Source organism: Priestia sp. D3YE.R1 (assembly GCF_049199565.1).
In the GTDB taxonomy this organism is placed as follows: domain Bacteria; phylum Bacillota; class Bacilli; order Bacillales; family Bacillaceae_H; genus Priestia; species Priestia aryabhattai.
Window position 1 is genome coordinate 2,226,282 of record NZ_JBLTHW010000001.1, and the last position, 57,671, is coordinate 2,283,952.

Below are 57,671 nucleotides of genomic sequence, written 5' to 3' on the forward strand. Positions count from 1 at the left end.
TCGTCTTGAACATATTTTTTGTGATTCATTATGTGTATATACAAATCACCCTTACGCTTCTCCTTTTCGAGGATTTAGCCACTCGGAACTATTATTTGCGTTCGAGCGCACGATGGACATCCTTGCTAAAAAAGCAGGTATAGATCCTTTGGAGTTTAGAGAAAAAAATGCTATTTTGCCGGGCGACACTACGCCTACGCAAGTCTGTTTAACTTCTAGCAGCGTCGGTAACTTACCGGAATGTATTCGTCGCTTGAAGCAGCTGATCAAATGGGAGGAAGGGCAGAGAACGGTTCATGAAAACGGCCTTATTACTGCCAAAGGGATTAGCTGCGTCTGGAAAACCTCCACTATTGAAACAAACGCAGGTTCCGGTGTTATTCTAACATTCAATCCGGATGGAAGCGTAAATTTAATGTCTGGCGTTATTGAATTAGGCACGGGGACGAAAACCGTGCTCGCGCAAATATTGGCTGAAAAATTGCAGATGCGCGTGGAACGTATTCATGTGCGAATGGAAGTAGATACTCAAACGACTCCTGAACATTGGAAAACGGTGGCTAGCAGAGGAACTTTTATGGCAGGAAGAGCGGTTTTAGAAGCCGCTGAAGATGTGATTAACCAATTAAAAAAGATAGCTTCTTGTATATTTCGAGCTTCTGAAGAAGATATTGAAATAAAAAATGAAAAAGTTTTTTTACGGGATGAGCCTGAGACTTCTTTGAAATTTAAAGAAATTGTGTATGGCTATAAATATCCGAACGGAAATGCAATTGGAGGGCAAATCATAGGGAGAGGAAACTATATTTTAAGAGGCATGACCTACTTGGATAAAGAAACGGGAGCTGGGCGTCCAGGGCCTGAATGGACGGTAGCAGCTGAAGGAGTTGAAGTGGAATATAACCCTAGAACGTATAGATATCGTATTGTAAAAGCTATTTCTGTTATTGATATAGGAACCGTGCTAAACGAGAAAATGGCACGAGGGCAAGTCATGGGTGCGATGAGTATGGGACTATCGTTTGCAGGCAGAGAAACATTTTGGTTTGATTCAAATGGCCGTATTTTAAATCCTCAGCTTCGGAAATATCGTCCTCTTCGCTACGGAGAGCATCCGGAGTACGTAGTAGATTTTGTTCATACACCTCAATTAGATGCGGCGTACGGAGCTAGAGGAGTCGGAGAACACGGGCTGCTTGGAATGCCTGCTTCTTTAGGAAACAGCTTAACTGCGGCAGCAGAAATAGAATTAAATCAACTTCCTCTTATTCCAGAATTGATTTGGAGAATGAAAGAAGGGAATGCAGATGATTTCGTTTGACTTTGAATATTATAAACCTGCAACTGTTTCAGAAGCAGTTGCCTTGTTTCAAGAGTTAGAGAATCAAGGCAAACAGCCGCGGTATTATGCTGGCGGCACCGAAGTTCTGACATTAGGCAGATTGGGTTTGTTTGTTACCCATGCTGTTATTGATATAAAAAATATACCTGAACTTCAACAAACCGAAGCTAATGAAGATTGGATGATTTTTGGTGCAGGAGTAACGTTAACTGAACTGGAAGATAAAAATTTGTTTCCTTTATTAAGTAAGTCTGCTAGCGAAGTGGCTGATCACACGGCTCGAAATAAAATAACGCTAGGAGGAAATATTTGCGGGCATATTTTTTATCGAGAAGCGGTATTGCCGCTGCTTTTAACGGATAGTCAACTTGCGGTGGCAGGTCCTGCTGGAACAAATATCTATTCGATTCACGATCTTTTTAACCGGCGTTTGCAGCTGGAAAACGGAGAACTTCTTGTTCAGGTGTTTGTTGAAACGAAGTATGCTGCCCTGCCATATATGAGTATAAAAGAGCGCCAGCAGTGGGATACAGGATATCCGTTAGTGACAATAGCAGCGTTAAAAACAGAAGGAACCATTCGAGTAGCTTTCAGCGGAGTATGTTCGTTTCCTTTTCGCTCAGCAGAAATAGAAGAAATGCTAAATCATAAAGAAACGCCATTAGAAGCTCGAATTCAAACTGCTCTTGAGTATATACCCGCTCCGATTTTAAATGATGGGGAAGGGTCGGATCGCTACCGCAAATTTGTGATTAAAAATTTATTGTTTGATATTTTCACAGAGCTGGGGGGAACGTAATGTGCTAAAAGATGAACGGTATAGAATAACAATTAAGCTAAAGGTTAATGGTGAAGAAAAAATGGTTGATATCCGAACAGCAGATACGTTGCTTTATGTATTAAGAGAAAAGCTGGGCCTTACCGGAGCAAAACCAGGCTGTTTAAACGGGGACTGCGGAGCTTGTACAATAGGGATAAATCAGCGGCCAATGAAATCTTGCCTCATGTTAGCGGCAGAAACAGAAGAGAAAGAAATAATGACTATAGAAGGGCTGAAGAGTTCACCTATGCAAAAAGCTTTTATTGAACACTTTGCTTTTCAGTGCGGTTATTGCACATCGGGTTTTATCATGAATGCTCATTTGCTTTCCAAACACCATCCTTCAGGCAGTGACGATATTATAAAGGAGTGGCTTGCTTCCAATATATGCAGATGTACAGGGTATAAAGAAATTGAAGACGCAGTAAAATCTGTTTTACACTTTTCGGAGCGGGAGTGAGACAGGAAAAAGAAAAAATAGAATAACATTTACACGTGTTTAGAATAGTATGTGCTAAGGGTGTGGAGAATGTGGAATGGAAAAGCGGCTTTGACAAAGAAAGGGAACTGATCTTTGCCATTCAACGAAATCTGGATGTAGTAACAGCTATATTATTATTAACTGGCCAAATAACAATTATAGGCGTATTTGTGACACCCGGAGCTTTTCGTATTTCAGTAGGGGGACCTATTACAGGAACTAGCCGAATAGAAGGAAAAGACGGAGATGCGGGAATTAATATCATTATTGATATGATTGATGTGATTCTTGCGGCTTTGCTGCTTAATAACCAGATTAATGTGTCGGGCGCCTTTATTTCTTCTGGAAGGTTTACCATTAACGTAAGTGGACCTATTTTTGGCGTTCCTAAAACAGAACCTGCATTAAGTGAACTAAATCAATCCTCTCAGTTTTTTCATCGTACCGTATCAAAACATTTTTATGTAAATCCTGACTTAGTTGAAAAATTTACAAAGGACTGATTAAGATGTCATTAACCGATATACCTACAGTAAGACCTTCAGAAACAAGTATTTTTCTTATCGCGCTGCCGCTTATTATTTTTATTTTTTTCTTTACTCAGCCAAAAGCATCAGACATCAAATAATCATGTAGCATAATGGCGATTGTATCACTGTGTACAGAAGCTGCCTATTTTTCTGTTCGTATCATTACCTCTTCATTCATTAAGCCCCTAATGCTTTTCTTTTCTGTCATGTTTCATTAAAATGAACATAAACATATATGTAGAGATAAGTAGAGATAAGTAGAGAAAAGAATAATCGAGTGTTTTCTAACGTTATAAAATAGCTTACGATACGAAGAAAGCGTCTATAATAAAAGAAACGAAACTTTTGCGTGGTCAGCTGACGATGCTTTTTATTTTTACAAACTGCAGTGAAGGCAGAAAGGAGAGAATTCGATGAGTTTGCGCGATCGGCTGCTTTATGTAGCGGAACATTATAAACAAATGGGTGGAGACGTACTTGTAAAACACGAAGTAGAAAATATGCTTACACGCAGGCTTCCGATTTCTCTTTATCGATTGGAGCATATAAATCGAGAAGAAATGCGTATATCGGGCCACCACGCTGAAACATTTCCTTACGTGACTCTTGTCAATAAGAATATAGAGAGTGATGTGATAGTAGCATATTTATTCAGTGAAGACGGTCAGCGCATTTACTTAGTCATGATGAAAGGAGATGCAGGGGAAGGAACTGATCTGAAAGACATTCGTTTTTTTACTCCTGAACATGCCCGCGTATTGAAAGATAGTCATATTGTTATTGGTACAAGCATGGAAGCGAAAAGCTTTGAGGATAGAGTAGCACTTTACCTTCCTTACAATATAGTAGACTTACCTAGCAATGATCAGCTTCAAGATGACTTGCATTTACTGCTGAGTATGCATGAACAATATATAAAAACATACGGAATGAGCCAAGAAATGATTGGCGATAAAGACGCCATCGTCCATATTCATGAGTATATTAAGAAATCTGGATTTACATATGAACGACAAGATATAGCCAACGCCTACTTTGCTTTAAAGACCAAGCCATTTATTGTTTTATCAGGAATGAGCGGGACGGGGAAAACAAAGCTTGCGCAGCTCTTAGCAGACAGTATCGGTGCCACGATTGAAAATGGAAGACAAGTACTCATTCCGGTTCGGCCCGATTGGCATGATAGTTCAGATTTATTAGGATATATTGATTTAAGAGGAGATTTTCGCAGAGGATCGTTTCTGTCGATTATGCAGCAAGCCATTCAGCATCCAGCTTACACATATGTTGCCATATTGGATGAAATGAACTTAGCTCGAGTTGAACATTATTTTAGCGATATTTTAAGCGTAATGGAAAGCAGAAGCTGGTCAAAAGGGAAAATCAAAACGGCTCCGTTATTTCCTGGACATAAGATGTTCCGAGATATTTATTTGCCATCTAACCTTCTCATTATCGGTACCATTAATATGGATGAAACAACTCATGGGTTTAGTCAAAAGTTGTTAGATCGTACCAACACCATTGAGTTGAATAAGATTCAGCTAGATTCTTTTGATTTTTTAGATGATAGAGATCCACCTCGGCACAGCATTGAAAATGTGCAAATTCAAAGTCAATATGTTCACTTAAAAGATGCGTATGCTGAACATGCTGAGCTCATTCACGAAGTAACAAATGAACTGCTAACCGTTAACGAGATGCTTACAGAAATCGATTTGCAAATAGGTTACCGCGTACGCGACGAAATATGCTTTTATTTAATTTACGCAGTGAAAAGCGGGATGTTTACATTTGATCAGGCGTTTGATTTTCAGGTGCTGCAAAAAGTTTTGCCTCGTATTTCAGGAAGCGATGCTTACACATTTGACTTATTAAAAAACCTTTATTATTACTGTACAAATACGCTGCTCGATGATGAATTTGAGACAGCTGTCGTAAATGCAGACGGGATGAGATTCCCTAAAAGTGCACGCAAAATAATGGAGATGATGAGACGTTTTGAAGTATACGGATACACGTCATTTTGGATTAATACCGTACGTTGAAATTGAAACCGATACGTGTACGGTGGTTATAAAAGGAAAGAATAAGAAAAAAATAAAATCTGCAGAAGAAGTGATGTTTTTTTCTTGTACAGGAAAAGGAATCACACATGTAAAAGTACTAAATCAAACAAAAGGCATGATGACTTCCAAACCGCCGCTTGAGCCTTTATTTTTTGAAAATGAAATCTATCAAATTACAGTTGTTTCAAAAAATGAAACAAGCCTGTTTGTTAACCACGATTCAAAAGCAGTTGAACAAAGTTTTCAAGCCGTAGGATTCCCCTACATTTTAACAGGAAATATAAGCTTTCAAAATGAGGTAGGATATTCTACGTTTCATGTCTACAGTGAAATAGAAAAAGAGCTGTCTTTTACTCTGGAAATTTTCCCATCAAAGATGAGCTACAAGACAGATTATGTACGTATGGTTGATGAAGTGAATGGATACATTCATGATTTGGCATATGATATGCTTCGTAAAACATATATTGAAGCGAAATCTGTTTGGTCTAAGCAAGCGACATGGACGGAATTTTATCATGTGCTCTCTTACTATATGAAACCCTTTCTTCATTCTGTGCGTCAGATTGAAAATCAGCCGTTTCAATCGGTAACAGTTGAACATGAGCTCATGAGAGGAGATCAAATAAAAAAACAAGATAGCCGTGCTATATCATTTGTCCGAACACACCCTACCTATCTTGCATCTTCAAGCAGGGGGATTAAAATTAATCGGCATATAAAAGTAGTACCTACAAAAGCGATGGGTACAAGACATGTAGCTACCTATGATAATTTGGAAAATCAAAGTGTGAAATGGATGATGACGCAGCTGTACCACAAGCTAACTACACTAATTGACAAATTGATAGAAGATAGATATGTAAAAAAAGAAGCGGTGTCGGCTCTAGAAACCAATCATACCGAGTTAAAAAGGCTGTTAAACAATGTGTTCTGGCAAAGAGTGAAGACCATACAAGTTTCAACTCTTCCTTCTACACTCCGTACAGCACCTCGCTACCGGGAAGCAAGCAGATACTTTATGTTCTTAACGCGAGGGTTGGCTCTTAACGGAGAGTTTTACCACCTTTCATTAAAAGATATCGCAACTCTCTACGAATACTGGACGTATGTTAGTCTTGTAAAGAAGTTGCAAACTTACGGCAAGCGAATAGAACAAAACATCATGACAACGACAGAACAAGGGCTGAACGTCAGGATGCAGGCCTCTTATCATTGTTTTCAGGTGGGAAAAGCAGAAATAACGCTATGGTATCAAAAAGAATACCATCATACTCATACCGTTATTCAAAAGCCGGACTTGCTGCTTGAAGTAAAGCAAGAGGAGAAAAAAAGCGTATATCTTTTTGACGCTAAGTATCGTATCAAACCAAATCACGATACGCCTTCTCCTAGAGAAGAAGATATTAATACCATGCATCGTTACCGAGACGCTATTGTAGAAGAAAGTGGGATAAAACCGGTACAAACAGCGATTGTGCTGTTTCCAGGGAAAGCAGAGGGCTATAAGCAGCATCATTTTTATAAAAGTATTGAACGCGTTGGAGTGGGTGCGCTGCCTTTTTTGCCGGGAGAGGAAGGGCTAGTAGAAGAATTTATTGAAACTATTTGTACGGAAGAGCCAAATCTTTTCAGCGCTGATTAGGTAAATAGGTAGAACGTGAACAAGTCTTTTTTTTATGCGTTGACACAGTGTTAAGTTTTTTATGTTTTGATGACATTTCGAGATTTTAGTTGTATTTTCCTGTTGAATTTTCTAGAATAGTAGAGAATAAAACCGTATCGAAAAGAAGTCGTATCATGTGCAGAGAACGTATCAGGAGGACAACGAAGTGAAAAAGATTCTACTATTCACGTTAGTAGCGCTATTGGCAACTTTTTTTATTGACAGGGTATACAGCGAACGCAACCAAGCGCAACTTCAGCAAACCGTAATTAACGAAATTAAAAAAACAAATCAAAGTAAAGAAGAAGCTTCCATCCTTGATTTTAATGAATTATGTGATTTTAGATGGGATAAAGTATATGTCTTTGGACCGGAAACGACTCGCAGCGAGGTAAATGAAAAGCTGGGCTTCACGTGGTCTGAAGCAAAAGCAAAAGGTATTGGAAAAGATAAAAAAGATAACTTTATTGTCTTTGTGGAAAATGATCAAGTAACGCAATATTTAAAAATACCGGCGTCATATGGAGCTATTGTTCCTAAGACTTCTGTTGCAAATGAAAGCTAACGAATTTCTTCGTTAGCTTTTTATGCTTTCTTTTTTAAGGATGAAGTTTTTTTCTTTGCTGTCGATTTTGTCGGCTGTAGAGTAGATGGATCTATGCTCACTTTTAACATTTCCATTAAATGTCGAATATCTCGTTCTTCGCTTTCGCTGCCTTTTGTAACTTCACCTTGATTTATTTTTTGCTGAATGACGTTTTGTAAGGCGTCTCGGTAGTTGTTTTTGTAAATAGACGGATTAAAAGAAGTAGATAACTTATCAATTAATTCCACCGTCACTTGTGTATCACTTTCATTAATGTCAGAATCACGAGATAAGTTAGGCACATCTGTGGCTGAACGAAGTTCTTCTTCAAAATGCATCGTGTGAAGAACGAGAGAGCCTCCCACGGAACGAATCATTGCGATTTGCTGCTTGGAATATAAAAATACATTGGCAATACCGACTTTATTTGTTATTTCAAGTGCATTTAATAACGTATAGTAAGCTTTTAGGCTCGTTTCTCCAGGAGAGATATAGTAGGGCTTATCAAAAAACAGGGGATCAATGTCATCTAAGGAAACAAAGTGTAACAATTCAACAGCTTTTTTTGCTGCAAAGGGCTCTTTGACACGGTCAATTTCCTGTTGTGAAAGCACAACAAACTGACCGGTTGCCGTTTCGTATCCTTTAACCAGTTCATCGGATTCTACTTCTCGTCCACACGTTTGGCAATGTTTTTCTTGATGAATAGGTGTATGGCAAACGGAGTGTAGCGTGCGCAGCTTTACATCTTTTTCTTCAATTGCTCCGTGGAGTTTAATAGGGATATCAATTAATCCAAAGCTGATTTTACCTTTCCAAGCAGTATGAAGCATAAACGTTCTCCTTTTACTCTTTTTTAATAGTGTGCCGTAAAACAAATTAGATATCCCATTGTTTTGAAAAGAAAAACTTTCTAGAAAAACTATGTGCTAAATTAACAATCAAATATTTCCAATAAAACTGCAGATATTGTCTCTGCAGTTTTATTGGAAATCAATAGGGACTATTTGCTGATTAGATTCATTTGTCTCATGTTTAGAAATCGTAATTTCAAGGATTTCGTTACTAAATGTAGCGGTAATCTTTTTATTTATCAATGGAAATGGAAAGTCAACTGTACGTTCAACACTTTCTTCCGTTTGTTCTCTTGCAAGCGTTCCTTGCTTTTCATCATGAAATTCTCTAATGCAGTATTTTTTGGCTGTCAGCTGTAAATGGTCAGCTTGTACCTGAACGATAATATCCTTAGGGTGATACCCTAACAATTCAGCTTCGACAATAAATGATTGTTCTGTTTCAAATAAGTCTATACGAACGGAATCATAATCTAAATAACTCATAAAGGGATTTGAAAGCATGACTTCTAACAACTCTTGAAAGCCTTTTACAAACATTTGGTCTGCTGGCAGACGCTTGTTTTTCATTTCTGCGTTCCTCCATTACTTAAACTGTTTCACTTTATTATCATATGCGCGTTTATGTACTTAGTGAACTCCTGCGCAAAGAATAAGCTTGAAGTACTAGCTGTCTTTTCTATGCATAAAAAAGCAAGCTCTGTAGAGAGCTTGCCGCTGTTTTACATATCATGCCCGCTATTGTGTTTTTGGCGAGAATGCTTACGGTTTTTTACTTTATGAGATCCGCTTAGCGGTTCGGGCTGTCCAGAATTGCTTTTTGGTGCATTTCTTCTGATGTCTTTGCTGCTGTTTTTGTTCATAGTTAAAGCCTCCCTTTCATTTATTAGGGTAGGATAGTGACAGGAAATTTATCCGATGAAAAATTCCCCTTTCTAAAAGTAGGTTTAACAAAAACAGGAAATGGGAACAGAAAAAAAGCGCCATGTATAATGACGCCTTCTCGTTAGATTTCATGGAGTTAAACGATTTTGCTTTTCTAACTAGTGATTAGTATTTCCAACAAGAGAGTGTTTTATTGATTTTTTTTGCGTTTTTTATTATTTTGTTTCTGTTGTTCAGTTAATGGTTCATTTGAAAATTCTTCGTTATAACCCGCTCCTTTTCCTTGAGCGCTAGCCGCGTTAGCCCCAGGAATGACGTGGTTTGACTTGCGTTTAGCCATGTTGAATCACCTCCGTTTCTAGCATGCGTAAAAATCAATGAAATATGAATTATTAGAAAAATAAAAGGCAGATTGGAAAAGGTTATAAGTGAAACTTATGTTAATTAATAACATTCTTTTTATTTACTTATGTATAATATTATATTAAGATAGATGGTGAAGGGAATAGAGGATGGGGTAAGTAAATCCTTTATACATAGAATTTTAAGGGGGTAAAAGCAATGACTAAAAAAGACGTTTTTAACGCTCGTTCGTCATTCGATCTTAATGGCAGCACATATAATTATTACCGCTTACAAGCTTTAGAGGAAGCAGGTTTAGGTAACGTATCTAAGCTGCCGTATTCAATTAAAGTATTATTAGAATCTGTTCTTCGTCAGGTAGATGGCCGTGTTATTACAAAAGAACACGTCGAAAACCTTGCAAAATGGGGAACAAAAGATATTAAAGATATCGATGTTCCTTTCAAACCATCTCGTGTTATTCTTCAAGATTTCACTGGAGTTCCAGCGGTTGTAGACTTAGCGTCACTTCGTAAAGCAATGGCTGATTTAGGAGGAGATCCTGACAAAATCAATCCAGAAATTCCAGTAGACCTCGTTGTCGACCACTCCGTACAAGTTGATAAAGCAGGTACAGCTGACTCATTACGAATTAATATGGATCTTGAGTTTCAACGCAATACAGAGCGCTATAATTTCTTAAGCTGGGCTCAAAAATCATTTAATAACTATCGTGCAGTTCCGCCAGCTACTGGTATCGTGCACCAAGTAAATTTAGAATATTTAGCAAACGTTGTTCATGCTGTTGAAGAAGATGGTGAGTTCGTAGCTTTCCCTGATTCTTTAGTAGGTACTGACTCTCATACAACGATGATTAATGGTATCGGTGTTTTAGGATGGGGTGTTGGCGGTATTGAAGCGGAAGCAGGTATGCTTGGTCAACCTTCTTATTTCCCAGTTCCTGAAGTAATCGGTGTTAAACTTGTTGGCGAATTACCAAACGGCACTACAGCTACAGACTTAGCGTTAAAAGTTACGCAAGTGCTTCGTCAAAAAGGAGTAGTCGGAAAATTCGTTGAATTCTTCGGTCCTGGCGTAGCAGAACTTCCATTAGCTGACCGTGCAACAATTGCTAATATGGCTCCTGAATACGGTGCAACATGCGGGTTCTTCCCAGTTGACGCGGAGGCATTAGCATACATGCGTTTAACAGGAAGAGATGAAAAAGACATTCAGGTTGTCGAACAATATACAAAAGCAAACGGTTTATTCTTTACACCAGAAAACGAAGATCCAATTTTTACTGACGTTGTTGAGATTAACCTTGCTGAGATTGAAGCAAATCTTTCAGGTCCAAAGCGTCCGCAAGATTTAATTCCACTTTCTCAAATGCAAACAGAATTCAAGAAAGCTTTAACAGCTCCTGTTAGCAACCAAAGCTTCGGACTTGATGCTAAAGACGTTGATAAAGAAGTTACGTTTAAGCTTGCAGACGGTTCAGAAACAACAATGAAAACAGGTGCCATTGCCATTGCGGCTATCACAAGCTGTACGAACACATCAAATCCTTATGTATTAGTAGCAGCTGGTTTAGTTGCGAAAAAAGCGGTAGAAAAAGGATTGGATGTTCCAGCTTACGTGAAAACTTCTTTAGCACCAGGTTCAAAAGTAGTAACGGCTTACCTTCAAAATTCAGGGCTGCTTCCGTACTTAGATAAAATCGGCTTTAACATCGTAGGTTATGGCTGTACGACTTGTATCGGTAACTCTGGTCCATTAGAAGCTGAAATTGAAGAAGCGATTGCAGACAGCGACTTGCTTGTAACGTCTGTTCTTTCAGGAAACCGTAACTTTGAAGGACGTATTCATCCATTAGTAAAAGGTAACTACCTTGCTTCTCCGCCGCTTGTTGTAGCATATGCACTGGCTGGAACGGTAGATGTAGATTTACAAAAAGATCCAATCGGCATTGATACAGACGGCAATGAAGTATTCTTTAGCGACATCTGGCCTTCTCAAGATGAAATTAAAGAAGTTGTTAGCCGTACCGTAACGCCTGAATTATTCCGTAACGAGTATGAGCGTGTATTCGATGACAATGAGCGCTGGAATGAAATTAAAACGAGCGAAGATGCTCTTTATACGTGGGAGAATGATTCAACATACATCCAAAACCCACCGTTCTTCGAAGGCTTATCAGAAGAGCCAGGTGAAGTAGAACCGTTAAATGATCTTCGCGTAGTAGCGAAATTTGGTGACTCAGTGACAACGGATCACATTTCACCAGCGGGTTCAATTGCAAAAACATCACCTGCAGGTCTTTACCTTCAAGAAAACGGTGTAGAACCAAAAGACTTTAACTCATATGGTTCTCGTCGCGGTAACCATGAAGTGATGATGCGCGGTACATTTGCAAATATCCGTATTAAAAACCAAGTAGCACCTGGTACAGAAGGCGGCTGGACAACATACTGGCCAACAAATGACGTAATGAGCATTTATGACGCTTGTATGAAATACAAAGAGCAAGATACAGGTCTTGTTGTACTTGCAGGTAAAGATTACGGCATGGGAAGTTCTCGTGACTGGGCAGCAAAAGGCACAAATCTTTTAGGTATTAAAACAGTAATCGCTGAAAGCTTTGAGCGTATTCACCGTTCAAACCTAGTATTAATGGGTGTTTTACCTCTTCAATTTAAAGATGGTGAAAGTGCGGATACATTAGGTTTAACTGGAAAAGAAACAATTGCAGTAGCAGTTGATGAAACAGTAAAACCACGTGATCTTGTAAAAGTAACAGCAACTGATGAAGCTGGAAACAAAAAAGAATTTGAAGTACTCGTTCGTTTCGATAGTGAAGTTGAAATTGATTACTATCGCCATGGTGGTATCCTTCAAATGGTGCTTCGTGATAAATTACAGTCTAAAACACATGCGTAAGATATAAAGTAAAAGAGCGGTTCTCGTGAGCCGCTCTTTTTTTATGTAAACGCACCGTTTTCGACAAAAAGCGAGAGGGGAATATGCTATATTATAAAAGAAAATGCCCGATAAAAGGATTATTTTAGTAGATATTGCACATATCTATTAGTACATAGATTATCACTTTTTAGAAGAAATAAAGGAGCCGATCATATGGTTAAAAAAATAATTGCGGTCTTGCTTCTAGTAGGCTTTCTTAGCTACGCACTTTGGCAAGGGCTTTCTTCAAATGAAGCATCCGATAGTTCTAACTTAAGCGAATACAAGGATTTAAATATTAAAAAAGGCAATAGTGCTCGTCAGGCTTCGGGTCAAGCTTATGGGTTGGAACCAAAAGATACAGCGCCTCCGTTTACACTTTCAGATACGAACGGAAAATCCATTCAATTATCAGACTTTAAAGGGAAAAAAGTTATTTTAAACTTTTGGGCAACATGGTGTCCGCCGTGTCAAAAAGAAATGCCCGATATGCAAGCGTTTTATGAGAAATATGGAAACGATGTACAGCTGCTTGCGGTTAATTTAACTTCGTCAGAAGGCAGTAAACAGGCAGTATCTAAGTTTCTTAAAGAAAAACAGTTTACGTTTCGTGTATTATTGGACGACCAAGATATTGTAGGAAGTAAAAAATATCGGGTCTCCACTATTCCGACATCTTATTTTATAGATGAAGAAGGGAAAATTGTTCAACGGGTTAATGGTCCAATGACCATTAAACAAATGGAAACATTTGCTCAACAAGCAGCGAATTAACTTCGCTGCTTGTTTTATTAAAAATGAAACTTATTTACTTTACCATCGTATACCTAGATAAATTAGTAAATATGTCAAACTTTCTTACAACTTTTTAAAAAGTATGTTTACTTATCTGACAAATTGGTTACAATATAGATAGTTGTATGATATCAGTTTCTTTAGATTTTTCAGATTTTTCATAAAAATTACATAAAGTAGGTGTTGTGATCATGAGAAAATTACGCAAACGTTCATTTGAAGAGTTAGTGCAAGAAAATAAAACGCAGCTTTTAAAAGATCAGTCAGAAATTGAACGCATTGAAATAGAAATTGAAAAGCGGTTAGAAGATCGTATGCTTGAAAGAGCTGAATAACTTTAAAGTAAGTTGGTTAGAGTAACGGTGAGGAGGGGATAAGCATGGGAAATCCTAAAAAACAAAGCAAACCTTTTGTTCCGAATCACATCGGCACTCAACCGAGAGAAGCTGGTGGAAATAACGGAAAACAAATGCAAGATAAATCCGGCAAGCATCCTCAAGTTATTCAAACCAAAGGTGAATGAATAAAAAGTCGCTGAATTCAGCGACTTTTTATTATTTGAATTCTACCGTGAATAAATAAACGTAAGGATTGCTCGAAATAAGCTCTTTAATAACTTCTCCATCATCGGTTGAAAGCGGAGCAACTCGTATGCCACTGCCATCGTCACCGTCACCAAATAAAGCAGCGACTGGATATGGTTTATTCATTTTTACTTTTTGTTTTTTCTCTAACCCAGTAAAGGAATAGCCGTTCATTTTTTTAGGCTTTTTCGCTTCTATCCCTAGGTTTGTATCGTTGCTTCCTACATTAAACATAACTTTGTGAGTATCATCATCGATTTTATATGTAACAGCAAACATGTCAAATTCTTTTGAAACAGTCAACCCTCCTGAGAGTAAAGGTTGTTTGGCTTTTCCCTTTTCGTAATAAGTAGCTTTTACATAAGCTTCTTTTACGCCATTAGGAGCTTTAACATCGTATGCAATGATGTTGCTTTTGTAGTCTAAGTTTGTCACGGCTAACATTTTTTCTTCATGTTTTGAGTAATGGTGAGGCTTGATAGAGACACTTGTTGTCCATTTTGATGCCAATGAAGTTTGAGACATAAAAAATAAGGCTACAATAAAGACTACGCTTAGTAATGCTATCATTCGTTTAGTCATAGCGATTCCCCCTTTGTATGTATATATTACCATATTATGTATGTGTTATATATGCATTTTAACTTAATTATAATTATATTATGTAAACTAAAATCATTTTTTTCCACTTATAGAGATGAACAAATCCGGCATACTACAATTGTAACAAAGTTATTTTGAGGAGGAAGATACAATGGCATGGAATAAACCGAATCCAGACGATCGCAGTGATAACGTTGAAAAATTACAAACAATGGTGCAAAATACAATGAAAAACATTGAAGAAGCAGAAGAAGCTGCTGCATGCAGCACTGAAGAAGAACGTCAGCGCATTCAGCAAAAAAATCATAATCGTGAAGTAAGCATCGAAGCAATGCGCAGTGAAATAAAAGATGAGTCAGAAGCTCGTCAAAATGGTTATGAAGGTACGATTTAATAAGTAAAACAGTGACAATAAGCAGCTAAAAATAAACGGTTTTAGCTGCTTTCTTTCTATATTTTTTTAGTAAGGTGAATAATATTACAAACTAGCGAAGAGGTTTATGTAGGTGAAAAAGCACGTGAAAAAGAAAATAGTAAGGATTTTGCTCAGTTTACTTATCGTCTTGATTATTGTGGGCTCTTATCACACTCATAAGCCCTTGCCTAAAGGAATTTCATACGAGAGTAATCCTCACAAAGTAGAGGATGTATTGCTTTTATCAGACCTAACGTATCAAGACCAACAGACGTCTGTTTCCGAACAACATATTTTTCAAGCAGTTATGAATGCAATTGATGAAGCAAAAACTTTTATTATTATGGATATGTTTCTATTTAATGGCTACTATAACCAAGGCGAAAAGTTTCCTCACCTTAGTGATACGCTTGCAAGTAAGCTGATTGAAAAGAAACGAAAACATCCTAATGTCGAAATAGTCTTTATTACGGATGAAATAAATACAAGCTACGGCTCACATGATTCAAAGTGGTTAGATTCACTGCGGCTGAACGGAATCAAAGTGGTGCAAACCAATTTATCTAAGCTCAGAGATTCCATTCCACTATATTCTGCAGTGTGGAGAACTTTTGTTCAGTGGATGGGTGAAAAAGGAACCGGGTGGATAACGAATCCTTTCGGAAATAAAGCGCCTAACGTAACGGCCCGTGCTTATCTTACGTTGTTAAATGTAAAAGCTAATCACAGAAAAGTAGTAGCAACCGATCAAAGCGTTATTATTTCTTCTGCCAATCCTCATGATGCAAGTTTTTATAATTCTAACATGGCCTTTGAAGTAAAAGGGAATATCATTGGAGATGCGGTAAAAAGCGAACAAGCCGTCTCTGATTTTTCTTACGGAGGAAGGTTACCTCTCTATAAAAAGAAAGAAAAAGAAAAGGGAGACCTCTATGTTCAGCTGCTAACAGAAGGCAAAATCTATAAGCACGTGTTAAGTGATTTACGTCATGCTAAACAAGGTGACGATGTGTGGCTTGGCATGTTTTATCTTGGAGATCGAGACGTAATAAAGGCCCTTTTGAAAGCTTCTGAACAAGGAGCAAACGTACGGTTAATTTTAGATCCTAACGAAAATGCGTTTGGAAGAAAAAAGTTCGGACTGCCTAACCGTCCAGTAGCGGCAGAACTCGTTAAGAAATCTAAAGGTAATATTAAAATTCGCTGGTATCATACAGGAATAGAGCAGTATCATTGTAAAACCTTATTAATTCAAAACAAAAGAAACGCCACTATTATTGCAGGAGCAGCAAATTTCACCAAGCGAAATTTAGCTGATTTAAACTTAGAAACGGATATTAAAGTATCAGGACCTCCTAACGAAAAGGTTATGACCGAACTAAACGCTTATTTTGACCGTCTATGGACAAATAAAGGTCACACATATACGCTTCCCTATAAAAAGTATGAAAATAAGATGACGCGGCTGGAAACACTGATATACCGAATTCAAGAAGCGCTTAGTCTTACAACCTACTGAGCCATGACCAAACTAGTAGGAGTATATTCTCCTTGTATGGTAAGATAAAACAGGAACAGTGCAATAGGAGGTAGAATCATGCTAGTATCGAAGAAAGAGATCGAAGTGCGCTATGCAGAAACCGATCAGATGGGCGTTGTGTATCATGCTAACTATTTAGTATGGATGGAAATAGGCCGAACGCAGTTTATCAGTGATTTAGGTTTTAGCTATGCACAAATGGAAAGAGACGGTGTGCTGTCGCCAGTTATTGATATACAGGCGTCATATAAAAAGCCGCTTCATTATGGCGAGACAGCTGTGGTACATACTTGGGTTGAGAACTATGACGGTCTACGCGTTGTGTACGGATACGAAATTTTTAATTCAAATGAAGAACTTGCGTTAACAGGAACATCGTCGCACGTATGTGTGAAAAAAGAAAACTTTAAGCCTATTTCGATTCGCCGTAATTATCCGGAATGGCATAAAGCCTATGAAGATGCCAAAAAGCAGGGTTAAGCGTAAAAATAAAAAGCATCGATAAATCGATGCTTTTTTCTTACGCTTCGTAATGAAAGTCAGGTTCTTTTGTTTCTTCATTATAGTTCACGGTCAAATCATGACCATCAAAGTACCAAAGGTCTTCATCTTCTACGAAAAATGTTAAACCGTCAACTTTTGTTTCAACGCCAACGTTTTTAGGAGAATCTGTGTTTACACCTAAAGAAAAACCTTTTTGAACGTTGCTGCATCCGCCGTAGCGAACAAAAAAGCGAATTGTTTCGTTTCCTTCTAGCATCATTTCGTCTTTGTACCACGTAGCTGCTGCTTCTGTTACTGTTAATTTCATTAATTATGCTCCTTCCAATACTGCGGATACATTTATTATAGTAGAAAGATAGATAAATTACCAATATATACGAATCCAGCTAGGAAGGAACGAGATAAAATAAAACGATTTAATATAGAGGCGAATGCTTCATTTCTATATTAAATCGTTTCATTCTTTCATTTAAAATCATATTGTTTTCCAATAGTTTCCCAGCAGTGAACGCAGTAGCGGCTTCCTTCTAGCTGTGAATCCATTTTCTTATTACGTTTGCAAATAGGGCATTTTTTCTTCACATCATTCACCTCCTTATTTTAGTATCAGTATAACTAATAAACAAGAAATGTATTCGCTTACAAAGTAGTTATAAAAAAAGAAATAAGAGGAAAATCCTCTTATTTCTTTTTACCTGATAAAAATGTGACTTTCGGTTCTGTTTTGTTAAGAATTCGCGTAATGTTTGCCCGGTGTCTGTAAATGACAAAGGCTACAATTACACCAATAATCATAATAAGCATGTAGTCTTGTTTAAATAGCGTGTAGATAAAGGTTAATACCCCGGTAACCATTGATGACAGTGATACATACTTCGTTATGTATAAGCAGATAAAAAAACATAATAACACGAAAACAAATAAAAGAGGTTCATAACATAAAATCACTCCGGCGGATGTGGCAACAGCTTTTCCGCCTTTAAATTTCGCGAAAATAGGAAAAATATGGCCAATGACAGCAAATAAACCAATGAAGAGAATGTTTTGATTTGTATCAAATAAAAGCGGTAAAGAAGCTGCTAGGGTACCTTTTAGAATGTCTCCAAGCGTAACGATAATTCCGGCTTTTACACCCAATGTACGAAATGAGTTGGTGCCGCCTAAATTGCCGCTTCCATGCTCTCGTATATCGATGCCGTATCCTAGTTTTCCAACAACTAGTCCAAAAGGAATAGAGCCCAAGATATAGGCAAGAATAGGTAATAAATAATTCATGTTTGAAAGCTCCTTTATTTCTATATCGTTTCTATTTTACCATGAGATACTTAAAAAAACATAGCTAGTTTTAGGTGAGAGACAATTATTTTAAAAAAAGAAGACGTTTACAAAAATAGAGAAAACGGGTACTATATGCAGGAAATCAACTGTAAATCGCGAATGTTGTTCAGTACATATTATATAGCTAAGAGAGGTAATAGACATGTCCATTAAAATTCCTTCCCGTCAAGAGCTTGGTAAAATATTAAAAAAAAGCAAGCGCATTGCTGTAGTGGGTTTATCAGATAATCCTCATCGAACGTCTTATATGGTTTCAGAAGCCATGCAGCAGCAAGGTTACGAGATAATTCCGGTGAACCCCACAATCAACTCAGCGCTCGGCGTAAAAGCCGTATCTTCATTAAAAGAAATTGAAGGGCATATTGATATCGTTAACGTATTTCGTCGCTCTGAGCATTTGCTTGAAGTTGCAGAAGAGTTTTTAGAAGTAGATGCAGACGTATTTTGGGCGCAATCTGGTTTAATTAATGAAGAAGCATATGACCTGCTCGCTAAAAAAGGGTATACTGTAGTTATGGATCGTTGTATAAAAGTCGAGCATGCTTTAACAAAGTAAGATCTATAAGCAGAACAACCAACCCATGCACACTGCTTGCATGGGTTTCACCATGCGTTGAAATAGTAAGAGCGTTTCCGCTACAATAGACGTTAGACAGCTAGCTTTATAAGGCTTATAATCCATGAATACACAAGATATTGCTTTTATAATACGGAAATTTGTGCTAAAATCTTGTAAGTACGCAAAAATAGAAACATACGTTCTATTGATGCGAACACTATAAAACTAAAAGATAGGATACATGATCATTTATTCTTAGACACGAAGCGCAAACGTTTGTGTTTCATACATAATGTAGTAATGTTCGTTGTGATGAAAGGGGTAGTATGAATGGCTCGGAAACAACAATTTAATTATAATGAAGATGCAATTCAAGTACTAGAAGGATTAGATGCCGTTCGTAAACGTCCTGGTATGTATATTGGAAGTACGGATACACGTGGTCTGCATCATTTAGTATATGAAATCGTCGACAACTCCGTCGATGAAGCACTAGCAGGCTATGGAGAAGAAATTATTGTAACCATTCACAAAGATAATTCAATTTCTGTACAAGATAAAGGTCGAGGTATGCCAACGGGCATGCATAAACTAGGAAAACCAACGCCTGAAGTTATTTTAACCATCTTGCATGCAGGAGGTAAATTCGGGCAGGGTGGATATAAAACAAGTGGAGGTTTACATGGAGTAGGTGCATCTGTTGTAAATGCGCTGTCTGAATGGTTGACTGTAACTATTCATAGAGATGGATTTATTTATGAACAGCGCTTTGAAAATGGAGGAAAGCCGGTTACCACTCTAGAAAAAATAGGGAAAACGAAAAAAACGGGAACAACGATTCATTTCAAACCGGATGCCACGATTTTTTCAACAACCGTGTACAATTATGATACGCTTTGTGAACGGCTCCGCGAATCGGCTTTTCTGTTAAAAGGGTTCAAAATAGAGTTAATCGATAAAAGGCATGATCGTCACGATATCTTTCATTATGAAACAGGTATTCAAGCCTTCGTTTCATATTTAAATGAAGAAAAAGATTCACTTCATCCAGTCGTCTTTTTTGAAGGTATTCATCATAATATTGAAGTTGAATTTGCCTTTCAATTTAACGATGGTTATTCTGAAACCATTTTATCATTTGTTAATAATGTTCGTACCAAAGATGGCGGAACGCATGAGTCCGGTGCAAAAAGCGCTATGACGCGCGCATTTAATGAATACGCCCGTAAAGTAAGCCTGCTAAAAGAAAAAGACAAAAACTTAGAAGGAACGGATATACGAGAAGGCTTAGGGGCCATCGTTTCCGTTAGAATACCTGAAGAGTTGCTTCAGTTTGAAGGACAAACAAAAGGAAAGTTAGGTACAAGTGAAGCTCGTTCGTCCGTAGATGCAGTTATTTCTGAAAAACTTGCCTATTTCTTAGAAGAAAACCCGGACGTAAGCTCTCTTCTTGTAAAAAAAGCAATCAAAGCGGCTCAAGCGCGTGAAGCGGCACGAAAGGCCAGAGAAGACGCAAGGAACGGGAAGAAACGAAAGCGTCAAGAAACCGTTCTAAGCGGGAAGTTAACACCTGCGCAATCAAGAAATCCTCAGCGAAACGAACTGTACTTAGTCGAAGGGGATTCCGCCGGAGGTTCAGCAAAACAAGGAAGGGATCGCCGCTTTCAAGCTGTGCTGCCACTGCGAGGGAAGGTTATCAATACCGAAAAAGCCAAGCTTCAAGATATTTTTAAAAACGAAGAAATTAGTACAATCATCCACGCGATAGGCGGAGGAGTAGGCGCAGATTTTACAATTGATGATATTAACTACGATAAAATAGTCATCATGACCGATGCGGATACGGATGGGGCTCATATTCAAGTGCTTCTGCTAACGTTTTTCTACCGCTATATGAAACCGCTTGTGGAAGCAGGAAAAGTATTTATTGCTCTCCCACCGCTCTACAAAGTAAGTAAAGGGTCAGGTAAAAAAGAAGTGGTTGAATATTCATGGAGTGACGAAGAATTGCAAGGTGCAATTGACAAGGTAGGAAGAGGCTATATGATTCAGCGCTACAAAGGTCTCGGTGAAATGAACGCAGATCAGCTTTGGGAAACAACAATGAACCCAGAGACGCGTACGCTGATTCGTGTTCGTATTGATGATGCTGCCCGCGCTGATCGTCGTGTGACCACTTTGATGGGCGATAAAGTAGAACCTCGCAGAAAATGGATTGAAAGTAACGTAGCGTTTGGATTAGAAGAAGATCCAAATATTTTAGATAACGAAAATGTATTAACGGTCGCAGAGGAGGACGTACAATGACACAAACAGAACGCTTTTTAGATTTACCTCTTGAGGATGTACTAGGCGACCGTTTTGGTCGATATAGTAAATATATTATTCAAGAGCGCGCATTGCCGGATGCAAGAGACGGGTTAAAACCCGTTCAGCGCCGTATTTTATATGCAATGCACGTAGATGGAAATACAGCAGAAAAAGGGTTTCGCAAGTCAGCTAAAACTGTAGGAAACGTAATTGGTAACTATCACCCTCATGGTGATTCATCTGTATATGATGCCATGGTTCGAATGAGTCAAGAATGGAAAGTTAGAAATGTATTAATCGAAATGCACGGAAACAACGGAAGTATTGATGGAGATCCCCCAGCAGCAATGCGTTATACAGAAGCTCGCCTTTCATCGATTGCTGCAGAACTTCTACGAGATATTGACAAACAAACGGTTGAGTTTGTGTCTAACTTCGATGATACAAGCAGCGAACCAACTGTGTTACCGGCTATGTTTCCTAACTTGCTAGTGAATGGATCCACGGGTATTTCAGCTGGTTATGCTACGGAACTTCCTCCCCATCATTTAGGTGAAGTAATTGACGCAACGATCATGCGAATTGATAAACCAACGTGTACAATTGAAGAGTTGATGACGGCTATTCAAGGTCCTGATTTTCCTACAGGGGGAATCATTCAAGGTGTAGACGGAATTAAGAAAGCCTACGAGACAGGTAAAGGGAAAATTATTATTCGCGGAAAAACGGAAGTGGAGTCCATTCGCGGCGGAAAACAGCAAATTGTTATTACGGAAATTCCATTTGAAGTAAACAAAGCCAACCTTGTTAAGAAAATGGATGAGCTTCGTTTAGATAAAAAAGTGGAAGGCATTGCTGAAGTTCGCGATGAAACGGATCGTACCGGCCTGCGTATCGTAGTAGAACTAAAAAAAGATGCAAATGCTCAAGGAGTACTTCACTTCCTTTACAAAAATACAGATCTGCAAGTACCGTATAATTTTAACATGGTTGCTATTGCTAAAAAGCGACCAAAGCTTATGAGTTTACCTAACATTCTTGATGCTTATATTGATCATCAAAGAGAAGTGGTAACAAATCGTTCTAAATACGAACTGCAAAAAGCACGTGAACGCGAACATATTGTAGCAGGATTGATTAAAGCACTGTCGATTTTAGATGAAGTTATTGCAACTATTAGAGCTTCTAAAGATAAGCGGGATGCTAAAAATAATTTAATTGCTAAATATGAATTTACAGAACCTCAAGCAGAAGCGATTGTGTCGCTTCAATTATACCGCTTGACAAACACGGACATTACAGCTCTACAGGCGGAAGCTGAAGAGCTAGGTGCTAAAATTAACGAGTTAGAAGAAATCTTACATAGCGAGAAAAAACTTTTTAATGTAATCAAAAAAGAATTACGCCGTGTAAAAAAGCAATACAGTACAGAACGCCGCTCAAAAATTGAAGCAGAAATCGAAGAAATTAAGATTAATCTAGAAGTGATGGTTCCATCTGAAGAAGTGATGGTAACAGTCACAAAAGACGGATACGTAAAACGAACAAGTCTTCGTTCTTACGCCGCGTCTAACGGGCAAGACTTCGGTATGAAAGATACGGACCGAATTTTAGCGAAGTATGAAATTAATACAACCGAAACACTGCTTATCTTCACAAACAAAGGGAACTATTTATATATGCCAGTGCACGAACTTCCTGATATCAGGTGGAAAGACATGGGGCAGCATATCATGAACATTGTTCCAATTGATAAAGAAGAGCAAATTGTACGGGCGATACCGGTAAAAGAATTTAAAGAAAATCAGTATCTGCTTTTCTTTACGAAAAATGGTATGGTCAAAAAATCAGAATTACTTCAATATAAAGCACAGCGCTACTCCAAAGCTCTTGTCGCCGTTAATTTAAAAGGCGATGATGAAGTAGTCGATGTATATCAAACGGATGGTAAAAAACAAGTGTTTATTGCCACTCGCTCTGGCTACGGACTGCGTTTCCGGGAAGAAGAAATCAATATTGTAGGAACTCGCGCTTCTGGTGTAAAAGGAATTAACTTAAAAGACGAGGATTATGTTGTAAGCGGCGTTATCTTCGATGAAGATGAAGCTCTATCAACTGAATTATTTATCGCCACGCAGCGAGGAGCTGTGAAAAAGACAAAAATTACTGAGTTTGAAGAATCAGCACGAGCAAAACGAGGGCTAGTGATGGTCCGAGAACTAAAATCTAATCCGCATCAAATTGCAAAAGTAAAAGTAATCTCTAAAGAACATTACATGATAGTGGAATCATCTAAAGGTCAGATCGAGCAGGTTGATCCATCTACAATGCGGGCTAGCGACCGATACAGCAACGGTTCATTCGTATTGGACCAAAGCGAAGCTGGCAATTTAGTTGATGTGTGGCTGGAAGAAAAATAACAAAAAAAGTAGTAAAGTTTTTAAAGCTTTACTACTTTTTTTGTTTAATATTTTTAAATTAAACTATGTTCTAAATAAACATCATAAAATCATTTTCCTACTCCTTATCCCAAATAGACATAATACACCTCCTACACAAGCCTTTAAGAAACTTTTGAATGTTCAAATTGTCCTAAACATATATATAAAAGAACATCTAGGAGGTGTTATACATGAACTCTTTTATTCACGTAACTCCTAAGACAAAACTTTTTGTTCGGGATATTGGAAAAGGGGAACCTGTTCTTTTCCTTCACGGGTGGCCTGTTAACGCTAAAATGTACGAATACCAATTTACAACGCTTCCGGCCCGCGGTATTCGATGTATCGCCCCTGATCTTCGCGGATTTGGAAAATCAGATGCGCCTTTCACCGGCTATTCTTACAATCAATTAGCAGATGATATTCGCATGTTAGTAGAAAAAATGGGACTTAAAAATTATACGCTAGTAGGCTTTTCTATGGGGGGAGCCATTGCCATTCGATATATGAGCAGACACTTAGGATATGGAGTGAAGAAGTTAATTTTATTAGGGACAGCGGCTCCAAGATTTATTCAAAAAACTGATTTTCCATATGGACTTCCTATTGAAGAAGTAAATACAATTATTCAAAATACGTATAGAGATCGTCCTAACATGCTTGAAAACTTTGGGGAAAAGTTTTTTAATCAGCCTACCAGCTCAGCTTTTAGAGGATGGTTTCAAGATTTAGGTTTAGAAGCATCTGGCCATGGAACGATTAAAACTGCGGTGTCTTTACGAGACGAAGACTTGCAGGAAGATTTGAGTCAAATTTTCGCTGAGACATATATATTACACGGAAAAAAAGATCAAATTTGTCCATTTGATCTTGCAAAAGTTATGAATCGCCATATTTCATTTTCTACACTTATTCCATTTGAAAATAGTGGACACGGCCTTTTTTACGATGAACGTGAGAAAGTAAATGACACTCTTATTGAACTCATCGCTAAAAGCTCAGCCTATAAGTAAGGATACACATTTAAAACCGAATTGGCAGCCAAATAAAAAAAGTAAAAAACCGGCACCTAACGTAATGAAGCTAAGAAGCTTAGGTGTGATAAATTTTTTTGTGAAATGAATACTGCTCGCAATATTTAAATTCCAAAGAATGATGCCAAAAATAATAAAGAAGCTGTGAAAAAAGACGGATAGCCACGTTTGACTTCGGAGGCTTTCGCTTAAGCTTGACCCAAATACGCCAAACCAAAACACAATATTTAAAGGGTTCATAAGAGCAATGAAGAAACCTGTAAAAAATGACTTGTCTCTTTTAGCAGGGGGGGGATTTACATCTACTGAAAAGGAACCAGAGACAGCTTGTTTCATACTTTGAAAGCCAATAAATGTGAGCATGACAAAGCCAGTTGCATACAGTGCAACAGTAACGGCCTGCATCTGAACAAAAGGTGTTAACCCTATTAAAATGAGGAGCATAAATAAAATATCGGCCGTCATACCTCCTAAACCAACTAGCCAAGAAGCCCAAAATCCTTTTGTCAGACCCCTTTTAATCATTTCTATATTAATTGGGCCTACCGGTGCTGCGAGACTAATACCTAGAATTATTTGTTTTATAGCAATCAAAAACCACTCCACAAACACAGCCTCCTTTCTAACTTGTCCAATAGTAGCTTATATATATATAGATTAGAGTTTTATAATTTAGAAGCGGCATTTAGTTAAAAATACTCATAAACTTTCTTTTTTTTAATACACATGTAACGTTGAGTTCCATAAGGAGGGTTTTAATGGCATCAAAAATGCTTTTTCGAGCTAATGAGATTTTAGAGTCCACGCATGTCCCGTTCTGGGGAAAAGATGCTTTTCAATATTTCCAAAGCGATATATTATCAGAAGAAAATCCATTTCCCTGTATGTTAGGGGTAGAAGGCTTTAAAAAAGATTTACTGCGTTTTTCATTTGTGACTACTCCTTATAACTATCAAGATATTAGGCATGCAGCGTCGGCACTTAGAGAATACATAGATACATTTAAGAGCATAGGTCGCTATACATCCTTTGTGTTATTCTTTAAGCCTGAACATAAAGAACGTTCAATGGAAGAGTACGAAACGATGTTTTGGGATACGCTGACGTTTCTTCATCAAATTGATCAAAAGAAATGGCCGCGAGACATTCCAAAAGACCCGAAAGATGCATTATGGGAATTTTGTTTTCACGGAGAACCTATTTTTGTCGTCTGTAATACGCCTGCTCATTCTTTACGTAAAAGCCGTAAGAGCAGAGGATTTATGATTACATTTCAGCCGCGGTGGGTGTTTGAAGGTATGACAGGAGATTCAAAAATAGGGAAGCACGTACAAAAAGTCGTCCGCGATCGGTTAAAAACATATGATGACGTATCAGCTCACCCCGAGTTAGGCTGGTATGGGCAACAGGAAAACCGAGAGTGGAAGCAATATTTTTTACGCGACGATAATAACTATACTACCGGACAGTGTCCATTTAAATTAAAAAGGAGTGAGCAGCATGGACGTAAAAAAAGCCTCTATTAAAAAAGGAGTTGGCGGAAAGTTTGAAGAAGTAATTAAAGAGCTGCTTCCGGCGTATACTGGATACGTTGAAGTACAGCACGATATTGCTTTTCAAACACATCCGTCTCATACGCATCCAACTGATGAAATTCTTCATATACTTGAAGGATCTATTTACTTTACAGTTGAACGTGATACGGTTCTATGTCAGGCAGGAGATCGGATACATTTACCGAAACAAACGGTTCATTCTTCAAAAGCCGGTCCTGATGGATGCACATACGTTATTTCCATTTTAAAATAAAGACGAAAGAAGATGATGCTTATGCTACGTTCCCGTCCAGTGTTGCTGCTTATCGATGTACAAGAAGGGTTTTATTCACCTCAGTGGGGAGAAAGAAACAATTTAGATGCAGAAAAGAATATGCTGACGCTACTGCAAGCATGGAGGCGTCAAGACTATCCTGTCATTCACGTGCAGCATGCATCAGAAAATCCAGATTCGCCTTTACACCCAAGTTCAAAGGGATTTCAGTTCAAGGAAGGATTTGGTCCACAAGAAGACGAATGCTTAGTTCGCAAACACGTGAACAGCTGCTTTATTGGAACAGAGTTAGATAGCTATCTAAAAGCAAATGGCTATGATACGCTTATCTTAATAGGACTAACTACTAATCACTGCGTTTCTACGACTGCGCGCATGGCTGGAAATCTAGGGTATAGGACATATGTTGTGAACGATGCAACGGCTTGCTTTGATGGTACGTCCTACGATGGAAAAACAAAGCTGTGCGCAGAAGATGTACATACATTCGCACTGTCTTCCCTGCACGGCGAGTTTGCAACGGTCGTTTCTACAAAAGAGACTCTTCAAGTCCTTCAAACCTTTCAATATGCCCAAAACCAAAACTGATGTGCACGCGCATATCAGTTTTTTTATGTAGATTATGTTTCTTAAAAGAAGTAAAATAAAGATAATTCTATACTATAAGGAGTTTGTACATATGATCATTCGTTATGCTAAAGAAGAAGATTTACCTATGCTTGTTGAAATTTATAATCAGTCCGTTCAAACAAGTGCTGCTACTTTTGACTTAACGCCTGTAACAGTGGAACAAAGAAGAGGCTGGTTTAATAATCATATTAGCAATAAACTTTTTCCGCTTATTGTCGCGGAAAAAGACGGAGTAGTAGCTGGCTATGCTTCGCTTTCCTCGTATCGAGATAAAGAAGCGTACATTCAAACAGTAGAGCTATCGATTTATATTGATAAAAATCAACAAGGGTATGGTATTGGAAAACAGCTTATGAAACGCATTTTGGAATTAGCTAAAGAACTCGACCATCACGTTGTTATTTCAGGAATTACAAAAGGGAATGATATCAGTATCAAAATGCATGAGCAATTTAATTTTACGTTTTGCGGAGAATTTAAAGAAGTAGGCTGGAAATTTGATCAGTGGCAAGATGTACTTTTTTATCAGCTTATTTTATAAGATGTATGACACCTTTACACATTGTAACGTTTTAGTTTCATGTGTAAAGGTTATTAAAATAATAAGTTGTTTTATTATTTTAATACGAAAGGTGTTAGCTATCATGAATACACATTTTCAGTATCAACATCTAAGAGCTGTGCCGAAAAGATGGTCCAAAAAAGAACTGCATATCCAGCTGAATAGAATCAAACACAATTCTGAACTATCTACTATAGCGGCAGATCCGCTTTTTCATCTGTTAGAATGTACCCATTCGGGCCTTCAAACGAAACAAGAAATCATAGACTACATTCAAACCATTCCTAATCACCAACTTCCATCTTTTGTAACTCATTTAAGCAGGTTAATTCAGCGTATTTATTATATAGAAGCTGCGGATTACTATAATCGCCCCCTCAAAGGTTATATGCTTGTTATGAAAAATCAACCCGCCTATATATCTCTTCATTTTGCTGATCAGCTCATATAAAAAAAGCTCTCTATTCAAAAGAATAGAGAGCTTTTTTTATTCGTATTTTTTCACTGTTACTTGACACTCTTTTAACGGGATAAGTTTTGACTTTTTCGTCCATTTGTATCCTAACCAAACAATTAAGAATAAAGGCAGTCCGATATAAGAAACAAGTACACCGTACCAGTCAATCGAGTCACCCATAAACGCCGAATAGTTTTGGCCTAAAATAACAACGGCACATAAAATAAAGGCAAAGATAGGGCCAAATGGGAAAAGTTTTGCATGATATGGAAGTTCACTCAAATCATGACCTTGAGCAACAAATGCTCTTCTAAAACGATAGTGGCTAATCGCGATTCCTAACCAAGCAATAAAACCAGACATACCAGAAGCGTTAAGTAACCATGTGTATACCGCACCATCTCCAAAGAATGAAGCACCAAATGCAAGTGTACCGACAAGCGCCGTTGCGATTAAGGCATTAACCGGAACGCCTCGTTTATTCACTTTTGCTAAGAACCTCGGTGCTTTTCCATCTTTCGCTAAGTTCCACAGCATACGTGTAGAAGCATACATACCTGAGTTACCAGCAGATAAAACAGCTGTTAAAATAACGGCATTGATAGCTGATGCAGCAAACGCTAGACCTGCTCGTTCGAATATTAAAGTAAAGGGACTTACTCGCACATCATCACTTGCTAAGGAATCCGCTGTGTATGGAATAAGCATCCCGATAACAAAAATAGCTAAAATATAAAATAACAAGATGCGCCAGAAGACTTGTTTAACTGCGCGAGGAACCGTTTTTTCTGGATCTTCACTTTCTCCAGCTGCGACTCCAAGCAACTCTGTTCCTTGGAATGAAAAACCTGCAGCCATAAAAATACCTAGGACAGTAAAGAATCCACCATGAATAGGTCCATCACCAAGCGTGAAATTTTTAAAACCTGGTGCTTCATTGTTAAAGATACCAAAAATCATCATAATACCAATAACTAAAAAGATGATAACCGTTATTACTTTAATTAACGAAAACCAAAATTCTGATTCACCAAATCCTTTTACAGAAAGGTAGTTAAGCCCAAACATAATTAATAAAAAGAGGGCACTCCATAAAATAGAAGAAGAGTTCGGGAACCAAAATTTCATAATAAGGGCTCCAGCGGATAATTCAGCTGCAATCGTAATAGCCCAGTTATACCAGTAGTTCCAGCCGAGAGCGAAACCAAAGGATGGATCTACAAACCGAGACGCATACGTACTAAACGAACCAGCTTCAGGCATATAAGCTGCGAGCTCCGCCAGGCTGGTCATCAAAAAGTAAACCATGACGCCAATGATCGCGTAAGCTAAAAGCGCTCCCCCGGGTCCTGCTGTGTGAATTGCTCCACCACTTGCTAGGAATAAGCCGGTTCCGATGGCTCCTCCTAATGAAATCATCGTTAAGTGGCGAGATTTCAACCCACGTTTTAATTCTTGCTGCTCTTGCATAGATAAATACTCCTTTCGAATGTACGGAAAGAGACGGGATAACATAAAAAAAGCCCGCAGTATATGTGCGCGCTTTTAAATCTGAAAACCGCGTCAACCTTCCGTGAAGATAGCTCTTCACATCATTCGCATGATGTGACAGTTCTGTTCCTGTTCGGAGACAGCCCCAGCTTAAATCAACCGAGAAATGATCTAAACTTCGGCAATTTTTCCTTTCAAGCAACATCATAAATGTTCTCTGCATTTCCGTTACTTTACTATTAAAAACTGCGACCTCTACCTCATCGATTAGGATGAGGGTTTTTTATATTCAATTGACATAAAAGAAGTATATCAAATACTAAAACGATTGTCATTATAAAAAATAGATTCAGAAAATAGAAACATCTTTGAAATCTCTCGAATCTATTTTGTGACATATGGTATAATAAATATTGTCTTCATAATACATAAATATCCGAACGTACCACAGGGGGAGCCGCAGTGCTGAGAGTGAACAAATTGTTCAGACCCTTCGAACCTGTTAGTTAACGCTAGCGTAGGAATGTGGGAATAGTAGCATATATTTGCTTACTCCTGTGTAAACCGTTTGATATGAATGATTCAAAAACAGGAGTGAGAAACGTGAATAAAGCATTACCTTTACAGGCTAAAATTGAAATAGCTATTTTTGCAGCATTGGCACTTTTACTTGATCTTTTGCCTTCCATTAAGATTGCAACGGCTGTGAGTATTTCGTTCTCCATGGTGCCCATTTTTATTATGTGCTTTCGCTGGGGAGTAAAAGGCGGAGCTCTATCTGGTCTATTATGGGGGCTTTTGCAGTTAGCAACAGGAACGGCTTATATTTTAACAGCGCTGCAAACATTTATTGAATATATTGTGGCTTTTGCTTTTATAGGTTTTGGAGGTGTTTTTTCACAATCTATCAAAACAAATTTAGCTAACAATAACAGATCAAAAGCTTTTGTTTTAATTGTTCTATCCCTTATTATCGGCAGCTTCGCGCGCTATTTCTGGCACTTTATTGCTGGTATTATTTTTTGGGGATCATATGCGCCAAAGGGAATGTCCGCTTTGTGGTATTCTTTTTCAATGAACGGTATTTCAATGGTAGGGTCATTAATAGCCTGCTTAATCATTCTTTCACTATTAATTCCATCGGCATCAAGAATGATTGTAACTAAATCACACTCATAATAAAAAAGACTAAATCTACCAAGATTTAGTCTTTTTTTGTCATTTGTCACCTTTGTTTACACGAAAGTGTGTCAGGTTTGATAACATAGTTAATGAAATATTCAAAAAACTGTTTTATGATAATCACCATATTCAAACGAGATAAGGGATTGATAGCATGATACAGAAATGGATCACGAGCATAGGGTTAGATATTGGAACAAGCACAACAAAACTGATTGTAAGCAAGCTGTTAATAGCAAATCAACAAAACCAGTTTACGCTGCCAGGCTGTCAAATTATTGATCGTCGCGTAACGTATGCAAGTTCCATCTATACAACACCTATGGTAAACGAAGTTGAAATCGATGTTCGAAGGTTAACACTATTACTAGAAAAAGAGTACAAAAAAGCAGGGGTCTCCTTAGATCAAGTGGAGGCAGGCGCTGTGATTATTACAGGAGAAACTGCTCGGAAGCAAAATGCAGAGAGTATCGTTCACTATCTAGCTGAACACGCCGGGGATTTTGTTGTTGCAACAGCTGGTGCTGACTTAGAAGGAATGTTAGCGGCAAAAGGATCGGGAGCAATCGAACGTTCTGTTGAAACAAATCGAGTAATTGCTAATATCGATGTAGGGGGAGGCACCGCTAACATCGCTTTATGTCAAAATGCCAAAGTGATAGAGACGTTCACATTGCATGTAGGCGGAAGATTAATTCGTCTGAATTCAGATGGTTTTGTTACCTACGTTTCGCCTTATTTAACTGAATTTTTAAAAAATAATTCTTTGATGCTGTATGAAGATGAAAAAGCAACATTTGAAAAACTCTCTTCTATCTGTCAATTGCTAGCTGAAGAAACCGTGAATTATGTAAGAGCACTGACTCAAACCTCTTCGCTGCTCGTTTCTCCTCATATAAGGTCTTCTATACAGCCGGAAACAATCATGGTTTCAGGAGGAATAGGAGCAATGATGAAGAAACAAAAGCCAAAAACAGTGAAGGAAGTGGCCGTACACGGAGATATCGGTCCGCTGCTAGCGTATCACTTTCAATCCATACAGGTATCTCAAGCCGCTGAAACAACGCGCGCTACTGTCATTGGAGCCGGCATGCAAAATACAGAAGTTAGCGGGTCAACCGTATACATTGGGTCTAAACGGCTGCCGCTGAAAAATATTCCGATTATAGAGATACCCGTACAGCAAGAAGAGGAGTGGAATCCGCAGCTGTTTCAAGAAAGAGCTCGAACGGCATGTATGCAGGCTTCAATTGTTTTCAGTGCAGAAGATCCTCCCGCTGCTATTGCTTTATCTCATTTTCCTTACTGCAGCTATAAGATGCTTCAAGAATTAGCAAAAGTAATAAGCGTTGAATTCATTGCTTGTTTTAAGGGAGCTAAGTGCCTCGTTGTTTTATGCGAGCAAGATATTGCAAAAGCTTTGGGACAAGCACTAGCCAAACAGAAGAAAGAATTAGAAATTATTTGTTTAGATCAAATTGATTTTACACACGGAGATTACATTGATCTTGGATTACCAGTAGCTGGAGAAGCAATCTCTGTTTCCGTTAAAACGCTCGCTTTTTCATCCTAACCCACTAAATATACAAGGAGGAAACGATGTTTAAAACTACACGATTATTAGGAGAAACATTTTCATTTTATAGCTTAAAAGAAATCATGGCCAAAGCAAACGAAGAACGTTCTGGAGATCAGCTAGCAGGAGTCAGCGCTGAGTCAATGAAAGAAAGAATGGCAGCCAAACAAGTTCTAGCTGATATAACACTTGCTGATATTCGAAATTACCCTCTGCTCAGCGCAGATGAAGACAATGTCTCGGCGTTAATCGAAAGTCAAATTGATTCATCGATTTACGACATTATAAAAAATTGGACGGTAGGGGAGTTAAGAGAATACATCTTATCTGATGAGTATACGGGAGAAGACCTTCTTGCGCTTAGCAAAGGATTAAGCAGCGAAATGATTGCGGCAGCTACTAAAATTATGTCCAATTTAGATTTAATTCAAGGAGCAGCCAAAATAGAAGTGCAAACCACTTGTCAAACGACTATCGGCCAAAAGGGCGTATTGGCTTCCAGAGCTCAGCCTAATCATCCTTCAGATAACTTAAAAGGAATGAGAGCATCTCTCTACGAAGCGTTAAGCTATGGAATTGGGGATGCGGTTATTGGAATTAACCCCGTTATTGACACAACGGATAATATCTACGCGCTTTTAAATGAAACAAAAAATATAATCAATGAATGGTCCATCCCTACTCAAAACTGTGTGTTATCACATGTAACAAGTCAGATGAGAGCAATCGAAAAAGGAGCACCGGCGGACTTGATTTTTCAAAGTTTAGCAGGAACAGAAGCCGGTAATGACTCATTTGGGATTTCACTGCCTATGCTCGATGAAGCAACAGCGTTAATTCATGAAAAAGGTACAGCAAAAGGTCCGAACCGCTGGTATTTTGAAACAGGACAAGGTTCTGAACTGTCAGCAGAAGCTCACTATAATATTGATCAAGTAACGCTCGAAGCTAGATGCTACGGCTTAGCTCGCCACTACAAGCCTTTCTTAGTTAACACGGTTGTTGGATTTATTGGACCTGAATATTTATATAACAGCAAACAAGTCCTACGAGCTGGGCTAGAAGATCATTTTATGGGCAAAATGCACGGATTGCCTATGGGAGTAGACGTATGTTACACCAACCACATGGATGCTGATCAAAACGATATGGATAATTTAAGTATGCTTCTAGGAACAGCTGGAGTGAACTTTGTAATAGGAGTGCCCATGGCTGATGACTGCATGCTAAACTATCAGTCTCTTAGTTATCATGATATCGCAACCGTGCGCCATGTACTTGGCCGTACCCCAACGCCTTTATTTCAAAAATGGCTAGAAGATCAGCGTATTATGGAAAACGGACGCTTTACATCAAGAGCTGGAGACCCAACTATTTTTATGAATTTGATTTAAGGAAGGTGCTTACTATGATACCAAAGTCAAATCGCGATCCGCTTGAAACACTTAAACAATTTACCCCTGCCCGCATAGGTGTCGGTCGTACGGGAACAAGGCCGCTAACAAAAAACGTTTTATCTTTTCGTACGGATCACGCCGCAGCTGTAGACTCTGTATATGGAGTAGTTTCAGAAAATCTTCTATCTGAATTTAATCTTTTTTCTGTGAATACACGCGTGGAGTCAAAAGAACATTATTTAAAACGACCGGATCAAGGAAGATTATTAGCAGATGACGCTAAGAAAGAGATTTTAAAAAACTGCGTGCAGCAGCCTGATGTACAAGTAGTGGTATCAGATGGACTGAGCGCTAAGGCAATCGAAGAAAACATGAGCGACGTGTATCCTGCTTTAATTGATTCCCTGCAGTCATATGGACTTCGTGTCGGGACTTCATTTTTTGTAAAAGGAGGACGAGTTGCATGTATGGATGAAATTGGCGAGATTATAAAACCAAAAGCACTTGTACTATTGATTGGAGAGCGACCCGGACTGGTCAGTGCTGAATCAATGAGTGCTTACATGTGCTATGAACCTAGCAAAGGGAAAAAAGAGTCTGATCGTATGGTTATTTCTAATATTCATAGAAGAGGAACGCCTCCTATTGAGGCAGCCGCACATATCGGTACCATGATTAACAAAATGATCAAGCAGCAAACAAGCGGTGTACATCTTATTGTCTAAACATCAAAAGGAGGAAAAGGTATGGCGTTACAAAAACAATTAAAACCTATTCATTTATGGGCTATTTCAGTCGGCATGGTTATTTCGGGGCAATACTTTGGGTGGAATTACGGGTTTGAACAAGGCGGGATTATCGGACTTGCAATTGCAACCTTGATTGTAACCGTGTTTTATACGACGTTTATGTTCAGCTATGCAGAGCTTTCAACATCTATTCCGCAAGCCGGTGGACCTTCAGCTTATGCAAGAAGAGCACTTGGACCTTTTGGCGGATATATCGCCGGAATTGCATGCTTGCTCGAATTTATTTTTGCTCCTCCTGCTATTGCGGTATCAACAGGAGCATACCTGCACTTTCTTATCCCAGCAGTTAACCCTGTATATGCAACGGTAGGTGCCTTTATTTTCTTTGTTTTACTAAATTTAATCGGGGTAAAAGAAGTAGCGGTGATTGAGCTTACAGCTACCATTGTTGCACTAATTGGTTTATCTATTTTTTATGTAGCTGGTCTGCCTCATGTACAAACATCAAATATCTTTAACGATCATTCATTTATTAATGGTCCAACAGGAGTACTAGCAGCTATTCCATTCGCTGTTTGGTTTTATCTAGCAATAGAAGGCGGAGCGATGGCTGCGGAAGAAGTGGAAAATCCTAAGAAAAACATCCCTAAAGGGTTTATTGGAGCAATTATTACTCTAGCAACCGCAACGTTGTTTACACTATTTGTAACAGCAGGACTTGGCGGAGGAAGCGGTAAGTTAGCCGATTATCCACTTCCACAGGCACTGTCTTCTGTATACGGAAACGGTATTTCAACGGTTGTTGCTATTATTGGATTATTTGGATTGATTGCTAGTTTAAATGGAATTATCATGGGGTTTTCAAGACAGACCTATGCACTTGCACGAGATGGTTACTTTCCTAAATTTCTTGCTAAAACGAAGAAAAAAGGAGTTCCTGTCGGCGGTTTGTTGATTCCAGGAGCAATCGGTGTGATTTGTGCTGGATCTGCCACGTTTGCCAATGCCCTTATTATCTTATCTGTATTCGGAGCAATGATGATGTACTGCATCAGTTTAGTTTCTCTTTTTATTTTACGCAAAAAAGAACCTAACCTGTCTCGTCCTTTTAAAGTGAATTACCCGGTAGTGCCAAGCATTGCCTTAGTATTAGGGATTCTGTGCTTATACAGCATTATAAAATACAGTGTTCTTACAACAAATTTAATGCTGTTTGGTGTTTCTTTACCTTTAATGTATGTGATTCTTGGAATTTTCCTTCTTTCAATTATTTACTATGTTTTTTATGGTTCAAGACAGCTTAAAAAAGAGGCATCCAATTCATATCAAGAAGCATCTATTAAATAAGAAGAAAAACGGCTTGCTTTTACAGCAGCCGTTTTTCTTGTGAAATTAAAGGGTTGAGCGTTTTTTTGTAGAATGATATACTAGGTCTGTTTGTTGGAAGAATATACATACATTTATATTAGATAAAGAAGGGGCAATTATGATGAACAAACGTAATACAATCATTATCACGGTTGTTTCATCTATTCTGTTATCAGCCTGTCAACAAGAAGAAACAATAAAAGACGGAAATACAATGATAGTAGAAAAAGATGCAAAAAAAGTACTAAACGAACCAAAAACACAGGTAGAAAGCATTCAATCAATTGATTTGAATAAAGAAGCAATGAGCGGAAAATTTATCACAGCCTGGATGACTGATTACTTTTCAGCGTTCGGAAAAGCAATTGATGAAAACTCTTTTAATGATCTAAAAGCTTTTTTGAAAGCGGACAGTTCTTTTTATAAAGAGCAGAATCTTCTTGTTGAAAATTTCACACGACAAGGCATCGAGCAGAAGAAGCAAACGTTTCATATTGTCAATTGGTATGAAGAACCTAACCATGTATTTAAAATACAAACCCACGAGGAAAGCTTATTAAAACAGCCCGGTAAAGATCCTTACAGCAAAGTTTGTGACCGCCTTTATACAGCTGTTTACCAAAACGATACGTTAAAGTTATCGAGTGTAGAACCATTCGACTTTTCATCTAAACCAAATACAAACACTGAAAATCCCACTACACAAACAACAGATTTACACGACTACGATGGAAAATGGACCACTGGCAATGATAACGGATCTCCTATCATTCAATTTCTTGCTACATCAAACTCAGAAGCGACGATTAAAATAAATTCGTACCAGCCTCCTAGCAAAATCCGCGTGTCAACCGTTGAACAAAAAAATATTCGCTTTGAAAATAACCAAGCAGCCATTAAATATGAAAATGATGGACAAGGAAATAAAGGCACCATTGTCATTACGCTTAAAGAAAACTCCATTTCGTTACTTGCTAAAACAGATCAAAATAAAAAGGCAAAATGGGGAATTCCAAGCGGTGATTACGTGCTCGATACGTTTGAAAATTAAAGACCATTTTAAGAACAGACTAAATTCGGCGTTGAGGAGGACACCTTATGCATAAAAAATGGACGATTGCATTCGTTCTACTGCTGCTAATGGTTTTGGCGGCCTGTGAAGAAAAAGAAACAGTTAAGTTATCCAAACCAACCGAACCTTCCTCAGATGAAGTGATCCCAAAGGATCAAGCTAAGTCATCTATCAAGCCTGATCTTGTATCAGAAAAAAAAGCAGAAAAAACTGCAGTTGAGACGATGAATAAAATTTCAAGTACCTATAAAGAATTGGGCGAAGAGTATGAATGGGATAATGAATCTAACCCTGCTGATTATGAAACGCTAAAAAAAGCGCTAACGCCATATGCAACATCATCTTTAATTGCAACAAAGTTAAAAAGTATCTCCACTAACTACTACTGTAAAGAATGTAATATGAGCTTTTTCCCTGATGTTAATCATGTTATTCGATTTGAACTTATTAACAATCATGCTGGACAATTTTCGGTGTCAGCCATTGAGCCAATTAGTAAAGAAGGAAGCGGCGGGCTGACCATCTACATGAATTTCAAATACGTAAATAAGCAATGGAAGTTAAATGAATGGGATGAAGTTACCTATCACCAAAAATACCTCAACATTACGGCTGATGAATATAGGGAATACGTGAAGTCAATTAATCCTTCTAGCGACATTTCATACCAAGGTGAAACTACTCGCACAAATGAAAAAGGGGAAAAGGAAGAAATCTTGATTTTTAAAGAGAATAATAAAAAATATGCCATCAGCAAAATCAGTTCTCAGCGCATCGACGATTTTAAAGAAGATGAAAAAGAAAAAGAAGAGAAGGAAGAAAAAGAGTTTAATTTAAAAAATATCCAAAAGGTTGATCAAGAAACAGCAGATATTTTTATTGAACATTATTTACGAGATTTAACAAAGTCCATTAACACGAATAAATTTGAACACGTACAGCCTTATATCCAGCGAGACAGTGTTTTATGGAATGATCAAAAGCAGCTTGTGAAGATGCTTTATGAAAGAGACATCCGAGAAGAACTTGTTGACTATTCAGTATTAGACGTCGAAACCGCGAGTGAAGAAGAAGGTGAAACGGTCTATACAATCCGAACAAAAGAAGTCATTTCAATTACAACGAACGGTCAAAGTCAAGAAAAAGAGTACTATCGAACGTATACCGTTTCTTATAACGATAAACGGCTGCACTTGACTAAAATTGAATCCCTTTAAAAAACATCACGCTTTGCGTGATGTTTTTTATTTACAGATAGTATAAAAAGGTTTGAGGCTATTACGATAACTCCTTCCGATCATCTGCCTGGGGTAATTTTTCTATCCATCCTTTTTTAATCATTATTCGCCCAAAAGAAGAGATGGTTTTTAAATTCCTTATCCTTTACTTGACTAACGCAAGATAACTCTTCCTTATCAAGCGTTCATATGATAAAGTAGAGAAATAAGCGGAAAATAGAATTATTTTTACATATAATGGATATTTATATTAAAACCTTAAAAAATAAGCTTTCTAAATTGAGTTTTGAGAGGTTTTTTGAAACTTTTAATGGTATTTATCCCGACCTTAAAAAAGTTCGTTATATTTAATTCTGGTTCATTTTAAAAGCATATCTTTATTTTCGATAATTAGGAGGGGTAAAATGGAAGAATTTGAATTGTCGCCTGTAAAAAATTCGTTTCGTCAGCTTAAAGAGCAGTGGGAAGAGGCAGAGCTGTTGGATGAAGATAACAACTTGAATTTAAAGCACGTTTCAGATGAAGAATTTATTCAGCTCTTTTTTTCGATGCGTATTATCAAAAAATCACTTTCTCCTCATACGATTAGATCTTACAATCAAGACATGAAAACAATTCTGTCTTTTTTCTATGAACGAGAGATTACATTAAAATCGATTGGGTTTATGGAAGTCAAATTATTTAATGAAGAAATGATGAATCAATATGCAAATCGCACCGCTGCAAGAAAACTAGAATTTTTTAGAAGAATGCTAGAGTTTGGACACGCTACTCATTTTTATCCTTCGCTGTATACGACGTGGATTGAAAAACCATCTATTGCAAAAGGACATTATAGCGACAAGGAAAAACAAAATCGCACTGAGTATCGAGAGCTAACTGATCGCGAAGCGCAGGTAATTGTAAATGCGTTAGAATCCGTCGTGCGCATTCGCCAGCATGAGAAGGAATTTAAAGCTCGCAACCGCTTAATGGGAATGCTTTTGTACATGAGTGGAATGCGTTCAAGTGAACTGCTGAGTTTAAATTGGGGAAGCTTCCGCGAAGACCGCCGGGGAAATTTGGTTGTAGATGTGATTGGTAAAGGAAAAAAAGAACGCACGATTCCCGTGTTTGATGATGTGAAAGAAACACTTTTCGCTTATCGGCACGCGTTAAATGAAAGCACTGAACTAAGTCCTTTTGATACCGAACCGCTTTTTTACTCCATTAAAGAATACTATCGTACCGGCGAAAAAAAACGATTATCCTATACAACTTTGTATCGAACGATTAAATCAGCTGTTTATAAAGTAAAAGGAAACGCATCTATTTCTCCTCATTGGTTTCGTCATACCTTTATTACAAATAGTTTAGCTAATGACGTTCCGCTTGCGGTTGTGAAGCAAGTAGTGGGGCATTCTTCTATTGCTACAACGAACGTTTATCTTGAAAAACTTCAAGAGGATACGGTATACGACGCTTTTCGGAAATCGGGCTATCGCTAATTACTTATAATATTTTTATGTAAACTAAAAGTAAATATATTTTCATTTTTACTGCTTATGCGTATGAAATAAGTTGGATAAATGAATAAGTTACTTTTCCTACAATATAATGGTAGAAAGTCGATAAAGGAGGGAGCTACCTATGACGGCTAAACATCCGCTTCACTACCATTTCGGAGAAGTAACGGAGCTTTTTCATTACATATATGAAGTTTGTGAAACAGCAGGTATTTATATTGACTGGAGCGGAACAGCCCAAACCGTTCAGCTATACCGAAGCAAAGAGTCTTTTTTATCGGGAGAACGCTATATCGGAGCTATTCAGTATGAAGGAAGCAATCAGTTTCAAAAAAGGTGGCCTTCTACTGTCAGCTTGAGATTTCGACGTGCGAACTTGTCGTTTATTTTAAAATATTGTTTAGAACAAATTGAAGACTACCGCAAAGATACGAACAAAGAACCCTTCATTAATCCAAACGCAGAATCCATCGCTTTTAAATTCACCTCTTTAACAGATGAAACCAAACAAGTGATTTCAAAAATTAAAGAAGTACTATGCATCGCCAACTACGTATAAAACCCCGCAGAATGTTACCTGTGGGGTTTTGGGTATTTAACGCAGGTCTTCTGCGTCTTGAAGCAATTGTTCGGCGCGGAATTCAAGTTTTTGTAAAGTGTCGGTATAAATTTTCACCTGCTGCTCGTTTAGCTGGGATGTTAATTCGGAAAATACCTGCTCTACAGCAGGCGTCACTTCTGTTTTTAAACGCAGGCCGTCTTCTGTTATTTGAATAAAAAACGAGCGGCGATCTTCTGGGTTTCTAACACGCTGAATCCAATTTTGTTTTTCTAGTAAATCTAAAATTTTAGTCAACGTCGCTTGATCTTTATCTGCTCGCTCCGCTAATTGCTTCTGCGTACTATATTCAGCTTCTGATACGCGTTTTAAAACGGTCCACTGTTCTGGCGTAATTCCAAAAGGACGCAAGCGTGCGGCAACCACTCTGCTTAAGCGCTTACTTGTACGAACTGTGGGAATGCCGAATATTTCTTCTAACGATTCCATATAAAACCTCCTGCATACATACCTGCTGTGATTATATCAGCTCTTTTAATTTCTGTAAATTTGTTTGTAAAGGTGACGACTTATAAAAATAAATTTGTAGAATAAATTGCAAATACACTAGACTTATTGTGTGTATCCTTGTAATCTAGTGTAAGAATAGTTAAACTTTTTCAAAAACAGTAGGGGGTACACACATCCATGATTAAGGCGGTATTTTTCGACTTAGATGACACGCTACTTTGGGATCAAAAAAGCGTAAAAGAAGCATTCGTTGCAACATGTACATATGCAAGTGAGAAATATAATCTGAAACCTGAAGAACTAGAAGAAGCGGTGCGTAAGGAAGCAAGAGAATTATATGCTTCGTATGAAACCTATGAATTTACGCAAATGATCGGCATTAATCCGTTTGAAGGATTATGGGGGAATTTTTTAGACGATCATGATGAATTCCGCAAAATGAAAGATATTGTTCCTACTTATCGCAAAGAAGCATGGACTCGAGGTCTTCGTGCTCTAGGAATTCACGATGATGCTTTTGGGGCGGAACTAGCTGAGCGTTTTCCGTTAGAGCGCCGCAAAACACCTTTTGTATACGAAGAAACGTTTGAAGTGCTTGATCAATTAAAAGGAAAGTACAAGCTGCTGCTGTTAACAAACGGTTCACCTGACTTACAAAATACCAAATTAGACATTACATCAGAACTGGTTCCATATTTTGATGAGATTGTGATTTCAGGGGCATTTGGTCGCGGTAAGCCGGATCCGTCTATTTTCGATCACGCTTTATCACTTATGGATTTAAAGAAAGATGAAGCAATTATGGTTGGAGATAATTTAATGACAGATATATTGGGTTCTTCTCGCGTTGGGATGAAATCTGTATGGATTAATCGTCACGATAAAGAGCGAAATGAAGTCATTCCTACTTACGAAATTACACATTTAAGTGAATTGCATTCAATTTTAGATGAACTAAATTCATAATACAAACAAACAAAAAAGAGGCGGAAATCGTCTCTTTTTTGTTATAAAAATAAGTACAGAAGTCTCTTCAGATTCTATATCCGTTCAAAATCCCCCTGACTTCAGTCAAGATTGTTAATTACATACAGAAAAAAACGCCTGTCTTTTGTTTTATAGAAAAAGAAGGCGTTTTTTTGTAAAACCATCTTGTTTGTCATAGAAAGAGCAAACCATACTACAATCCCTGAATAAAAAGAAGGAATATACAAGGGAAGCGGAGCAGACGATAGACATAAAAAGAAAAAGAGAATAGACATAAAGCGCGTTAGTGTAGTCAAGTTCAAAAAGAACGTGTATCATTGTAACTGCTGGTAACAAAAGATAGACATAGAATATAAATAAAAAGTTATGAGAAAGGAAAAGGTGCGTGCATCACGTTAAAGACATATGAACAATAAACATACAAAAACAACTACTGAATTTAGTAATAAAAAAATAAACATGCATTTAAATAGAAAGCTATCAGCCGCTATTATAGCTGCGTTTCTTTTTACTTTACTTTTTTGTTTTATGCCAGGTATAAAAGAGTCAATTCCTAATTTTTCTATTAAAAAAACCAGTCCGCATTTCATTAATTTATTTCCTTTATACCTTTTATTTTTTACACCCTTCTTTTTAATAATGGGGACGTTAGGCACGGTTATCGTTGATTTATTAGTCAGTGCTTTTGTTAAAGAACGCAGTAAAAAAATTGATTTTATCATGTCATTCATATTTCATGCTATTTTTGGATTTTTAATGTTTGAATTTGGAATGATGGGCGTCATTCTTATTTTTATTGTTGACCGTATTCTTTCAATCCGTAAAGAAAGCTACTCTTATTTATATCCACTGGGTTGCTTAGTGCTGTCGGCTATTATTGGAACTCTTATCTATTTCATTTCTACTATCGTTTAACAAAAGAATAATAAAAAAGAGACCTCAAAAGTTAGATATAGTCTAACAATCCGGGTCTCTTTTTTTGCTTCTTTCTTCTTCCAAAAACACTAATTGGGTAAGTTGTTTAGTTTGCTATGCTATCGTTTGATAAATCAAAAAGATATTTAAACAAATGACCAATGCAGCTATCACCCAAGCTACAGTAGTTGTTGCTTTATGATTAACCAACCCGCCCATGATTTTTTGATTACTTGTGAACATGATAAGAGGAACGAGCGCAAAGGCAATTCCGAACGATAAAATAACTTGACTGACAACTAGTGCACTTGTTGGATTTACGCCAAGTCCGATAATCAAAAGCGGCGGAATAATGGTAATGAAACGGCGAAGATATAAAGGAATTCTACGTTTAATAAATCCTTGCATGATGACATCTCCAGACATCGTTCCGACCGAAGAGCTTGAAAGTCCTGAAGATAATAATCCAACACCGAACGCAATAGCTGCAAAGGGACCAATTAAATGTTCAAATTGTGTAAAAGCCACGTCCAAATCTTGCACGTTTAGTCCGTTTTTAAAGAATAGAGCGGCTGCGACAATCAGCATGCTTGCATTAATTGCACCAGCAATAATCATGGCAATAACAATATCAATAAATTCAAAGCGGAAAATCGCTTTTTTCTCCGATTCTGTAGCTCCTACCACGCGGCGCTGCGTAAGAGCTGAGTGCAAATAAATCGCGTGTGGCATAACTGTAGCACCTAAAATTCCAGAAGCTAACAGCACGCTGTCCGTTCCATGAAATTGAGGGACAAATAAGCCGTGGACAACACTTGCGCCGTCTGGATGCGCAAGAAACATTTGAGTCCCAAAAGCTAATACCACAATAAAAACCATGGCCGCAATCGCTGCTTCTAGCAGTCGAACACCTCGTCTTTGTAACTCTAAAATAGCAAAAGAACCTACCGCTGCGATCAGTGCCGCTGGGAACAAAGGAATATGAAATAATAAATAAATTCCAAGAGCAGCCCCAATAAATTCTGCTAAATCCGTTGCCATAATGACCAATTCTCCTTGGATCCAAAGCCCAAAAGAAACGAAGGACGGGAAGTATTCCTGTGCTATCTCGGGTAAATTCAAGCCCGTTGCAATCCCTAATTTAGCTGATAACGATTGAATTAAGACAGCCATTAAGTTAGAAATCAATACAACCCAAAGCAGCATGTATCCGTATTGAGAGCCCGCTGCAATATTAGTAGCAAAATTACCTGGGTCAATATAAGCAACCGCTGCGATAAAAGCAGGCCCTAAGAAAGGCAATAATCGCTTAATTCCTTTTGTTTTACCCGACAATACGTCTTGAGCACTTAGCTGCATAGCTGATAATGCTTTACTGCCGTTTTGATCTTTCATGTCTAGTGCTCCTTTCTTTGATGAACAATAAATAGCCCGAGCTAATTTTTTTATATGAAGTATAAAATGTTTCCTTAATGCAAATTATATGCTAGCAAAGGTTCTTTTGACAATAAAAAAGTTTAGCAAAAAATATAAAACATCTTCAGTTGTTTTTTATCCCGTTTGGCACAACTCTTTAAATGCGCAGCCGTGACAGGAGGAAGGCGTATCTGCTTGAGGGAAATGCTCAAGCGGAAGAGGCTGATTTACCTCTGAGTGTTCCAAAAAAGTTTTCATATAGTCAATGCTTGTATCAACTTGCCGAAGAACAGCTTCAATTTCGTGAAGAGTAAGTTGATACGTACGCGCACTGCCTGAAAGCAAGTATTCGTTTCGGACTTTTATTCGATCAACGGAAATATTATATTCAGCTAGCACGTAGAGGGCGTATATCGCGAGTTGAAACAAATCATCTTTTGTTTGTTTACTTGTTTTCCAATCAACAATCGTAAATTCGTCTGTGATAGGATTTTTAAAAAGAGAATGAAAAGGCGCATATACTTTATGATCATACACATTTATAGAACGAAACGACTGATGAGACTCTACTTCTAAAGAAGGTGAAGACAACACGTCGCAAAAAGATTTACTTTGTAAAAAGTTATGTACACAAATGTGTACCCGCTTTTGCATGTCTTTAAGATCTTTTTTAGAAATATAGCCATTTTCGTAGAATTCTAAAAGCATCTTATACTGAGCAGGTTTATGATACCAAAGCTCTCCATAGTCAGTAGAATCACGCAGTGCGTTATTTAGTAGCTGCTGCACTTTCTCGACTAAGTTTTGTTCACTCGGGACAAGCTGTGTAGATGTATAGTCAGAAATGGCCTCTGTAATTACTTGACGGACGGCTTGTCCTGCGTACATAGATAAAGTAGAAACCTTTTTTAAACGATAAGCGCTTTGAGACTGTGCAGAAGCGCTGTCAAGCCAACCGTTGTGTGAGACATAATAATGATATGCATACTTTCGGTTGCACTGTGTGATCATTTTATGTCTGGAGTACGACCATGAAAATTCAGGGAAATCAGTGATTTGAAACAAGCTATTCACATCCTTTTTCAAAAACTGCGCATAGGTTGGTCTATTAGTGTATTCGTACATGAGTTAAAATAGACTAAAAATGCAGAGAGTGAATAGGCTACCCATGCATATTATTTTGTGGATTCTCGCGAAATATGTATAAATAGAAAAAACTATTTAAAAATTGATTGCTTTTTTCTGTGACGGATGTTATATTAATAAAGCGATGAGCTAATTTGTGTAAGTCGAAGGACATGCTTTCGAGCTAAACGTGTGAATGTGGTCACACGGTCCCCGCCACAAACGCATCAAAGACGTCCTGCGTGGACGTCTTTTTCATGTTATAAAAAAAGAGAGCAATATGCTCTCTTTTTTTTGATCTCTTTTATCATTTCTGTCCCTTTTATTTACTGCAACCAAATTTACTGTATTTGCACATTTGCCGCATATTGCATGGTTCCTCTTGTAGAGTTAATCGCAATATCAACAACGTACAAACCTTGATTTTTAGGAACCTTAAATTCATTATTTTTGACAAACAGCTTGGTTTTTTCACCGTTATCTCTCCATATATGCACACTCACACTACGAATATAAGCACCGTCTAAGTTCGAAAAATTGAGCTTAACTGATTGTTGCTGCTTCAATGGGATACTTTTTTGCTGCGATATGTATGTATATAAATCATATACATTTATTTCTTTTTTTGTTGTTGAACGGCCGTTTGACCAGTTAATAGAACCTTTATGAAGGTGATAAGTATGTTCGTTGACCGCAAGCGCAGCTTCAGGTTTGTTTTGATCGTATTCTTCCTCTAGAAAAAAAGCACTGTTCTTAAGTAAAAGTAAGAAGAATACAATAACAGCTCCTAGACCGCTTAAGACATATACACCACATTTTGCGGATTGTACTTTCATAATAATTTCCTTTCACAGACCAATAATTAAGGAGGATAGGTACATAAAATTTCCACTTTTTCTATTCTAAACGATTACAAATAAAATTACATTTATTGCTTGCTTTCTTCACAAAAAACAGGATAATAGTCATGTATTTGCTATAAAATATCTCCTTAGATCCAATTCAAACCTATAGAAAAGGAAGGGAAATGGAAATTAAAAGAGGGAATCTAAAAAATTTACAGAAGTTGATAAGTGATTTAAAATTATACAGAGGAAAAAAGCATTTCAAAAAAAGGGAGATTAGTAGGTTTTTCGTTCTACTGCCGCTACTTAAAAAGTCGTATTTTTCGTAAGAAACTGTAAAGCTATATTTTATAAAGGTGAACCAATACATATATAAACAAAAGGGACACAGAAAAAGGGGGATCAGCATGCAAATTAGAGAACTAGAATTACATGATGCTGCAAACTTTGTAGATTTGCTTAAACAAATTGAAGAAGAAAGTAAGTTTATGCTGTTTGAAAGTGGAGAGCGAAAACTGAGCACAGATCAGCAGGAGAAAAACATCGAAATCTTTAAGCAACAGCTAAACTCTACGATTATTGTAGCAGAAGAAAACGAGATGCTTGTGGGATATATAGCTGCAACAGGGGGTGAAGCTAACCGAAACGCTCACATCGCTTCTTTGACATTAGGTATTCGAAAGACGTTTCAAAACCAAGGGATTGGGACGGCTTTAATCAGTGCACTTGAAGAATGGGCAAGAGAACACCATATTCATCGTCTTGAGCTCACAGTCGCTATACAGCATGAAAAGGCTCTTTCTTTATATGACAAAGTAGGATTCGAAATTGAAGGGACAAAAAAACATTCACTGCGAATTGGCGGTTTGTTTATTGATGAGTACTATATGTCTAAATTGCTCAACTAAAAAAGAAACGACGTTTAAAGACGCCGTTTCTTTTTTTAGCTTCCTCTATAAACTTGGTATCCCCACGGTGACACAAGCAAAGGAACGTGATAGTGTTCTTGTTCAGAAGACAATCCGACTCGAACAGAAACTTGATTTAAAAAGGGGGGATTTGTTGTTTGGACTTCTTGTTTTTTATAATACTCCCCAATATGAAACAGAAGTTCATAATCTCCTGATTCAAACGCTTCAGAAGAGAAAAGCGAAGTTACTAATCGCCCGTCTTCATTTGTAGTACCATGCGAAAGTTTTATTCGTTTACTTTCTGACTGAATGTGATAGAAATCAACTTTGACAAAAGCAGCCGGACATCCGTGAGTGAGGTCTAAAATATGCGTCGTAATTTTAGTCATGCTCGTTTCTTTGTCTCCTTATCTTCAGTAATTTTATCAGTTAAGCGAAAGAAAGCGATTTTATATACTTCTTCTAACGCTGTATCAAACTCCATTTGTTTGGTATTTTGTAAGCGACTTTGCATTGCCTCATAGATATCTTCTTTTTGTTTACCTCGTACTGCCAAAATAAAAGGAAAAGGAAACTTCTCCATATACGTTCCATTAAGAGAAGAAAACTGTTCATACTCATCTTGTGTTAAGTTTTGTAAGCCTGCTTTGGTTTGTTCTTCAGTAGAAGCAGATGTCATAGCGATATTTTCACCTAGATTTGGATGAGCCTGCAGCAACTTAAGCTGTTTTTCTACAGATGCTTGCGCTACAATTTCTTTCATCTTTCCGTGAAGTTGTTCAACGGACGAGAAAGGGCGCTTAGAATAAGCCTCTTCTGCAACCCAAGGTGAATGTTCAAATATATCACCAACTAATGAGACAAAATGCTGCTTGCTAAGCTGATTTACATACTGCACGGATACATTATTCATACTAAATAAACCACCTTTACTTTACTTCTGAATAATCTGTCTTCTCTAAAGAGACAGAAGGTACTTTTCGTTCAACCGATGCGTTAAAAAAGAGATTTAATAAAATGGCAGCTAAACTTCCAGTAATAACTCCATCGCTTACAATCACACGCAAAGCATTTGGGAGCTGGGCGAATAAATCGGGTACCACCGTTACACCAAGACCCAGTGAAAGAGAGCACGCAATAATCAGCAAATTTTCTTGTTTAGCCAAATCAACAGCGCTTAGCATTTTGATGCCTGATGAAATAACTAAACCAAACAACACGACCATTGCTCCTCCTAAAACAGGAGTAGGAATAATGGTTGTAAAAGCAGCTATTTTAGGAACAAGTCCCAATAATACGAGAATAAAGCCGGCTACTACCACTACATTTTTTGTTTTTACTTTCGATAATTGAACCAGTCCTACATTCTGAGCGAATGTATTGTAAGGAAAAGCATTAAATAGCCCTCCAAGAACAATGGCGATTCCTTCGGCACGGTAGCCTTTTGTAAAATCTTTTTCAGTTAATTCCCGATCACACAGTTTTCCTAACGCTAAAAATACGCCTGTAGACTCAATAATAATGACCAAGCATACGAGAATCATCGTTAAAATCGGTCCAATTTCAAAAGTGGGCATCCCAAAATAAAAAGGAGTGGGAATGTGCAGCCAAGAAGCTTCATTAAAGTTAGTGAAATTAACTTTTCCCATTAATACAGCGGCTATTGTTCCGGCTACAATTCCAATCAACACAGAAAGAGAACGAAGGAAACCGCTGAAAAATCGATTTAAAATTAAAATAAGCGCTAGAACACCAAAAGATAGAAGAAGATTAGAAAGAGAACCAAAATCTTTACTTCCTACTCCTCCTGCCATATTTCGGACAGCGGATGGTACAAGTGATAAACCAATCATCGTCACAACCGTTCCTGTGACAACTGGAGGAAAAAATTTAATAATTTTGCCTAAAAAACTTGCTGCCAGTACGATGAAAATACCACCGGCAATAATCGCTCCGTAAACAGCGCTAATTCCATATTGAGTTCCAATCGCAATCATAGGAGTCACCGCTACAAATGAACTTCCAAGTACAACAGGAAGACCAATCCCAAACCACCTGTTCGTCCAAGCCTGCAGCAGCGTAGCTAGTCCGCAGGTCAGTAAATCAATGGCTACGAGATAGGCTAAGTCATGTGCATTTAAATTTAATGCGCGTCCTACCATCAGCGGAACGAGAATGGCACCCGCATACATAGCGAGTACGTGCTGTAATCCCAATGAAGCTAGTCGAAACGGTCGATTTTGGTTATTCACCTAAAAACCTCCTTTAATTATATCACATGTAATGTTAATAAATATTACATTCAGGATGATACATTAATAGTAAAATGTTTTTTAAGGGATGTCATTAGTCAAGTTGACCAAAAACAGAGATTTCAATATCTCCTTTTTTACAATATATAGAGAAGTAGGTAAGCTGCCGTGTAAAAAGATGTTACATTCCCTTTTTTAGTACCAACTCTTAATATCAAGTGATATAATTTTTGTATATATTTTCAACTAATAGAGAGAAGAGGAAACATTTATGTATAATGTCGCGGCTTACACATGTAAATTTTTATTGAAAAGGAGAGGGAAGCTTCACGTAAAGAACAGAGAGTATCTGCCAATGGATACAGGCTTTGTGATCGCTTGTTCGCATAAAGGATGGGTAGACGTCGTAGCGCTTGGTACCGCAGTTTTGCCTCACCAAATTCATTTTATGGCAAAAAAGGAGCTATTTAATCATATACTTACTAGTAATGTATTAAAAAAACTTAACGCATTCCCAGTAGATCGTAACAATCCAGGACCCAGCAGCATTAAAACACCTATTAAATTGGCAAAACAAGGACATATAGTAGGGGTTTTCCCTAGCGGCACGCGAACAGAGGAAGACGTTCCTTTGAAAAGAGGAGCAGTCACTATAGCAAGTATGGCAAAGGTTCCTATTGTACCCGCAGTTTACAAAGGACCCGCAAATGTAAAAGAGCTATTTTCAAAGGATCCCATTGTCATTTCCTTTGGAAAGCCTATCTACCTTGCTGAAGGAAAACTGACAAAAGATCGGCTCGCCGACGTGTCAAATCACTTAACAGCTTCGATTCGTGCGTTAGAGGAAACAGAAAAATAACTTCATAGCGGAGGTGCATCATGAAGGATTGGGTACAGAGAAAGCTAAACGATGTGATTAGTGATGATGTGCAGGCAAAAATGAAAGAAAAGATGGCTGAAAGCGGTGTAACCGTTCCTATATCCGCTTCTATGCTCATGCGAATTTTTCAAAAGCAAATGACAAAGCAAGATCAAATTCAGCAATTCTCTATTTCATTTCAAGACTCCTATATTCACGTGAATGGAATTATTAAAAAATTTCTGGTGAGAATTCCATTTTCTATTGTGCTAGAACCTCTTGAAGCCAAAGAACGTACGCTTGTATTCAAAATCCATGAAATGAAACCTCTTAATCAAAATTGGATCAACTATCGAATTTTTCACAAGCCGCCTGTTACTACGTATGAAGAAAAACAAATTCATATCAACCTCAATGAAATTGATAAAGTGAAAGTCATTCCAGTAGGAAAAATCAAACAATTTTCAATACAAGATGAAAAGCTTCGAGTGAAAATTGGTTTATAAATGGTTGTAAATAAAATGTAGAAATAGTTTTTTTAGAAAGAAAACCTTTTCAATTCAGCACTTAATTCGATTAGGTGCTATTTCTTTATAATTTTTATAAAATTTTTAGAATTTTTCGTCTCTAACTATTGTGACACGCTTCCCTAAAGTTGTACAATGTAACTTATATAGAGGTTTAAGCGAAAAACCCGTAAATATAAAGAGCAAGGAGAAACAACTATGACAACTTATTCAATCGATGTAACACTAAGTCAAACAAAAAAAGAAAAGCCGCAATCTGATCAATTGCAATTCGGGAAAATCTTCACGGACCATATGTTCATTATGGATTATACAGAAGGCCAAGGATGGCACGATGCTCGTATTGTACCTTATCAACCTATCACATTAGATCCGGCATCCATGATCTTTCATTACGGGCAGTCTGTTTTTGAAGGACTAAAAGCATATGTAACAAAAAAAGAGCAAGTATTATTATTTAGACCAGATGAGAATTTCAAACGTTTAAATAAATCAAACGATCGTCTTTGTATTCCTCATGTTGACGAAGACTTAGCATTAGAAGCGTTAAAACAGCTGATTAAAATTGACCGCGAATGGATTCCTACTGCTGAAGGTACATCACTATACATTCGTCCATTTGTCATCGCGACAGAGCCTTACTTAGGAGTAGCGCCATCTGACCGCTACCAATTTATCATTATTCTATCCCCAGTTGGCTCATATTATAAAGAAGGGATTGCTCCTGTAAAAATTGCGGTTGAAAGCGAATTTGTTCGTGCTGTAGCCGGAGGGACAGGGACTGCTAAAACAGGCGGAAACTATGCTTCAAGCTTAAAAGCTCAGCAGCTTTCTGACTCAAAAGGCTATTCACAAGTACTGTGGTTAGACGGAGTTGAACGCAAGTACATTGAAGAAGTAGGAAGCATGAATATTTTCTTCAAAATTGATGGAGAAGTAGTAACGCCATCTGTGAACGGAAGCATTTTAGAAGGAATTACGCGTAAATCCATCATTGAGCTGCTAAAACACTGGGATATGCCTGTAACTGAGCGCCGTATTTCTATGGAAGAAATTAAGCAAGCTTATTCGGAAGGCAAACTAGAAGAGGCATTTGGAACAGGTACAGCTGCAGTTATTTCTCCGATTGGCGAGCTATTTTGGAATAACGAGAAAATGGTCATCAACGGTGGAAACACAGGAGAAGTATCACAAAAACTGTATGACACTCTAACAGGTATTCAAAATGGTACAGTGGAAGATCCATTCGGCTGGGCAGTGGAAGTAGAGTAAATTTCGGTAATCGAATATCTTTTTACGTAAAAGAAGCGGGACAGCTCCCGCTTCTTTTTTTGTTGATTGTCGAGTAGTTCAAAAGAAACAAACTATATTTTGAATATTTAGAACTATTTATATACTTTTATTGTAAAATAAAATATAATTATCCTTATAAAAGCAATACGTTGTCTTTATTGAAATTCACAGCATTACTTATTCGTTATAAGGGGGAGAACAAAATGCTTTTTTTATCACATGATGAAAAAATTAAACAGCTGGCTTCACACTTAGCTGAACGACTCGAAAGAGAATTAAACCAAGAAACCTCAGATGAACAAATGCACGTGCTCATCGGCTACTTATTTGCTTCTCATTTAATCGAGCACCGTCCTACAGGTTATTACGTAAGGTCTCAATACCCTGAGCAGCTAAAAGATTTATATGAAACTTTACACGTCCACCAATAAATTATCTCTTCCTCTTTTGTCCTATATCGTGTAGAATTTTAGAAAATATATGATTTTCTAGTTGATGGCAGAGCTAGGATATAGCGTGGTGTGGCATTTACCTTTAAATGATTAAGTAATGGCTTTAGAGGTGAATAATGTTAGCGCAGATTAAAGAAATGAGTTTAGATAAAAATCGTCGTAATCCACATTACCGCGTGTTGTTGCAGTGTCCAGACGGGAGTGAACTATTCATTCACTTTAATTATACATACCGATCAAAAACATATTGGTCAAGAGATGTATATTACAACAATGTTCATAAAAAATCTCAGCTTGCTTGGTATACCCAAAGCGTAGAGGAAATGACTGCTCAGCAGTTTCTTGAAGAGCTAGGAGCTAAAGTAAATGAACATTTCAACTTTACACTGCGACGATAACCAAAAAAGCACCCTTTAACAAGGGGGCTTTTTTGGTTGGTTATTTTATATAAATAAAGACAAAATAATACATTTTCTCTTTAATAATAGTCATTTTTTCCTTACTTTTTTTCATCAAAATTGGCGAGATACTCCGTTTAAGTTATCTATCTAGTGATGAAGAGACGGGTTGTGTTTTATCGCTAACTTTTATATAATGAACGTACAAAACCCTCTATTTATATCGGAAATAGAGGTGTTTTTACTATGAAAAAGATACAAAATGGCAAAATATCTGCGGATGAACATCATTTTTCGCAAAAAAATTAAAATAATGTAAAAGTTTATGTTAAAATGGCAATGTTGCGTGAACGAATTAACTAAATTTACGCAAGAATGCTATTTACATACGTAAGAAGGAGAGAGATTTAAGATGGCAAAGACGTTAATTTTTGGACATAAAAATCCTGACACAGATACAATCTGTTCTGCAATTGCATACGCTGATTTAAAGAATAAATTAGGTGTAGACGCTGAACCAGTTCGATTAGGCGATATTAACGGTGAAACGCAATTTGCTCTTGAAAAGTTCAACGCTGAACTACCACGTTTCGTTGATGAAGTATCTAAAGAAACAAATGAAGTTATTTTAGTGGACCACAACGAACGCCAACAAAGTGCAAACGATATTGATCAAGTTCGTGTACTTGAAGTAATTGATCATCACCGTATTGCTAACTTTGAAACAGCAGATCCTTTATACTATCGTGCAGAGCCAGTTGGATGTACGGCAACAATCTTAAACAAGATGTATAAAGAAAACGGCGTAGAAATCGAACCTAACATCGCAGGTCTTATGCTATCAGCTATCATTTCTGATTCTTTATTATTCAAATCACCAACTTGCACAGACCAAGACGTTGCAGCTGCTAAAGAATTAGCGGAAATTGCAGGCGTAGATGCAGAAGAGTACGGATTAGCAATGCTGAAAGCTGGAGCTGACTTAGGCGATAAAACAGCTTCACAATTAATTTCATTAGATGCTAAAGAATTCAGCATGGGTACAAGCAAAGTAGAAATCGCACAAGTGAATGCAATTGACGTAAATGACGTTTTAGTACGCAAAGTGGAACTAGAAGAAGCTATTACTAAAACAATCGAAGAAAAAGGATTACAATTATTCCTTTTAGTTGTTACAGATATTTTAAACAGCAACTCTACTGCATTAGCATTAGGTTCTGCTGCTTCAAAAGTAGAAGAAGCATACAACGTAACGCTTGAAAACAATACAGCTGTCTTAGAAGGTGTTGTATCACGTAAGAAACAAGTAGTACCTGTATTAACATCTGTATTTGCTTAATAAAAAAACGGTTCGTGTCTACACACGAACCGTTTTTTTGTCTATTTGCACGTTAAGCCAATTTAGTATATCTTCTATCACTTCATCTTTATTTAATTCATTCAGCAACTCATGACGGCACTCTTTAAAAAAGCGGTAGCTTATATCCTGCAATCCTGCTTTTTTAAAGTCGTTATATACTTTGAGTACACCTTTTGTATAGCTGCCTACTGGATCTTGTTCTCCAGATATCAAATAAATAGGCAGGTTTAATGGAACTAGCTTTATATTAGCTAAGTTAGAGATTTGTTTGATTCCTGTTAGTAAGTCATAGAAAAAACCTGTGGTGAAAACTCCTCCGCAATAAGGGTCATTTACATATAAATCTACAGCCTCATTATCTTGACTTAACCAATCAAAAGGCGTTCGAGCAGGATGAAAGAATTTGTTGTACTGTCCAAAAGAAAGTTTATCAAGCAATGGACTAGCAGATCGTAATCCTTTTCTTTTTTTCTCCATTTTCGCAGCTAATATGCCTCCCCGCAGTGAAAGGGAAGGAATGCTGCCAGTACCTGAGAGCATCGCACCATGAATGTGCTCTGTATCCAATTGAATATATCTTCTCGTCAGAAAAGACCCCATGCTGTGACCGAAAAGAAAGATTGGTAGGCGAGGGTGTTCCGTTGAAATGTGCTTAGTCAAAGCAATCATGTCATAAACTACGGTGTCAAAACCATTTTCTTCAGCAAAAAAACGCTTTTCTTCATCTTTCAAAGCTGTTTGACCGTGGCCGCGGTGATCATTTCCATATACGATGTAGCCATGTTGAGTTAATACATTAGCAAAGTATTCGTAGCGTCCAATATGTTCGGCCATTCCATGGGCTATTTGGACAACACCTTTTGCAGAATGGTTTTCAACTTCCCATTTTTGTGCAAATATTTCTTTTTCTTGATGACCTCTGTAATAAAAGGATTGTTTCATGCTCAGCATCCACCTTCTGTTTTTCTGTAAAATAAGGGATATATGTATATATTATACTAATTTATGCAGGTGATTTTACTATTTTAAAATAAAAAATGATTATTTTGTCATAAACCTTTACAAACCTTTGTGTGATTTGTTAAATTAGTATTTATATTAAAAATTATTAAACAATTTAAAAAGATTTATTTTTTAATTAGTTTTTAATAGGTTAGATGAATACGGAGGGAATTATTGTGGCAGAATTAAGAAGTAACATGATCAAAAAAGGATTCGACAGAGCACCGCACCGCAGCCTACTGCGCGCAGCTGGTGTAAAAGAAGAGGATTTCGGCAAACCGTTTATTGCGGTTGTCAATTCATATATTGATATTGTACCAGGTCATGTTCACTTACAGGAGTTTGGTAAAATCGTAAAAGATGCGATTCGCGAAGCTGGTGGCGTACCTTTTGAAATGAACACTATCGGGGTAGATGACGGTATTGCGATGGGACATATCGGTATGCGTTATTCATTACCAAGTCGTGAAATCATTGCTGACTCAGTTGAAACGGTAGTATCTGCTCACTGGTTTGACGGAATGGTATGTATTCCAAACTGTGATAAAATCACGCCTGGGATGTTAATGGCTTCATTACGTCTGAATATTCCGACAGTTTTTGTTAGCGGCGGACCAATGAAGGCTGGCGTAACGAGCGACGGTCGTAAGATTTCTCTTTCTTCAGTATTTGAAGGCGTAGGAGCTCATCAAGCGGGTAAACTTGATGATAAAGGATTGCTTGAATTAGAACAATTCGGCTGTCCGACATGCGGATCTTGTTCAGGAATGTTTACAGCGAACTCAATGAATTGCTTAGCTGAAGCTTTAGGACTTGCTTTACCTGGAAATGGTACAATCTTAGCAGTTGCTCCTGAACGTAGAGAATTTGTTAAAAAATCAGCTAAACAGCTTATGGAATTAATTAAATTAGATTTAAAACCACGTGATATCGTAACAGAAAAAGCAATCGACAACGCATTTGCTTTAGATATGGCGTTAGGTGGTTCTACAAATACAGTTCTTCATACGCTAGCTCTTGCGAATGAAGCTGAAATTGATTATCCGTTAGAGCGTATCAATGAAGTAGCGGAACGTGTGCCTCACTTGGCAAAACTCGCTCCGGCTTCGGATGTATTTATTGAAGACTTACATGAAGCAGGAGGCGTATCGGCTGCTCTAAACGAGCTATCTAAAAAAGAAGGAGCTCTTCATTTAGATACGATGACGGTTACTGGAAAAACGCTAGGCGAAAACATTGCAGGATGCGATGTAAAAGATTATAACGTTATTCATTCAATCGATAAGCCTTTCACAGAAAAAGGCGGACTTGCTGTATTGTTTGGTAACTTAGCTCCAGACGGCGCGATCATTAAAACAGGCGGTGTTCAAGATGGCATTACTCGCCACGAAGGACCAGCAATTGTATTTGAGTCTCAAGACGAGGCGCTGCACGGTATTGCTAACGGAAAAGTAAAAGAAGGACACGTCGTAGTCATTCGTTATGAAGGACCAAAAGGCGGACCGGGAATGCCTGAAATGTTAGCTCCAACTTCTCAAATTATGGGAATGGGACTAGGCGCAAAAGTAGCACTATTAACAGACGGACGCTTCTCTGGCGCTTCACGTGGATTATCAATTGGCCACGCATCTCCAGAAGCTGCTGAAGGCGGGCCACTGGCATTTGTAGAGGATGGCGACCACATCGTGATTGACATTGAAGATCGTTCAATGAATGTTCAAGTTTCTCCAGATGTTTGGGAAGAACGAAAAGCAAACTGGAAAGGCTTTGAGCCAAAAGTGAAAAAAGGCTATCTTGCAAGATATTCTAAACTTGTAACTTCTGCTAGCACAGGCGGAATTATGAAAATCTAATAGTACAAAAAAGGCTCTCTGCGGAGAGCCTTTTTCTTTACTAGAGCAACTGTGCAAAAGAGTTTTTAACACGTAAACTCTTTTTTCATAATAACGTGTGGAATACCGTCTTCCATAAAGACATCAGAAGCAGTCTTATACCCTAATTTATGATAAAAAGGTTCAGCCTGAACTTGACCGTGAAGCTTAGATTGAGTTAAGCCTTCTTTTTTCGCTGCTTCTTCTAAGCTGGTCACCACTTCTTTTCCAAGTCCATATTTTCTAAATTCTTTTAATACACATACCCGCTCTATTTTAGCGAAACCGTCTACTATGCGGAATCTTCCAGAAGCAGCTGGTTCGTTGTTATAATAAATCAACATATGTTTTGCCGTTTCTTCATGCTCATCAAATTCATCTTCTAACGGCACTCCTTGTTCTTCAACAAACACTGTTTTACGTATATGAAATACGTCTTCAAGCTGCTCTTTTGTTGTAACATGCTTAATTTTCATCGAAAACCCTTCCTTTACTGCGAATTTATGCTTCTTTTTTGTATAATAAAGATATCTGATATAAAAAAGTATAAAGGAAAAACGAAATGTTGTAAATGCAACAAAAATAAACAACTGAAATATTTCGTAAATCATGTTTAATTTCTCGCTGTTTGAACTGCATCATAGCATTAAAATTAAATGCTAAGCGGAGTATG

General features: G+C 37.7%; 60 protein-coding genes and 2 riboswitches (1 of these 62 only partly in view). Of the genes, 42 read left to right on the forward strand and 18 right to left on the reverse strand.

Features of this window, described 5'->3' with window-relative positions:
- The 7 genes from ACOZIR_RS11860 to ACOZIR_RS11890 form a co-directional block, all read left to right on the forward strand.
- Positions 1-1,321: the 3' portion of a xanthine dehydrogenase family protein molybdopterin-binding subunit gene (locus tag ACOZIR_RS11860; protein WP_421535616.1), read on the forward strand. 1,010 nt of this gene lie to the left of the window's left edge; only the last 1,321 of its 2,331 coding nucleotides appear in the window; the start codon falls outside the window, past its left edge; its stop codon occupies positions 1,319-1,321.
- On the forward strand, positions 1,308-2,141 hold the full coding sequence (locus ACOZIR_RS11865) for an FAD binding domain-containing protein (protein ID WP_045291701.1): 834 nt from the start codon (positions 1,308-1,310) through the stop codon (positions 2,139-2,141). Before ACOZIR_RS11860 ends, ACOZIR_RS11865 begins: the two co-directional genes overlap by 14 nt.
- A gap of 1 nt (position 2,142) precedes the next feature.
- Positions 2,143-2,622, forward strand: a complete 480-nt coding sequence (locus ACOZIR_RS11870; protein ID WP_045291700.1) for a (2Fe-2S)-binding protein — start codon at positions 2,143-2,145, stop codon at positions 2,620-2,622.
- Between the two features lie 71 nt (positions 2,623-2,693).
- Positions 2,694-3,146, forward strand: a complete 453-nt coding sequence (locus tag ACOZIR_RS11875; RefSeq protein WP_372454456.1) for a hypothetical protein — start codon at positions 2,694-2,696, stop codon at positions 3,144-3,146.
- Positions 3,147-3,586: 440 nt separating this feature from the next.
- Entirely contained in the window at positions 3,587-5,221 is a 1,635-nt protein-coding gene (locus tag ACOZIR_RS11880; protein WP_045291699.1) for an MrcB family domain-containing protein, read from the forward strand.
- Positions 5,175-6,887, forward strand: a complete 1,713-nt coding sequence (locus tag ACOZIR_RS11885; RefSeq protein ID WP_310878645.1) for a DUF2357 domain-containing protein — start codon at positions 5,175-5,177, stop codon at positions 6,885-6,887. Before ACOZIR_RS11880 ends, ACOZIR_RS11885 begins: the two co-directional genes overlap by 47 nt.
- A 187-nt stretch (positions 6,888-7,074) precedes the next feature.
- Entirely contained in the window at positions 7,075-7,473 is a 399-nt protein-coding gene (locus tag ACOZIR_RS11890) for a hypothetical protein (protein WP_045291697.1), read from the forward strand.
- Positions 7,474-7,493: 20 nt separating this feature from the next.
- Here the strand turns inward: ACOZIR_RS11890 and ACOZIR_RS11895 are convergent, their stop codons facing one another.
- From ACOZIR_RS11895 to sspO, 4 genes are all read right to left on the reverse strand, one after another.
- Positions 7,494-8,327 (reverse strand): Ku protein, encoded by an 834-nt coding sequence (locus ACOZIR_RS11895; protein WP_421535617.1) that lies wholly within the window; start codon positions 8,325-8,327, stop codon positions 7,494-7,496.
- Between the two features lie 150 nt (positions 8,328-8,477).
- Positions 8,478-8,918 (reverse strand): Hsp20/alpha crystallin family protein, encoded by a 441-nt coding sequence (locus ACOZIR_RS11900; RefSeq protein WP_045291695.1) that lies wholly within the window; start codon positions 8,916-8,918, stop codon positions 8,478-8,480.
- Positions 8,919-9,070: 152 nt separating this feature from the next.
- Entirely contained in the window at positions 9,071-9,211 is a 141-nt protein-coding gene (locus tag ACOZIR_RS11905; RefSeq protein ID WP_013057256.1) for a small acid-soluble spore protein P, read from the reverse strand.
- Between the two features lie 212 nt (positions 9,212-9,423).
- A complete protein-coding gene (gene sspO / locus ACOZIR_RS11910) occupies positions 9,424-9,573 on the reverse strand; it encodes a small acid-soluble spore protein O (RefSeq protein WP_013083371.1) in 150 nt (49 codons plus the stop codon).
- 221 nt (positions 9,574-9,794) lie between these two features.
- Here sspO and acnA point away from each other — a divergent pair, with 221 nt between their 5' ends.
- From acnA to ACOZIR_RS11930, 4 genes are all read left to right on the forward strand, one after another.
- The gene (gene acnA, locus ACOZIR_RS11915) at positions 9,795-12,515 is read left to right on the forward strand and encodes an aconitate hydratase AcnA (RefSeq protein WP_310878646.1); all 2,721 of its coding nucleotides are present in this window, start codon (positions 9,795-9,797) and stop codon (positions 12,513-12,515) included.
- A gap of 195 nt (positions 12,516-12,710) precedes the next feature.
- A complete protein-coding gene (locus ACOZIR_RS11920) occupies positions 12,711-13,310 on the forward strand; it encodes a TlpA disulfide reductase family protein (RefSeq protein ID WP_411304370.1) in 600 nt (199 codons plus the stop codon).
- A gap of 212 nt (positions 13,311-13,522) precedes the next feature.
- The gene (locus ACOZIR_RS11925; RefSeq protein WP_080890160.1) at positions 13,523-13,666 is read left to right on the forward strand and encodes an FbpB family small basic protein; all 144 of its coding nucleotides are present in this window, start codon (positions 13,523-13,525) and stop codon (positions 13,664-13,666) included.
- 44 nt (positions 13,667-13,710) lie between these two features.
- A complete protein-coding gene (locus ACOZIR_RS11930) occupies positions 13,711-13,854 on the forward strand; it encodes an acid-soluble spore protein N (RefSeq protein ID WP_043982832.1) in 144 nt (47 codons plus the stop codon).
- 31 nt (positions 13,855-13,885) lie between these two features.
- On the opposite strand, the gene ACOZIR_RS11935 is transcribed toward ACOZIR_RS11930, so the two are convergent.
- Positions 13,886-14,497: a hypothetical protein gene (locus tag ACOZIR_RS11935; RefSeq protein WP_421535618.1), complete on the reverse strand. Its 612-nt coding sequence runs from the start codon at positions 14,495-14,497 to the stop codon at positions 13,886-13,888.
- Positions 14,498-14,669: 172 nt separating this feature from the next.
- On the opposite strand from ACOZIR_RS11935, the gene tlp reads away from it, so the two are divergent.
- From tlp to ACOZIR_RS11950, 3 genes are all read left to right on the forward strand, one after another.
- Positions 14,670-14,912 (forward strand): small acid-soluble spore protein Tlp, encoded by a 243-nt coding sequence (gene tlp, locus ACOZIR_RS11940; RefSeq protein ID WP_013057249.1) that lies wholly within the window; start codon positions 14,670-14,672, stop codon positions 14,910-14,912.
- A 112-nt stretch (positions 14,913-15,024) separates the two neighbouring features.
- Positions 15,025-16,452, forward strand: coding sequence for a phospholipase D family protein (locus ACOZIR_RS11945; protein WP_045291691.1), 1,428 nt, complete (start codon positions 15,025-15,027; stop codon positions 16,450-16,452).
- A 78-nt stretch (positions 16,453-16,530) separates the two neighbouring features.
- On the forward strand, positions 16,531-16,953 hold the full coding sequence (locus tag ACOZIR_RS11950; RefSeq protein ID WP_028408348.1) for an acyl-CoA thioesterase: 423 nt from the start codon (positions 16,531-16,533) through the stop codon (positions 16,951-16,953).
- A 40-nt stretch (positions 16,954-16,993) separates the two neighbouring features.
- Here ACOZIR_RS11950 and ACOZIR_RS11955 read toward each other — a convergent pair whose 3' ends face one another.
- Both ACOZIR_RS11955 and plsY read right to left on the reverse strand, forming a co-directional pair.
- On the reverse strand, positions 16,994-17,284 hold the full coding sequence (locus ACOZIR_RS11955) for a HesB/YadR/YfhF family protein (RefSeq protein WP_013057245.1): 291 nt from the start codon (positions 17,282-17,284) through the stop codon (positions 16,994-16,996).
- A 374-nt stretch (positions 17,285-17,658) separates the two neighbouring features.
- A complete protein-coding gene (plsY, locus tag ACOZIR_RS11960) occupies positions 17,659-18,252 on the reverse strand; it encodes a glycerol-3-phosphate 1-O-acyltransferase PlsY (protein ID WP_014459891.1) in 594 nt (197 codons plus the stop codon).
- Positions 18,253-18,457: 205 nt separating this feature from the next.
- Here plsY and ACOZIR_RS11965 point away from each other — a divergent pair, with 205 nt between their 5' ends.
- The 4 genes from ACOZIR_RS11965 (at position 18,458) to ACOZIR_RS11980 (ending at position 24,638) form a co-directional block, all read left to right on the forward strand.
- Positions 18,458-18,871, forward strand: a complete 414-nt coding sequence (locus ACOZIR_RS11965) for a CoA-binding protein (protein ID WP_013057242.1) — start codon at positions 18,458-18,460, stop codon at positions 18,869-18,871.
- A gap of 333 nt (positions 18,872-19,204) precedes the next feature.
- Positions 19,205-21,181, forward strand: a complete 1,977-nt coding sequence (gene parE / locus ACOZIR_RS11970) for a DNA topoisomerase IV subunit B (protein WP_013057241.1) — start codon at positions 19,205-19,207, stop codon at positions 21,179-21,181.
- On the forward strand, positions 21,178-23,604 hold the full coding sequence (parC, locus tag ACOZIR_RS11975; RefSeq protein WP_045291689.1) for a DNA topoisomerase IV subunit A: 2,427 nt from the start codon (positions 21,178-21,180) through the stop codon (positions 23,602-23,604). The genes parE and parC overlap by 4 nt, the downstream gene beginning before the upstream one ends.
- Before the next feature lie 212 nt (positions 23,605-23,816).
- Entirely contained in the window at positions 23,817-24,638 is an 822-nt protein-coding gene (locus ACOZIR_RS11980; RefSeq protein ID WP_045295627.1) for an alpha/beta fold hydrolase, read from the forward strand.
- Here ACOZIR_RS11980 and ACOZIR_RS11985 read toward each other — a convergent pair.
- Positions 24,624-25,265: a LysE family transporter gene (locus ACOZIR_RS11985; protein WP_310878648.1), complete on the reverse strand. Its 642-nt coding sequence runs from the start codon at positions 25,263-25,265 to the stop codon at positions 24,624-24,626. The two genes, ACOZIR_RS11980 and ACOZIR_RS11985, sit on opposite strands and share 15 nt — an antisense overlap.
- 152 nt (positions 25,266-25,417) lie before the next feature.
- Here ACOZIR_RS11985 and ACOZIR_RS11990 point away from each other — a divergent pair, with 152 nt between their 5' ends.
- From ACOZIR_RS11990 to ACOZIR_RS12010, 5 genes are all read left to right on the forward strand, one after another.
- On the forward strand, positions 25,418-26,185 hold the full coding sequence (locus ACOZIR_RS11990; protein WP_045295625.1) for a YqcI/YcgG family protein: 768 nt from the start codon (positions 25,418-25,420) through the stop codon (positions 26,183-26,185).
- Positions 26,160-26,468 carry a cupin domain-containing protein gene (locus tag ACOZIR_RS11995; protein ID WP_013057236.1) on the forward strand — a complete coding sequence of 103 codons (309 nt, stop codon included), beginning with the start codon at positions 26,160-26,162 and terminating at the stop codon, positions 26,466-26,468. The genes ACOZIR_RS11990 and ACOZIR_RS11995 overlap by 26 nt, the downstream gene beginning before the upstream one ends.
- Before the next feature lie 21 nt (positions 26,469-26,489).
- On the forward strand, positions 26,490-27,077 hold the full coding sequence (locus tag ACOZIR_RS12000) for a cysteine hydrolase family protein (protein WP_045295623.1): 588 nt from the start codon (positions 26,490-26,492) through the stop codon (positions 27,075-27,077).
- A gap of 91 nt (positions 27,078-27,168) precedes the next feature.
- Positions 27,169-27,660 carry a GNAT family N-acetyltransferase gene (locus ACOZIR_RS12005; RefSeq protein WP_045295622.1) on the forward strand — a complete coding sequence of 164 codons (492 nt, stop codon included), beginning with the start codon at positions 27,169-27,171 and terminating at the stop codon, positions 27,658-27,660.
- 103 nt (positions 27,661-27,763) lie between these two features.
- Positions 27,764-28,132, forward strand: a complete 369-nt coding sequence (locus tag ACOZIR_RS12010; protein ID WP_152640877.1) for a hypothetical protein — start codon at positions 27,764-27,766, stop codon at positions 28,130-28,132.
- A gap of 36 nt (positions 28,133-28,168) precedes the next feature.
- Here the strand turns inward: ACOZIR_RS12010 and ACOZIR_RS12015 are convergent, their stop codons facing one another.
- Positions 28,169-29,608 (reverse strand): amino acid permease, encoded by a 1,440-nt coding sequence (locus ACOZIR_RS12015; protein WP_029714962.1) that lies wholly within the window; start codon positions 29,606-29,608, stop codon positions 28,169-28,171.
- A 102-nt stretch (positions 29,609-29,710) separates the two neighbouring features.
- A riboswitch (Lysine riboswitch) is annotated at positions 29,711-29,895 on the reverse strand.
- 174 nt (positions 29,896-30,069) lie between these two features.
- Positions 30,070-30,170, forward strand: a riboswitch (TPP riboswitch).
- A gap of 32 nt (positions 30,171-30,202) precedes the next feature.
- On the opposite strand from ACOZIR_RS12015, the gene thiT reads away from it, so the two are divergent.
- The 9 genes from thiT to ACOZIR_RS12060 all read left to right on the forward strand — a co-directional run bounded on the left by thiT (position 30,203) and on the right by ACOZIR_RS12060 (position 40,275).
- Positions 30,203-30,808 (forward strand): energy-coupled thiamine transporter ThiT, encoded by a 606-nt coding sequence (thiT, locus tag ACOZIR_RS12020; RefSeq protein ID WP_049817120.1) that lies wholly within the window; start codon positions 30,203-30,205, stop codon positions 30,806-30,808.
- Positions 30,809-30,965: 157 nt separating this feature from the next.
- Positions 30,966-32,384, forward strand: a complete 1,419-nt coding sequence (locus ACOZIR_RS12025; RefSeq protein ID WP_328121442.1) for an ethanolamine ammonia-lyase reactivating factor EutA — start codon at positions 30,966-30,968, stop codon at positions 32,382-32,384.
- A 26-nt stretch (positions 32,385-32,410) separates the two neighbouring features.
- Positions 32,411-33,781: an ethanolamine ammonia-lyase subunit EutB gene (locus ACOZIR_RS12030; RefSeq protein WP_328121444.1), complete on the forward strand. Its 1,371-nt coding sequence runs from the start codon at positions 32,411-32,413 to the stop codon at positions 33,779-33,781.
- Positions 33,782-33,795: 14 nt separating this feature from the next.
- Positions 33,796-34,509 (forward strand): ethanolamine ammonia-lyase subunit EutC, encoded by a 714-nt coding sequence (gene eutC / locus ACOZIR_RS12035; protein ID WP_328121446.1) that lies wholly within the window; start codon positions 33,796-33,798, stop codon positions 34,507-34,509.
- A gap of 21 nt (positions 34,510-34,530) precedes the next feature.
- Entirely contained in the window at positions 34,531-35,880 is a 1,350-nt protein-coding gene (gene eat, locus ACOZIR_RS12040; protein WP_421535619.1) for an ethanolamine permease, read from the forward strand.
- Between the two features lie 139 nt (positions 35,881-36,019).
- On the forward strand, positions 36,020-36,952 hold the full coding sequence (locus tag ACOZIR_RS12045; RefSeq protein ID WP_045294504.1) for a TcaA NTF2-like domain-containing protein: 933 nt from the start codon (positions 36,020-36,022) through the stop codon (positions 36,950-36,952).
- 47 nt (positions 36,953-36,999) lie between these two features.
- Positions 37,000-38,190: a TcaA NTF2-like domain-containing protein gene (locus ACOZIR_RS12050; protein WP_045294502.1), complete on the forward strand. Its 1,191-nt coding sequence runs from the start codon at positions 37,000-37,002 to the stop codon at positions 38,188-38,190.
- Between the two features lie 425 nt (positions 38,191-38,615).
- A complete protein-coding gene (locus ACOZIR_RS12055) occupies positions 38,616-39,698 on the forward strand; it encodes a tyrosine-type recombinase/integrase (protein ID WP_310878650.1) in 1,083 nt (360 codons plus the stop codon).
- Between the two features lie 142 nt (positions 39,699-39,840).
- Positions 39,841-40,275: a hypothetical protein gene (locus tag ACOZIR_RS12060; RefSeq protein WP_013083346.1), complete on the forward strand. Its 435-nt coding sequence runs from the start codon at positions 39,841-39,843 to the stop codon at positions 40,273-40,275.
- A 36-nt stretch (positions 40,276-40,311) separates the two neighbouring features.
- Here ACOZIR_RS12060 and ACOZIR_RS12065 read toward each other — a convergent pair whose 3' ends face one another.
- Positions 40,312-40,764: a MarR family winged helix-turn-helix transcriptional regulator gene (locus ACOZIR_RS12065; protein ID WP_060745525.1), complete on the reverse strand. Its 453-nt coding sequence runs from the start codon at positions 40,762-40,764 to the stop codon at positions 40,312-40,314.
- Positions 40,765-40,962: 198 nt separating this feature from the next.
- Here ACOZIR_RS12065 and ACOZIR_RS12070 point away from each other — a divergent pair, with 198 nt between their 5' ends.
- Positions 40,963-41,751 carry an HAD family hydrolase gene (locus tag ACOZIR_RS12070; RefSeq protein ID WP_013057222.1) on the forward strand — a complete coding sequence of 263 codons (789 nt, stop codon included), beginning with the start codon at positions 40,963-40,965 and terminating at the stop codon, positions 41,749-41,751.
- A gap of 426 nt (positions 41,752-42,177) precedes the next feature.
- Entirely contained in the window at positions 42,178-42,687 is a 510-nt protein-coding gene (locus tag ACOZIR_RS12075; protein ID WP_045294499.1) for a hypothetical protein, read from the forward strand.
- A 114-nt stretch (positions 42,688-42,801) separates the two neighbouring features.
- Here the strand turns inward: ACOZIR_RS12075 and ACOZIR_RS12080 are convergent, their stop codons facing one another.
- The 3 genes from ACOZIR_RS12080 to ACOZIR_RS12090 all read right to left on the reverse strand — a co-directional run bounded on the left by ACOZIR_RS12080 (position 42,802) and on the right by ACOZIR_RS12090 (position 46,064).
- Complete coding sequence (locus ACOZIR_RS12080; RefSeq protein ID WP_328121450.1) at positions 42,802-44,082, reverse strand: Nramp family divalent metal transporter; 1,281 nt, start codon at positions 44,080-44,082, stop codon at positions 42,802-42,804.
- A gap of 156 nt (positions 44,083-44,238) precedes the next feature.
- Positions 44,239-45,168, reverse strand: coding sequence for a PD-(D/E)XK nuclease family protein (locus ACOZIR_RS12085; protein WP_045294497.1), 930 nt, complete (start codon positions 45,166-45,168; stop codon positions 44,239-44,241).
- Between the two features lie 401 nt (positions 45,169-45,569).
- Positions 45,570-46,064 carry a hypothetical protein gene (locus ACOZIR_RS12090; protein ID WP_045294495.1) on the reverse strand — a complete coding sequence of 165 codons (495 nt, stop codon included), beginning with the start codon at positions 46,062-46,064 and terminating at the stop codon, positions 45,570-45,572.
- 416 nt (positions 46,065-46,480) lie between these two features.
- On the opposite strand from ACOZIR_RS12090, the gene ACOZIR_RS12095 reads away from it, so the two are divergent.
- Positions 46,481-46,981 carry a GNAT family N-acetyltransferase gene (locus ACOZIR_RS12095; RefSeq protein ID WP_045294494.1) on the forward strand — a complete coding sequence of 167 codons (501 nt, stop codon included), beginning with the start codon at positions 46,481-46,483 and terminating at the stop codon, positions 46,979-46,981.
- Positions 46,982-47,016: 35 nt separating this feature from the next.
- On the opposite strand, the gene uraH is transcribed toward ACOZIR_RS12095, so the two are convergent.
- The 3 genes from uraH to ACOZIR_RS12110 are packed head-to-tail and all read right to left on the reverse strand — an operon-like array spanning position 47,017 to position 49,236.
- A complete protein-coding gene (gene uraH, locus ACOZIR_RS12100) occupies positions 47,017-47,373 on the reverse strand; it encodes a hydroxyisourate hydrolase (protein WP_045294492.1) in 357 nt (118 codons plus the stop codon).
- Positions 47,370-47,897, reverse strand: a complete 528-nt coding sequence (gene uraD, locus ACOZIR_RS12105; protein ID WP_045294490.1) for a 2-oxo-4-hydroxy-4-carboxy-5-ureidoimidazoline decarboxylase — start codon at positions 47,895-47,897, stop codon at positions 47,370-47,372. Before uraD ends, uraH begins: the two co-directional genes overlap by 4 nt.
- Before the next feature lie 16 nt (positions 47,898-47,913).
- On the reverse strand, positions 47,914-49,236 hold the full coding sequence (locus ACOZIR_RS12110) for a nucleobase:cation symporter-2 family protein (RefSeq protein WP_028413186.1): 1,323 nt from the start codon (positions 49,234-49,236) through the stop codon (positions 47,914-47,916).
- 271 nt (positions 49,237-49,507) lie between these two features.
- Here ACOZIR_RS12110 and ACOZIR_RS12115 point away from each other — a divergent pair, with 271 nt between their 5' ends.
- The 6 genes from ACOZIR_RS12115 (at position 49,508) to ACOZIR_RS12140 (ending at position 54,104) form a co-directional block, all read left to right on the forward strand.
- Positions 49,508-50,095: a lysophospholipid acyltransferase family protein gene (locus tag ACOZIR_RS12115; RefSeq protein ID WP_045294487.1), complete on the forward strand. Its 588-nt coding sequence runs from the start codon at positions 49,508-49,510 to the stop codon at positions 50,093-50,095.
- Positions 50,096-50,115: 20 nt separating this feature from the next.
- Entirely contained in the window at positions 50,116-50,601 is a 486-nt protein-coding gene (locus ACOZIR_RS12120) for a hypothetical protein (RefSeq protein ID WP_028413188.1), read from the forward strand.
- A gap of 219 nt (positions 50,602-50,820) precedes the next feature.
- Positions 50,821-51,894, forward strand: coding sequence for a branched-chain amino acid aminotransferase (locus tag ACOZIR_RS12125; protein WP_028413189.1), 1,074 nt, complete (start codon positions 50,821-50,823; stop codon positions 51,892-51,894).
- A gap of 224 nt (positions 51,895-52,118) precedes the next feature.
- Positions 52,119-52,346 carry a hypothetical protein gene (locus ACOZIR_RS12130; RefSeq protein ID WP_014459922.1) on the forward strand — a complete coding sequence of 76 codons (228 nt, stop codon included), beginning with the start codon at positions 52,119-52,121 and terminating at the stop codon, positions 52,344-52,346.
- 137 nt (positions 52,347-52,483) lie between these two features.
- Positions 52,484-52,765 carry a hypothetical protein gene (locus ACOZIR_RS12135; RefSeq protein ID WP_028408383.1) on the forward strand — a complete coding sequence of 94 codons (282 nt, stop codon included), beginning with the start codon at positions 52,484-52,486 and terminating at the stop codon, positions 52,763-52,765.
- Positions 52,766-53,177: 412 nt separating this feature from the next.
- A complete protein-coding gene (locus ACOZIR_RS12140; RefSeq protein ID WP_013057209.1) occupies positions 53,178-54,104 on the forward strand; it encodes a manganese-dependent inorganic pyrophosphatase in 927 nt (308 codons plus the stop codon).
- A gap of 18 nt (positions 54,105-54,122) precedes the next feature.
- On the opposite strand, the gene ACOZIR_RS12145 is transcribed toward ACOZIR_RS12140, so the two are convergent.
- Entirely contained in the window at positions 54,123-55,067 is a 945-nt protein-coding gene (locus tag ACOZIR_RS12145; RefSeq protein ID WP_310878651.1) for an alpha/beta hydrolase, read from the reverse strand.
- A 236-nt stretch (positions 55,068-55,303) separates the two neighbouring features.
- Here ACOZIR_RS12145 and ilvD point away from each other — a divergent pair, with 236 nt between their 5' ends.
- Positions 55,304-56,980, forward strand: coding sequence for a dihydroxy-acid dehydratase (gene ilvD / locus ACOZIR_RS12150; RefSeq protein WP_045294483.1), 1,677 nt, complete (start codon positions 55,304-55,306; stop codon positions 56,978-56,980).
- A 65-nt stretch (positions 56,981-57,045) separates the two neighbouring features.
- Here the strand turns inward: ilvD and ACOZIR_RS12155 are convergent, their stop codons facing one another.
- A complete protein-coding gene (locus ACOZIR_RS12155; RefSeq protein WP_045294481.1) occupies positions 57,046-57,474 on the reverse strand; it encodes a GNAT family N-acetyltransferase in 429 nt (142 codons plus the stop codon).
- Positions 57,475-57,671: the final 197 nt, after the last annotated feature.

Coding starts and splice junctions, on each gene's coding strand:
- ACOZIR_RS11865 (WP_045291701.1), top strand. CDS start 1,308: ATGATTTCGTTTGACTTTGAATATTATAAACCTGCAACTGTTTCAGAA.
- ACOZIR_RS11880 (WP_045291699.1), top strand. CDS start 3,587: ATGAGTTTGCGCGATCGGCTGCTTTATGTAGCGGAACATTATAAACAA.
- ACOZIR_RS11895 (WP_421535617.1), bottom strand. CDS start 8,327: ATGCTTCATACTGCTTGGAAAGGTAAAATCAGCTTTGGATTAATTGAT.
- ACOZIR_RS11900 (WP_045291695.1), bottom strand. CDS start 8,918: ATGAAAAACAAGCGTCTGCCAGCAGACCAAATGTTTGTAAAAGGCTTT.
- ACOZIR_RS11905 (WP_013057256.1), bottom strand. CDS start 9,211: ATGAACAAAAACAGCAGCAAAGACATCAGAAGAAATGCACCAAAAAGC.
- sspO (WP_013083371.1), bottom strand. CDS start 9,573: ATGGCTAAACGCAAGTCAAACCACGTCATTCCTGGGGCTAACGCGGCT.
- acnA (WP_310878646.1), top strand. CDS start 9,795: ATGACTAAAAAAGACGTTTTTAACGCTCGTTCGTCATTCGATCTTAAT.
- ACOZIR_RS11920 (WP_411304370.1), top strand. CDS start 12,711: ATGGTTAAAAAAATAATTGCGGTCTTGCTTCTAGTAGGCTTTCTTAGC.
- ACOZIR_RS11925 (WP_080890160.1), top strand. CDS start 13,523: ATGAGAAAATTACGCAAACGTTCATTTGAAGAGTTAGTGCAAGAAAAT.
- ACOZIR_RS11930 (WP_043982832.1), top strand. CDS start 13,711: ATGGGAAATCCTAAAAAACAAAGCAAACCTTTTGTTCCGAATCACATC.
- ACOZIR_RS11935 (WP_421535618.1), bottom strand. CDS start 14,497: ATGACTAAACGAATGATAGCATTACTAAGCGTAGTCTTTATTGTAGCC.
- tlp (WP_013057249.1), top strand. CDS start 14,670: ATGGCATGGAATAAACCGAATCCAGACGATCGCAGTGATAACGTTGAA.
- ACOZIR_RS11950 (WP_028408348.1), top strand. CDS start 16,531: ATGCTAGTATCGAAGAAAGAGATCGAAGTGCGCTATGCAGAAACCGAT.
- ACOZIR_RS11955 (WP_013057245.1), bottom strand. CDS start 17,284: ATGAAATTAACAGTAACAGAAGCAGCAGCTACGTGGTACAAAGACGAA.
- plsY (WP_014459891.1), bottom strand. CDS start 18,252: ATGAATTATTTATTACCTATTCTTGCCTATATCTTGGGCTCTATTCCT.
- ACOZIR_RS11965 (WP_013057242.1), top strand. CDS start 18,458: ATGTCCATTAAAATTCCTTCCCGTCAAGAGCTTGGTAAAATATTAAAA.
- parE (WP_013057241.1), top strand. CDS start 19,205: ATGGCTCGGAAACAACAATTTAATTATAATGAAGATGCAATTCAAGTA.
- parC (WP_045291689.1), top strand. CDS start 21,178: ATGACACAAACAGAACGCTTTTTAGATTTACCTCTTGAGGATGTACTA.
- ACOZIR_RS11980 (WP_045295627.1), top strand. CDS start 23,817: ATGAACTCTTTTATTCACGTAACTCCTAAGACAAAACTTTTTGTTCGG.
- ACOZIR_RS11990 (WP_045295625.1), top strand. CDS start 25,418: ATGGCATCAAAAATGCTTTTTCGAGCTAATGAGATTTTAGAGTCCACG.
- ACOZIR_RS11995 (WP_013057236.1), top strand. CDS start 26,160: ATGGACGTAAAAAAAGCCTCTATTAAAAAAGGAGTTGGCGGAAAGTTT.
- ACOZIR_RS12000 (WP_045295623.1), top strand. CDS start 26,490: ATGCTACGTTCCCGTCCAGTGTTGCTGCTTATCGATGTACAAGAAGGG.
- ACOZIR_RS12005 (WP_045295622.1), top strand. CDS start 27,169: ATGATCATTCGTTATGCTAAAGAAGAAGATTTACCTATGCTTGTTGAA.
- ACOZIR_RS12010 (WP_152640877.1), top strand. CDS start 27,764: ATGAATACACATTTTCAGTATCAACATCTAAGAGCTGTGCCGAAAAGA.
- ACOZIR_RS12015 (WP_029714962.1), bottom strand. CDS start 29,608: ATGCAAGAGCAGCAAGAATTAAAACGTGGGTTGAAATCTCGCCACTTA.
- thiT (WP_049817120.1), top strand. CDS start 30,203: ATGAATGATTCAAAAACAGGAGTGAGAAACGTGAATAAAGCATTACCT.
- ACOZIR_RS12025 (WP_328121442.1), top strand. CDS start 30,966: ATGATACAGAAATGGATCACGAGCATAGGGTTAGATATTGGAACAAGC.
- ACOZIR_RS12030 (WP_328121444.1), top strand. CDS start 32,411: ATGTTTAAAACTACACGATTATTAGGAGAAACATTTTCATTTTATAGC.
- eutC (WP_328121446.1), top strand. CDS start 33,796: ATGATACCAAAGTCAAATCGCGATCCGCTTGAAACACTTAAACAATTT.
- eat (WP_421535619.1), top strand. CDS start 34,531: ATGGCGTTACAAAAACAATTAAAACCTATTCATTTATGGGCTATTTCA.
- ACOZIR_RS12045 (WP_045294504.1), top strand. CDS start 36,020: ATGATGAACAAACGTAATACAATCATTATCACGGTTGTTTCATCTATT.
- ACOZIR_RS12050 (WP_045294502.1), top strand. CDS start 37,000: ATGCATAAAAAATGGACGATTGCATTCGTTCTACTGCTGCTAATGGTT.
- ACOZIR_RS12055 (WP_310878650.1), top strand. CDS start 38,616: ATGGAAGAATTTGAATTGTCGCCTGTAAAAAATTCGTTTCGTCAGCTT.
- ACOZIR_RS12060 (WP_013083346.1), top strand. CDS start 39,841: ATGACGGCTAAACATCCGCTTCACTACCATTTCGGAGAAGTAACGGAG.
- ACOZIR_RS12065 (WP_060745525.1), bottom strand. CDS start 40,764: ATGGAATCGTTAGAAGAAATATTCGGCATTCCCACAGTTCGTACAAGT.
- ACOZIR_RS12070 (WP_013057222.1), top strand. CDS start 40,963: ATGATTAAGGCGGTATTTTTCGACTTAGATGACACGCTACTTTGGGAT.
- ACOZIR_RS12075 (WP_045294499.1), top strand. CDS start 42,178: ATGAACAATAAACATACAAAAACAACTACTGAATTTAGTAATAAAAAA.
- ACOZIR_RS12080 (WP_328121450.1), bottom strand. CDS start 44,082: ATGAAAGATCAAAACGGCAGTAAAGCATTATCAGCTATGCAGCTAAGT.
- ACOZIR_RS12090 (WP_045294495.1), bottom strand. CDS start 46,064: ATGAAAGTACAATCCGCAAAATGTGGTGTATATGTCTTAAGCGGTCTA.
- ACOZIR_RS12095 (WP_045294494.1), top strand. CDS start 46,481: ATGCAAATTAGAGAACTAGAATTACATGATGCTGCAAACTTTGTAGAT.
- uraH (WP_045294492.1), bottom strand. CDS start 47,373: ATGACTAAAATTACGACGCATATTTTAGACCTCACTCACGGATGTCCG.
- uraD (WP_045294490.1), bottom strand. CDS start 47,897: ATGAATAATGTATCCGTGCAGTATGTAAATCAGCTTAGCAAGCAGCAT.
- ACOZIR_RS12115 (WP_045294487.1), top strand. CDS start 49,508: ATGTATAATGTCGCGGCTTACACATGTAAATTTTTATTGAAAAGGAGA.
- ACOZIR_RS12120 (WP_028413188.1), top strand. CDS start 50,116: ATGAAGGATTGGGTACAGAGAAAGCTAAACGATGTGATTAGTGATGAT.
- ACOZIR_RS12125 (WP_028413189.1), top strand. CDS start 50,821: ATGACAACTTATTCAATCGATGTAACACTAAGTCAAACAAAAAAAGAA.
- ACOZIR_RS12130 (WP_014459922.1), top strand. CDS start 52,119: ATGCTTTTTTTATCACATGATGAAAAAATTAAACAGCTGGCTTCACAC.
- ACOZIR_RS12135 (WP_028408383.1), top strand. CDS start 52,484: ATGTTAGCGCAGATTAAAGAAATGAGTTTAGATAAAAATCGTCGTAAT.
- ACOZIR_RS12140 (WP_013057209.1), top strand. CDS start 53,178: ATGGCAAAGACGTTAATTTTTGGACATAAAAATCCTGACACAGATACA.
- ACOZIR_RS12145 (WP_310878651.1), bottom strand. CDS start 55,067: ATGAAACAATCCTTTTATTACAGAGGTCATCAAGAAAAAGAAATATTT.
- ACOZIR_RS12155 (WP_045294481.1), bottom strand. CDS start 57,474: ATGAAAATTAAGCATGTTACAACAAAAGAGCAGCTTGAAGACGTATTT.